We start from the raw sequence: 52074 nt of genomic DNA, 5'->3' as shown, positions 1-52074 counted from the left end.
ACCCGAAGGGCTGAAGCCAGTTTTGTCCCCAGCGTTGTTGCCGATCGCTTATTTGGAATGACCAAACCACGCTCTCAGCGCCTAGCTGGAAACAAAACTGGCTTTCAGCAGGCGCATATAATTAGTGTGAACAGGCCCTAGATGCCTTTGCCCTCGCGCTACCAAAGAAACATATAACTGAGGGTAAAGCTGTCGTACTCCCCGGCGATTTTGGATTCTATGGCGGTACTCGCAGCGGCGCGCAGGGCGTGGTGTCTGTTGAGCGGGTGCAGCAGAGTGAGGCCGGCGCGGGAGTTTTTCAGCTCGGCCTGCTCGGGGCCGTCACCGACCGTGGCGGCCCCGCCCTGGTACCAGTTGACGTCAAACGAGACCCAGGTGCCGCCTTTGACAACATGTACCAGGTGAAATTCTGACGAGAGCAGTGGCTCCTGGGTGCGGGTGGTGCCCTGGTAGTCGGGGTTGTCTTCATAAAACCAGGCGCCCAGCTCGCCTTCCACCAACCAGCCCTCGGTGAGCGGCACGATAAAACCCAGCGCCGGTTTGACGGCCCAGCGGTTGGTGCCCGCGTTAAACAGTTTGCTGCCGTCGTATTCACCGGTGGGGATGCTGACGAGCACACTGGCACCGACAATGGGTTCGGGCTCTGCCGCCAGTTGGCGGAAGGCGGCGCCGTCCATACTCGGGGCGCCGAGCAGGTTAATGGCCAGGCGCGCGCGCGGGTCGGCGGCTGCGCTGATGGAGCGCTCGCGAAATTCGCCGTTCACCATCGCCTCGGCATCGCCGCGCACCAGCGGGTAGTTCAGTTGCAAGCTGGCGGTGCGGTCAAACAGGCCAAAGGTGCGCTGGTAGGTGAGTGAGAGAAAGTCCAGGGTGACCTCTGCGCCTTCGATCGGTGCGGAGACATCGACGAGGACATCGCCCTGCGAGCGCTGGTAACTCATCACCAGCACATTTGTGCCTTTCGGGGCGGGCCAGTAGGCGCGCGGTGCCAGCTCTTGTGCCTGGGGCGCCGCCATCGCCAGCCAGAGTAAAACAAAAAAACCGACATCCTTGCTACTGGTTCGCATGGCTCAACCCTGACTGATTGTTGCCTGCTGAGTATAGCCTTGTGGCTGCAGGCCATTCCAGTCCGGGCACGATGAACGGTCGGAGTATACTGGGTAGGGAAGGGGGATACGATGAACGAGGGCAGCGAAAAAGCAGAACTGATCCGGCGGCACCAGCGCTCGGCCATCGCCCGGCGTTTGTCCCGCGGGCCGGAGAATTTTTACCTGCGCGACTTTATCTACGGCGCCATCGATGGCCTGGTCACCACTTTTGCGATTGTCGCCGGCGTGGCCGGTGCGGGTTTGTCGACCACGGTGGTGATTATTCTCGGCGTCGCCAACCTCTTGGCCGATGGCTTCAGCATGGGCGCCAGTAATTATCTGGGCGTGCGTGCGGACAATCAGCTCAAAGAGAAAACCCGGCGCGAAGAGCTGCGCGAAATTGACCTCTACCCCGAAGGTGAGGCGGAAGAAGTGCGCCAGATTTTTGCGGCCAAGGGGTTTTCCGGCGAGCAGCTTGAAGACATAGTGACGACCATTACCGCCGATCGCGGGCTCTGGGTGAACACCATGTTGCAGGATGAACACGGTTTGTCGCTCGCACACTTAAGCCCGGTGAAGGCCGGCTCGGCGACCTTTGTGGCCTTTGTCCTGCTCGGTACCTTGCCGCTGTTGCCGTTTGTGGTCAGCGCGCTCTTTGCGCCGGAGGCCACCTCGCTCTACGCCTGGAGTGCGGCGCTCACGGCCATGGGTTTTCTGGTGGTGGGCGCCGCCAAGGGCGCACAGGTGGGCAGCTCTAAAGCCGCCTCTGCCCTGGAAACCCTGGCGGTGGGCGGTGCGGCAGCGGTGCTCGCCTATGCCGTCGGGGCGTTTCTCGGCGGGTTATGAGTCCTCGCTGACCGACTCAAGGCGCACGTCGATGGCCAGCTCGTCGGCGATGGCGTCCAGCTGGTCGTAGAGGTCATCCATATTGACCTCGGCGGGAATATGAATAATGCCCGTGGCCTCAAACATGGGCTCGCCGGACCATGGCATGCTGGAGGTGTCGGTTTCCAGCTCGTCCACATTGATGCCGCGCTCGGCAAACGCCTGCGCGATTTCGTAGACAATGCCGGTGCGATCCGGCCCCACCACACTGAAAGACAACGCCTGTTGGGCGTCGCTGGCGCCCGCATCCGCCGCTTCCACCACCACTTGCAGGCCATCGCCCGACAGGGCCTTGAGGGCCTGTTGCAGGGCAGGGCGATGTTCCTCGGCCACGGCAACCTGTAGAATACCGGCAAATTTTCCGGCCAGATGTGCCATGCGGCTCTCCAGCCAGTTGCCGCCGTGGTCGCTGATGGTTTTGGCCAGCTTTTGCACAACGCCCGGGCGGTCGTCGCTGATAACAGTGAGTACGAGGTAGTGGTTCACGCAGCTTCCTTTTATTGTGGTTCGCGGCTTATTGTGGCTCAGGGCGCACACGCCTAATGCGGTAAAGATAACACAGGCTTCTATGATAATTCCCCACCAACAACTGGCCGCCGATACCCTGACGGCGCTGCTGGAAGAATACATAACCCGCGAGGGCACCGATTACGGTGAAACCGAGTTGTCTCTTGAGACCAAGGTGGCGCAGTTGCGTCGGCAATTGGCGCGCGGTGAGGTGGTGATTGTGTTCGATCCGGCCATGGAGAGCACATCGCTGGTCAATGCCCGCGACCTGCCGGAGCTTGGGGATGAGTAACCCCCCCGAGAGCTGGCTGGTGGAAGGCCCGAGGGGTGCGGCGCCCAGCCTGGTGCTCGCCCACGGCGCCGGCGCGCCCATGGACAGCGAGTTTATGCAGGCCTACAGCCGCGCACTGGCGCAGCGGGGTGTGCGGGTCTGCCGCTTTGAATTTCCCTATATGCAGCAGCGCCGCGACTCGGGTAAAAAGCGCCCGCCGGATCGCGCTCCCGTGTTGATTGAGGCCTTTCGCCAGGCCCTGGAGCAGGCGCGGGCCCTGTGGCCGGCGCCGGTGTTTATCGGCGGTAAATCCATGGGCGGGCGCATGGCCAGCCACCTGGGCGCCGAGCCCGGTGTTGGCGGTGTGATTTGCCTGGGTTACCCGTTTCATCCGCCGGGCAAGCCCGACAAGCTGCGCCTGGAGAGTTTGCAGGCGTGCCGGGTACCGGCGCTGGTGCTGCAGGGCACGCGCGACCGACTCGGCAATGCCGACGAAGTGGTGGGCTACGACTTGCCGGCGCAGATCACACTGCATTGGTTTGCCGATGGGGATCACGATTTAAAACCCCGGGTCGCCTCCGGCTTTACCCACGAGCACTACATTGAGCGGGCCGCAGAGGCGTCCGCCGAGTTTATTCACGGCGGAGGCCAGCTTTGAATCACTTATACCTGCATTGTCGCCCGGGCTTTGAGAAAGAGTGCGCCGCCGAAATTACCGACCTTGCCAATGAGCAGGGCTTTTTCGGCTACAGCAAAACCGAGCCGGGCAGCGCGCTGGTGAGCTACGTATGCCACGAGCCAGATGCGGCCCGCCGGCTGATCCGTTCGCTGGATTTTGCGTCTTTGGTGTTTGCCCGCCAGTGGCTCGCCGGCCCCGCCCCCTTGGAGGGCCTGGATCCAGCCGACCGGTTGACCCCGCTGTTAACAGCGGCGCGCGAGCTCGGCGATGTCAGCCAGTGGTGGACAGAGACCACGGATACCAACGAGGGCAAGTCGCTCTCGGCGCTCAGTCGCAAATTGGGCAAACTGTTTGGTCGCGAGCTGGCCTTGACGCCTGCCAGTCGCTGGCGCCTGCACTTGCTGTTTTTGTCCGGTACTTCGGTGGTGGTGGGAGTGTCGCCAACGGCCAACAGTGCCCGCTGGGCCATGGGGATTCCCCGTTTGCGTCAGCCCTCGCAGGCGCCGAGCCGGGCCACGCTCAAACTCGAAGAGGCCTGGCATCACTTTATCCCCGCCGAGCAGTGGGATGAGCGTTTGCGCGGCGGTATGCGCGGCGTGGATCTGGGCGCGGCCCCCGGCGGCTGGACCTGGCAAATGGTCAGGCGCGGTATGTTTGTCGATGCGGTAGACAATGGCCCTATGGACCAGGCGTTGATGGACAGTGGCCAGGTCACCCACCACGTGGAGGACGGTTTTGTCTATCAGCCGAAAAAGCCGGTGGATTGGTTGGTGTGTGATATTGCCGATAAGCCCGCGCGAGTGGCGAGCATGATTGGCCGCTGGGCGGCGCAGGGCTATTTTCGCGAGGCGGTGTTTAATTTAAAACTGCCGATGAAGCAGCGTTACCTCGAGGTGAAAAAGCGTCGGGAATTTTTGGAGGCGGTGTTCGCCGAATACGGGCTTGAGGCCAGTCTGGCGTTCAAACAGCTGTATCACGACCGCGAGGAGGTCACGGGGCACATTCGAATCACCCGCTGATTACTTTTGCAGCAGGGTGATTTTTTCAAAATCCGCCAGGGTCGGATTGAGCTGGTTGAGAGTCTCGTGCCGCTCATCGCTGTAGTACCACTGTTTCCAGTCGTGCAGCGAGCGCCACTTAGACAACAGATAGCGGTGATTGGGCCGCTGCAGGTCCTCAAGGGTTTCGCCGTTGATAAAACCCGGTGCACGGTGGGCCGCTTCTAATGCCTGGCGCGCGGCCAGGTCGTAGGTGCTTTCCATTCCGTCGGCGATGTGTCTTTCAACCAATACGTAAATCATGTCCAACCTGAAACTCGCTCGGGCAAGTGTCCTTAGTGAGGTAAACTTCACGTCTGCGTTTTATTGTAACGCAAAACGCTTTTGGTGGTAGGGGTTTTGGCGTGGGTCACTGATCACCGATGCCGCCGGCCTGCTGTACTACCCAGTCGCCGAGGGCAATCCATTCGTCCAGTAAATGATGCAATGAATTGAGAGAGGCCACCGAGCAATTGCCGTTTTCGAGCCATTCATTTCCCAGCTGGGTGAGGCTGGCGATGATGCGGCCGATGGCCACCGCGCCCAGGGTGTCGAGCAGGGTGTAGCCGTTCAGACTGCTCTGCGCGGGCGTCAGCGCCAGTGTGTGTCGCAGGTTTTCGCTCAGTGTCGGTTGCGGGTTGCGCAACAGCGCTTGCGTCAGTTGCAGGTTCTTGCTGCTGAACCCGAAAGGTTCAATAAACGCTTTGGTGTCAAACCGGTGTGGTGATGGCATCAGTGCAGACTCCCGCGCTTTAAGCGCGCTGCGCCATTGATTAACACGGCGCACAACGTGAAAATACCTGTCCCAGTATGTGCGCTCGTTTTCAGCAGGGCCCTTGGTGGTGGTGGAGAATTCTTTGCTCGGCAAGGCAAATACTGTTACTGATAAGTTTAGCAAGGGCACAGGCGCCTGCTGTTTGTTTAATAGATGATCTGACGCTATGAAACCGGAAATTGATAATTATTTGGATACAAGTGGACTGCTGTGTCCCGAGCCTGTGATGATGCTGCATCAGGCGGTGCGAGCTATGTCGGCCGGGCAGGTGATTGAAGTGACGGCGACGGACCCATCCACCACGCGGGACATTCCCAAGTTTTGTCTGTTTCTGGGGCATGAGTTGCTGGAGCAGCAAGAGCGCGATGGTGTGTTTTTTTACACCATCGCCCTGAAAAAATAAGGGTCCGTATGCCGGACCCTTATGGTTGTCATTGTCGCCGCAAAGAGCGCTTTAGTGGCCTTCTTCCACGAGCATTGAAATCGCCGCCAGGGCCTCGGGGTCCTCGGCTTTGATTTTGTTGGCAATCTGGTGCTGGAAAAAGTAGCGGAACTCGTCGTGCAGCTGCGCCGGGTAGAGACACTCATCGCCGGGTAGCACCGGTGTACTGATGACTTTTTCGGCGTCGGTGAGCATGCCGTAGATGTTGCCATCGTGCAGCAGGCGCCAGCTCACCACCTCCACCAGAGTCAGCTGATGGGTGGTTTCATTGGCCAGGACCGCGTGAGTGCCGATGGTGTCCGGCAGCTCCTGAACCACGTCATCGTCGTTTTCGCACTCGAGCTCGTAGTATTCAGCGGCGGTTTCCAGCTCAATGATTTTGTGCATGGGCGCGTCGAAGAAGACCTCGTCAATGCCCGCGTCGTAATAGCCTTCCCACTGGCCGTTGAGCGGGTCAAACACATCGGTGCAGGCGACGATATCATTGAGCCAGGGTACCAGGCCCACCACGTCGCCGTTGGCTCTTAGGCCCCAGCAGAGGATCTTGAGACTGAACAGCTTGTCCGGATTGCTTTCATTGGAGTAGAGCATCTCCAGACCATCCAGCTCGGGAGAAAGCCGGATAAACCGTTCATCGTGCAGCTCAGAGAAGGATTTTCCTGAGAAAAAATCCACGACATTGTCAGTGTTGTGGCTTTTGACGGGGGTCTTCATAATACACCTCCTGAATGAGGCTGGTGACAACGCCGAAGGCGCTCTCGGGCTGTGTTGATGGCGAGCCATCACTACATAAGGTATATGCTAATCTGCCCAAGCACAATACTTATGGCGCAAAATTTACGTGCGGCCTGTCCCGTCTGTCACCGCGATGAAATGAGTTTGAGATTTTGACCGCTGTTGCCCGCACCTGTGTTCACGACTGCCGCGACCTGATCGCCCTGTTTAACCGCTGCTTTGCCCAGAGCGAGGTAACCCTATTGGTGGGCGGCGCCCCCGAGCCCGTCTATTTGCCCTGCGGCGACAGCGGATGTGCCGAAATTCACTTTACCCGCGACTACTTTGCCAGCGCCTTGCACGAAATTGCCCATTGGTGCGTGGCCGGCCGCGAGCGCCGCCAGCTGGAGGATTACGGCTACTGGTACGCGCCCGATGGTCGCAGTGCCGAGCAACAGGCCGAGTTTGAAGCCGTGGAAGCCAGGCCCCAGGCGCTGGAGTGGTTGTTTTCCGAGGCGGCGGGCGTGCGCTTTCGGGTGAGCGCGGACAACCTGGCGCAGAACCTCGGCCCCTCGGAGGCCTTTAAACAGGCCGTTCATGCCCGAGTGCTCGATCTGTGCACGCAGGGTGTGAGCGAGCGGGTCGCGGCCTTTACCTCGGCGCTGCTCGGGCACTACCGCCCCGAGCTGACGCTGGGTGGCCTGCTGAGTCCGGCCCGCTTTGCGAGGGCGTCCCTTTGAGTGGGCCGGAGCGGGCACCGGTCTGCCTGATAGACGCCTCTATCTACATCTTTCGATACTACTTCTCGCTGCCGGCGGCCTGGATCAGTCCGCTTAATGGCTACTCCACCGAGGCGGTTTACGGTTTTACCGGCTTTTTACTGGAACTCATGGAAAAGCACACCCCCGGTCGGCTGGCAGCGTGTTTTGACGAGAGTCTGGGCAGCGGCTTTCGCCATCAGCTTTCGCCGGACTACAAGGCCTCCCGGGTACTGCCGGACGAGGCTCTGGCGTTTCAACTGCAGGCCTGCCGCCGGGTGGCCGGCCTTTTGGGCATCGCCACTTTTGCCAGTGATCGTTACGAGGCGGACGACTTGCTCGCCAGCCTCTACCGGGTGTGTGCCCGGGCCCGCTCGCCCATCGCCGTCTTGACTCGCGATAAGGATCTGGCGCAGTTGCTGCGCCGCCCGCAGGATTTTCTCTGGGACTATGGTGCCGGCGTCAGGCACTATGGGGCCGATATTGAAAAGCGCCTGGGCATCGCACCGGCGCAAATGGTGGATTACCTCGCTCTGGTGGGGGACCCGATTGACGATATTCCCGGTGTGCCGGGCGTGGGTGCCAAAACGGCGGCGGCTTTGCTGCGCCACGGCAAGAGCCTCAAGGCGCTCTACGCCAGGCCCGGGCAAATTGCCGATATACCGGTGCGCGGCGCCGCCGGCCTTGCCGCCAAGCTGCTCGCGCACCGGGATCAGGTCGCTCTGTCGCAGCAGCTGGCGGCACTGGTCGGCGGCTTGCCGCTGATAGACAGCGCTGCAAAACTCGATAAAACTTCCATTAAAATGGAAGAATTTGGCGAATTTTGCCGTGAAATGGGCTGGCCGGACAAGCCGCGGCGCCGGGCTCTGGCCCTCGCGCAGGCGCGCACCGGCCGCACTTTACAACCGTAACTCGTAGGTGTTTATGAAGATTCTGGCCGATGAAAATATTCCGCTGCTGGAGGCCTTTTTTGGCGATTGCGGCACGATTACCCGCCTGCCGGGCCGAAACCTGACCCGCGAACAGGTGCGCGAGGCCGATGCTCTGCTGATCCGCTCGGTCACTCGGGTGGATGACGCCCTGTTAAACGAAACGGCAGTGCAGTTTGTCGGCACCTGTACCATCGGCATGGACCATCTGGATCAGCGCTATCTGGAGCAGCGCGGCATCACCTACACCAATGCGCCGGGCTGCAACGCCAACTCTGTGGTGGAGTATGTGTACGCGGCCCTGTGCCACCTGGACGTCGACTGGCGCAAGCGCAGGGTGGGTATTATCGGCTGTGGTAATGTCGGCGGCGCCCTTTATCGTGCGCTCAGCGCCCAAGGGGTGCAATGCCTGTGTTACGACCCCTTGTTGAGCGAGGCCGACAACCCGGACCTGGCCGAGCTGGAAGACGTGTTGCAGTGCGATATCGTCAGCCTGCACACGCCCTTGACCACCACCGGGCCGCACCCCTCGCGCCATCTGTTGGCTAAGGAGCAGTTGCGTCAGTTGCCGCCGGGCGCCGTGCTGCTCAATTGCGGGCGCGGGGCCGTGGTGGATAACGAGGCGCTGCTGCAGGTGCTGCGTGAGCGAGATGACCTGCAGGTGGTGCTGGATGTCTGGGAGGGCGAGCCGGTGATTTCCCTGCCACTGCTCGAGCGGGTGAGCCTCGCCTCGCCGCATATTGCCGGCTACAGCTTTGATGGCAAACTCAAGGGTACCGCCATGATTTATCATGCGTTTTGCCGGCACTTTGGCCTGCCGGAGTCGGCCTCGCTGGTCGAGTTGACGCCGCCGGTGGTGGACAATCAGCTGCGGTTGGTCGAGGGCAGCGACTGGCAGCGGCTGCGGGCGCTGATCGGTGAGGTTTACGACATCGAAGACGACGATCGCCAGCTGCGCAAACTGGGCAAGCAGGTGCGTCATCACCGTGTGGATTTGGCCAAAGGTTTTGACAGTTTGAGAAAACATTACCCGGTGCGGCGCGAATTTGGTAACTACCGCGTGTTGGGGGCGCCAAAAAAAGGGCCGCTGGCGGATACGCTAGCGGCCCTGGGATTCAAAAGGGCGAATTCAATTGACTGACACGGACGTGAGAAGTGCGTATCTATGGCTAGGTTAGCGTTGATGTGTGAAATTTTTATGACGGAGATGGCGTGCTCAGGTTGGGGGTGATTGTTAACCCCTATGCCGGGCTGGGCGGCGCTGTAGCGCTCAAAGGCAGCGACGGGGAGCAGATCCGCGCTCAAGCGCTGGAGCGCGGCGCCGAGCCGCAGGCCGCTCGGCGCATGGCCCGCGCGCTGGCGCCTCTGCGTGAATTTGGCGATCGGGTTCAGCTGCTGTGCTGTGCCGGCCCCATGGGAGGGGAGATGGTAGAGGCGCTGGGTTTTGCGCTCGAGCTATTGCCACTGCCCATACCCGCACCGAGCGATGCCGAGCACACTCGGCTCGCCGCCGAGACCATGCGGGCCGCCGGCGTAGACCTGTTGGTGTTTGCCGGCGGCGACGGCACCGCGCGCCTGATTGCCGATGCCATAGGCTGCTCGCTGCCGGCGCTGGGAGTACCTGCCGGCGTGAAGATTCACTCCGGGGTCTATGCCACCAGCCCCGAGGCCGCGGGCCGGGTGCTCAAGCGCCTTGCCGAGGGGCGCTGGGCACCTCTGGCTGAGCGGGAGGTCAGGGATATTGATGAACAGGCGTTTCGCCAGGGGAGGGTACGCGCGCGCCACTACAGTGAGCTGCTGGTGCCCGATGTGCCCGAGGCGCTGCAGCAGGTGAAAAACGCTGGCGCCGAGGTGGACGAGCTGGCCCAGCTGGATCTGGCCGCCGAGGTAGCCGAACGCATGGACCCCGACACCCTCTATCTGGTGGGGCCGGGTTCCACCACCCGCGCACTGCTCCAGCAGCTGGGTCTTGAGGCCACACTGCTCGGGGTGGATCTCGTTCGCGCCGGCCAGTTGCTGCTTGGCGACGCCACGGCTGCGCAGATTCTATCGACCATGGCTGAGCACAGGGGGCCGGTGGTGATAGTGGTCACCGCTATTGGCGGTCAGGGGCATATTTTTGGGCGCGGTAATCAGCAATTTGCCCCCGAGATTATCCGCGCCGTGGGGCGGGGGAATATCTGGGTCATGGCGACGGCGGAAAAACTCAAGGCGCTGGAAGGGCGGCCGCTGTTGGTCGACACCAATGATCCCGAGCTGGATGCCGCCCTGAGCGGTGTTATACCGGTGATCACCGGCTACCGGCAACAACTGCTCTACCCGCTGGGGGAGTCGGCCGATGACTGAGCCCCGTATGTTTGATGCCGAGCGCCTGGAACGGCTTATCAACGACGCCCGCGGCGGTGAGCCCGACAGTCGCCGGTTGTTGCACGGCCGCGGGCGCTGCTACCCGGGCTGCGAACAGATCAATGTGGATTTTTTTAACCCGGTGGCGGTGGTGACGCTTTACGCCGAGAGCGCCGAGGCGCATTTGACCGGGATAATGAAAGAGCTTAAGTGCCTGCAACCCTCGCCTCTGGAGGCGCTCGTGGTCCAAAGGCGCTACCTGGCGGGGGCGCCGGCCGAATGGTTGGTGGGTGTTATGCCCGAATCCTGGTACGCCCGGCGCGGCTCGCTGCGTTTTGCGCTGACGCTCGATGGGCAGCAAAATCCGGGCTTTTTTCTGGATATGGAGCCCGGCCGGCGCTGGCTGGAAGCCCTGGCACCGGGCAAACGGGTACTCAATTTGTTTGCCTATACCTGCGCTTTTTCGGTGGTGGCGGTGGCTGCCGGTGCCGAGCGAGTGGTGAATGTGGACATGAGCAAGCAGGCGCTCGCCCGCGGCCGCGACAATCACCATATCAACGGTCTGGACAAGCGCCGCAGCGAGTTTTTGCCCGAGCAGATTCTCAAATCCTGGAGCCGCATTCGCCGGCGCGGGCCCTATGACGTGGTGATTCTTGACCCGCCGAGTTTTCAAAGAGGCAGCTTTGTGGCCACCCGTGACTACGCCAAACTGGTGCGCCGCCTGCCGGAGTTGCTGCCCGCAGGCGGCGACGTCTTGGCTTGCTTGAACGCGCCGGAGCTGGATACGGGGTTTTTGCAGCAGGTGTTTGCCGAGCACTGCCCGCAGGCCCGATTGCTAGAGCGGCTGCCGGGCAGCGAGGATTTTCCCGATGCCGAGCCCGAGCGGCAGCTAAAGCTGCTGCACTTCACCTATCCCGGGGTCAGCGGTTGAGCAGAATCTGCATGATGGCGTCGATCGCGTTGGACGAGCGTCCCCGCAGGGCGGCTCGCACCAATTCGATAGCGGGGGCGAAGTCGCCCTCTATCTGACTTTCTTCCAGCACGGGCTCGAATTGGGCATTAATGAGGGTGGCGTGGTTGGCCAAGTGTGAGCGGCAGCTGATCAAGCTGCTGAGCAGGGTAAAGCCCTTGTGGGTCAAGGTGGCCTGATCCACCGCCTCCTGGCGGATGGTGTCTTCGTAGCGAATATAGCCCTCGGCGGCCAGCCACATTAACGCGGCGAGACACGCCTGGTGGCGGGGGCTGTGCAGGCCGAACTCGTCCGGCGTATCCGGCCCGGAAATGTCCTCGACAAACACCGTCAGCTTGCGCGGAAAGCTCGAGTAGAGCATGTTCAGCGCTTTGGCGGCATCCTTGTGAAAGTCGGAAATGTGAATATCAGCCATAACACAGTAATAAGGTAACAGCGCTACTGGGTGTAGCGCTCTAGGAAGTGGCCCAGGCGTTCAATGGCGCGGGTCAGCTCGTCTTCGCGCGGTAAAAAGACAATGCGCAGGTGGTCTTTTTCCGGCCAGTTAAACGCCGTGCCCTGCACCAGCAGGATTTTCTCCTGAATCAAAAAATCCAACACCATTTGCTGGTCGTCCTGAATCTTGTGGCGGTTCAGGTCAATTTTTGGAAACAGGTAAATAGCGCCCTTGGGTTTGACGCAGCTCACCCCCGGCAAGTCAGCCAGGGCGGCCAGGGCGGCGTCACGCTGATCGCGCAGGCGCCCGCCGGGAATAATCAGCTCGTTGATGCTTTGGTAACCGCCGAGCGCAGTCTGCACCGCGTACATGGCGGGCACATTGGCGCACAGGCGCATGGAGGCGAGCATCTCGATACCTTCGAGATAATTTTTGGCCTTGTGCTTGGCGCCGCTGACCACCATCCAGCCGGAGCGGAATCCCGCCAGGCGGTAGGATTTGGACAGGCCGTTAAAGCTGATGCACAGGGTGTCCTGTACCAGGCGGCTTAGGGGCACGAAAGTGGCATCGTCGTAGAGAATTTTGCTGTAGATCTCGTCGGCAAACAGAATCAAGCCCTTTTCTTCGGCCAGTTTGACCAGCTGCTCCAGCACTTCCTGACTGTAGACGGCGCCTGTGGGGTTGTTGGGGTTGATGATCACAATGCCGCGGGTTTTATCGGTGATCTTGCTGGCGATGTCCTGTACATCCGGATACCAGTCGGATTGCTCGTCGCAGCGGTAGTGAACGGCCTTGCCCCCCGCCAGGTTAACGGCGGCAGTCCATAGCGGGTAATCGGGCGAGGGGATGAGCATTTCGTCGCCGTTGTTGAGCAGTGCCTGCATGGCCATCACAATCAGTTCACTGACGCCATTGCCCAGGTAGATATCGTCGATATCGACATTCGGTATGCGCAGGCGCTGACACTCCTGCATGATGGCTTTGCGGGCGGCAAACAGGCCACGCGAGGCGACATAGCCTTCGGCGTTGGGCAGGTTGTAGATAACGTCCTGAATAATTTCATCGGGCGCCGCAAAACCAAAGGGCGCGGGGTTACCGATGTTGAGCTTCATGATCCGGTGGCCTTCTTCCTCGAGCCGGTAGGCGTGCTCGAGCACGGGGCCGCGAATGTCATAGCAGACGCCGTTCAACTTTTCGGATTTTTTAATCGTATCCATTTACAGTAAACTACCTTTCATTAACCTGTTTTGTCGGCAATCATCCGGTTTGCCGTGCGTTTGTGTCAAGGAATTCATTATGTCTGAATCTGATAAGTTTTCCGATGCCTATTTTCGGGAGCGACTGACGCCGGAGCAGTATTACGTCTGCCGCGAAAAGGGCACAGAGCGGCCGTTTACCGGCGAGTACTGGAATGTGTTTACCGATGGCGAGTATCGCTGTCGAGGCTGCGGTGAAAAGCTGTTTGATTCTCACACCAAGTTCGATGCCGGCTGCGGCTGGCCGAGCTTTTATGCTCCCGCTTCGGCGGAGGTGATTCGCGAGGCGTTTGACGAGAGCCACGGCATGCGTCGCACCGAGGTTTTATGCGAACGCTGCGGATCGCACTTGGGACATGTGTTTAACGATGGGCCGGCACCGACGGGTTTGCGCTACTGCATTAACTCTGCCTCCATCGAGCTGGAGGCGCAGGATCAATCGTAGATCTGCTTTTTCTTCCAGCTGTCTTCCTCTTCAAACTCGTTCCAGGCTTTGCGTGTGGCCTCCTCTTCCTCCACCACTGAGGCGGGTGGGGCTTCTTGCGCGGCGTACTCGGCCTCGAGCTTGCTGATGATGCCGCTTAATTGCTCCACCTGTTTCTTCACATTCTGCTGACTGGCCTCTTTTAGCAGGAGCTTGCGCGCCAGCGAGTAGTAGTGAATGGCTAGGCGCAGCTTGTTCTCGCTACGGGCTTTTTTCGCCTGCTGACTGTAACTCTCAATGGCAATCTGCAGCATCAACCGGCGGATCTGCGCCAGATAGCCCGCGGCCTGGGGCTGAGGTAGGCGACCCTTTTCGGCCTGTGAGCTGATATAGCGCTGCAGCTCCTGCAGCAGGGTTTTTGCTTCTCCGGTTTTCTCCGGAGGCAGCTTTGGTTTTTCACCGGCCAGCGGCTGGTTTTCGGCCTGCTTGCTGTAGAGCTGGAACTCCTCACTGTAGCCGCCACTCGGGTCGAGCTTGGCCAACTGCTCGCAGGTGTTGAGCAGTACCCGGTACACCAGTTTGTTCAGATCGGACGGCAGGAATCCGGGAGGAAAGCCTGAGGCCATGTATTTGAACAGCTGCTGGCGCTTTTTTAATGCGGTCAGTACGCGCAGCTGCTGCTTGCGTTTTTTTGCCAGGTGTTGGGAAATAAACACATAGCACACCATCGCGGTCAGCAAAATAACCAGTGCAGCGATCAGGTAAACGGACGACATAATGGTTCCTGTCTTCAATCGGGGCTTCCCGGCCGCGCGTTCGGGGAATCTCAGTCGAGAGTATAGCATTTGGGCGTATAAATCAGCCTCTGGTTATAAGCTCACGCGAAGAGGCTGGCCGCTGGCGGCGCCAGCAGGCTCTAGCTGAGCGCCAATTCTGGCCCCAATGGGCGCCGCTAAGTCATTGTTTAGGCTCATTAAAAAAATACACAGTAAAGTGTTGACAGGTGGGCACCGGCTACTTAGAATGCGCCCCTCTTTTGACGAGACGCGTGTCCCCTTCGTCTAGAGGCCTAGGACACCGCCCTTTCACGGCGGTAACAGGGGTTCGACTCCCCTAGGGGACGCCATGCGGGAATAGCTCAGTGGTAGAGCACAACCTTGCCAAGGTTGGGGTCGCGAGTTCGAGCCTCGTTTCCCGCTCCATTTCCCTCTTTTGGGGGTGGCGGATGCACGCAAAGCAAGAGAGATGTCCTGTCCCCTTCGTCTAGAGGCCTAGGACACCGCCCTTTCACGGCGGTAACAGGGGTTCGACTCCCCTAGGGGACGCCATGCGGAAATAGCTCAGTTGGTAGAGCACAACCTTGCCAAGGTTGGGGTCGGGAGTTCGAGCCTCCTTTTCCGCTCCAAATTCAAAGGGCCAGCGCTATGCGCTGGCCCTTTTTGGTTTTGGGGGCCGAAAAGCCCTGCCGCGCTGGTATACTCTCGCCCTTTGTCAGTGCAGGCCAAAAATGGCGGCTCTCTCGCGCTCGTAATCAAACGGGCGCGCCTCGCCGATGGCCTGGTGCAGTCGCTCGTCCAGTTGCTGAAACTTGTCGATCTCGTCGTCGGGCATATAGTGCAAGCAGTCGCCTCCAAAGTGCCACAGCAGATCCCTTGGCAAAAGCGGCACCAAGTGCGGAAAGGCGGCGATGGTGCGGCACACAACCGCCTGGCCGAGTTCTGCGTATTCGTTGCCGGTGGTGCCGGGCAGGGACTCGAGCTGCTCGAGGTAGTGCAGCGATTCCTCGTCACACTCGTCGAGGATAAAGGGTGGCTGTTGCTGCACCGCATGGATGAACTGGGCAAGCAGATTGCGAACACAGTTCCGGTAAGCGCGTTCGGCGGCGGTGTCGGACATGATGAAACTCCACTGTCGTGTGAACCACTCCTGTTGAGTGGAAAAATCAGAGGCAATTATGACAGCTGCGCTCTCAATTAAAAATCTGCGAAAAATTTACGATAACCGTTTTGAAGCGCTCAGGGGCATTTCTCTGGAGGTGCAGGCGGGGGATTTTTTTGCGGTTCTCGGTCCCAACGGGGCCGGCAAGTCGACAACCATCGGTATTATCAGCTCTCTGGTGCGCAAAACTGCCGGTGAGGTGTCGGTGTTTGGCCACAATATCGATACCGATTTTTCGGCGGCCAAACAGCAACTGGGAATCGTGCCTCAGGAGTTCAATTTCAGCCAGTTTGAAAAGGTGCGGGACATTGTGTTGCAGCAAGCCGGTTACTACGGTCTGCCCCGCGAGCGCGCCGCCGCTCAGGCCGACAAGTATCTGCAAAAACTGGGTCTGTGGGACAAGCGCAACACCCCGGCACGTATGCTCTCGGGCGGCATGAAGCGCCGGCTAATGATTGCCCGGGCCCTGGTGCATGAGCCGCGGATTTTGATTCTGGATGAACCCACCGCCGGCGTGGACATTGAGCTGCGCCGCTCCATGTGGGATTTTTTACGCGAAATCAACGCCGAGGGCACCACGATTATCCTGACCACCCATTATCTGGAGGAAGCTGAGAGCCTTTGTCGCAATGTGGCGATTATCGATCACGGCGAGATTGTCCAGAACACCAGCATGCGCGCTTTGCTCAAGCGTCTGAATAAAGAGGTGTTTGTGTTTGATACCACCTCGACGCTCGCCGCGGCGCCGTCCCTGCATGGGCATGAGGTGGTTCTGGTGGATGAGCATTCGTTTGAAGTCGAGGTGGAAAAAGGCCAGAGTTTGAACGGCCTGTTTGAACAGCTCAGCGGGCAGGGGGTTGAAATCGTGAGTATGCGCAATAAGGCCAATCGTCTTGAAGAGTTGTTTGTCTCTTTGGTCAATGCCAAGCGCGAGGGGGGCGAACATGGAGTCTAAAGCTCAGTGGGTGGCGCTGGCCACCATTGTCCGCAAGGAAATCAAGCGCTTTTCCCGCATCTGGGTACAGACATTGCTACCGCCAGTAATCACCATGTCACTGTATTTTGTGATCTTTGGTAAATTGATCGGTTCGCGTGTGGGGACCATGGATGGCATCAGCTACATGCAGTTTGTGGTGCCCGGGTTGATCATGATGGCGGTGCTCACCAACTCCTATTCCAACGTGGTGTCGTCGTTTTTCAGCGCCAAGTTTCAGCGCTCTATTGAGGAGCTGCTGGTCTCGCCTACGCCCAATGTGATTATCCTGCTCGGCTATTGCGCCGGGGGGATGGCCAGGGGCCTGTGCGTGGGTGCGTTGGTGACGGCTGTGGCTCTGGTGTTTACCGACATTCAGGTGCACAGCTGGCCGTTGACCATCAGTATTATCGTATTGACCTCGCTGTTTTTCTCTCTCGCGGGGTTTATCAATGCGGTTTTTGCGAATACCTTTGACGACATCTCCATTGTGCCGACCTTTGTCCTGACGCCTTTGACCTATCTTGGCGGTGTTTTTTACTCGATCAATCTGCTGCCCGATTTTTGGCGTTTTGTCTCCCAGCTCAATCCTATTTTGCATATGGTGGGGGCTTTTCGATACGGCCTGTTAGGCACGGGCGGCGAGCATGTGGCCTGGGCGTTTGCCGGCTTGATGGTGTTTACCGGTATCTTATTTGCGGCCAGTTTGTATCTGCTGCAAACGGGCAAGCGCCTACGGGCCTAAGGAGTCGACAAATGGCGAGTATTGATGACAGTCCCCTTGGCAAGTCCAGTGCTTACCCCTCGGAGTATGCGCCGCAGTTGCTTTACCCCATTGCCCGCTCTCAGTCTAGAGGGGCTTTGGTGTCTGAGGCGCAGACACTGCCGTTTTTTGGAGAAGATGTCTGGACCGGTTTTGAGTTGTCCTGGCTAAACACACGGGGGCTTCCGCAGGTGGCGATGCTGGAGTTTCGCCTGCCGTGCGAGAGCGACAATATTGTCGAGTCCAAGTCGATCAAGTTGTACTTAAATTCGTTTAATCAGTCCCGCTTTGCCAGCCTCGAAGAGGTTAAGGCGTGTATTGCCGGCGATTTGTCAGCGGCGGCGGGTGCCGAAGTAGAGGTCAAGGTTTATCCGTTGCACCAGCTTATGCCTTTGGCGGCGGACTTTTCCGGCGCGCCATTTAACGCGCGTTGTCTCGACCAGCAGGACATTGCGATCGACACCTATTCACCGGATGCCGCTTTGCTGACAACCCTGGGTACGCAGGCGGTAAGTGAAAGCTGGTACAGCGACCTACTCAAAAGCAATTGCCCGGTCACCGGTCAGCCGGACTGGGCCAGCGTCTGGATTTACTACTCGGGCAAACCCATAGACCCGGCGGGTTTGTTGCGTTATGTCGTGTCGTTCCGCGAGCATCAGGATTTTCACGAGCACTGCGTAGAGCGGATGTTTTGCGACATTATGCAGCGCTGCGAGCCCCAGGAACTGGAAGTCTATGCGCGTTATACCCGTCGCGGAGGCCTGGATATTAACCCCTATCGCTCGAGCTCAAAGGGCAGGGCACCGCAAGTGCGGCTCGTCAGACAATAATCTTGTCGCTGAGTTTTTCGGCGGCTTTTTTCAACGCCGCCAACACATGTTCCTTGTCGTAGTTGCGCACTTTTTCCAGATCCAGGTACATGGAGAAGCCCTCTGTACGATCTTCGAAGTAAGTTTGGTTCCGCCCCAGATCCTTGCGCAGACCAGCGACCTGATAGACCTTGACCGGGGCACTGAAGCCTTTCACCGTAATATCCCCTTTGTCGCGGCACAGCACGGAATCTTTCACCAGCGACCAGGTTTCGTGGGAAATTAAAATCTCGTCCGGATCGGCTGCCGACTCCAGGCGGCTTGCCAGATTGACGTGGGTCCCGAGCACAGTGTAATCCAGATGGCTCGAGGTTCCAAAGGTGCCCACGGTGCAGTAACCGGTGTTGATGCCCATGCGGATCTGCAGCGGCTTTTTGATACCCTGATTCCACCATTCCTGTTGCAGGGATTTCATGCGCTTTTTCATGGCAATAGCCATGTGGACGCAGCGCAGGCAGTCTTCTTTGACGCCCTTGCTTGAGCTATCGCCAAACAGAACCATGACGGCATCGCCCATAAACTTGTCGATGGTACCGCCGAAGTGGGCGACAATCTTGGTCATTTCGGTCAGGTATTGATTGAGCAGCTCGGTGAGCGCCTCGGCTTCCATTTCCTCTGACAGCTGACTGAAATCTTTAATGTCCGAGAAAAACACGGTGATTTTTTTGCGTTCGGCCTGCAGGGTTTCGTCCCGGCCCTGATTCACCGCTTGCCAGACCGCAGGGGCCAGATAGCGCGATAGCTTGTAGGCGCGTATCTTGTGCCATTTTTGCTCGTTGAGCAGCTTTTCGTTACTCAGCTTCAGCCGGTGGAAGCGTTGGTGCATGTAGAGTGCGTAGGCGAGAAAGTAGGTGATGATGCCAATCAGGCTAACGGCGCTGATTTCAAAGTTGCTGTTAAAGATTAGCTGTGGCTTGTGGATCAGCAGGCTGGCGCCGACGCCACACGCCAGCGCCGTGTTGTCTTCCAGCCAGCGCCTGAGGCCGCCGTTGAGCAGGGCGTTGAACTGAATCATCGCCAGAAACAAGATGCACGGCAGCAGAGAAAAGTTGATGAGGTTAAGCACCACCCCCACCAGGGCCGCGTCGGCGTAGGAGAGGTAGCGGTTGACCTTGGGCAGTTCCTCGCTGTTCTGGCGGCGCGTATAGGCGTAGGTGCCAGAGGCGTACAAAAGCATGAAGACGATGGCGACCAGATAGGTAACGTTGATGTCGCTCCAGTTCATCATGGCCGCCAGGGTGCCGCCTGTGGCAAAGCACATGAGCGCACGGAAATAGTACTGTTGTAAGGCGGAGTCGGGACTATTTGGCTGGTCGGCGGTCTTGCTCATTGTCATTGTTGTCCGATTGGCGGTATCTGCCTGCCTATAATGGTAGGAGCAGCGTTGAGAGCCCCAGGCGGGTTGCCGGGGGGCTCATCTTATACATTAACGGCTGGTGGCGTCTATGCAAGAGATTTTTCAAGAGCCTCTGGCCTATTGGCTACGCAGTTCCAGGTACTTTTCTTCCAGCTCGGCGTACTGAAACTCCAGTTCTGCGTATTTCTCGCGCAGCTGCGCCAGAGCGTTGCCGGCGGTAGGGTCAGCGGCAGACGCTGGGCCGCCGGTGGATTTGAGCGTTTGATTCTCTTTTTCCAGTGCGTCAAGGTGCTTGAGCAGGTCTTTGGTTTCGAGGGTAAACTGGTGCAGAGTGGCTCTCATCTGCTCCATTTCGTCGTCGTTTTGCGCGCTCTGCCCGGCTTTCATTTCATATTCATTGAGCTTGGCTACCGCGGTTTCCAGCTCGCTTTCCAGTAGCTGCACGCAGGTCTCGGACTCTTTGACGTAGCGCAGTTGTTGCTCTAGCTGGGTTTGCAGCCCCTGGATAACCTCTTCTTTCTGTTCCGCGCTCTCGGCATCCTGCAGTTGTTTTTGCAGCTTGTTGATGATTCGGTGCTGATCCGCGGCGACATTGCGCAGCTTAGTGAGCTCTTCGGCAGTGCGCGGGTCAGCCCGGGTAATGGTGATGGTTTTGTGTTCGGTTTGTGTGCTTGGGTCGGGCGCTTTGCGCTCGCTGGCACTGGCGATCTGTTGGTCAATATCGTCGTAAACCGCGTGGTACTTGGCGAGCAGTTCGTCAAACCTTTCCTGATCGTCCACCCCGGAGGAGAGCGCTGAAAGCTGGTTGTAGTACTCCTGAGCTTCGCCGCGGGCCTGCTCCCACTGGTCTTCCATCTCGAAGAACAGCTTTTTGAATTTCTCCAGGTTGGCCACCCGCTTTTGGGCGTTGGCCAGCTCCTGCTCAAGGTTCGCGCTGTCGTCTGAGGCCAGCAAAGGCGCCAGGCGCTCGGCCAGCGCTTGCCAGTGATCCTCTTGCCAGCCTCCGTTTTCGGTGGCTTCCAGCTCGGTTTTGAGCAGCGCATAGCGTGTGGCACTGATACGCGCTGGCTCATCCAGCTCGGCGCCTTCTGTCTGGTCGATGTCTACTTCAGGCGCGAGGGCCTGAAAGTGTTCCAGGGTGGCGGCCAGCTGCTCTGCAAGGTGAGTCTTGGGGTCGGAGACAGGGGCGGGTTGGGCCACCGGCGCAGGCGCGGCGGGCGCCATGGCTTTCTCCATCGCCTGTCGCAGTTGCTCTTGTTGACGAGCGAGTAGGGCCCGCAGTTTACGCACATAGAGCAGCGCCAGCAGGCACAGCACCAGCAGTGCCAGGAGAATTTCCAGGCCAACAATCACACCGATCAGCGGTAGATGCATGGCGGTGGCGGGTCCTCGGGTTGGTTATGTTATTGGGGCGCTGTTAGTGCTCATCGAATACGCCTACCGGAAGCCTGCTTGCCCTCAGTATCGGGGCGATCGCTTGATTCGAATCACCAAGGTTTTCGCCAGGCTTTCGTGGCGCTTTAAATGGTAAACTTTTCGGCGCAACACGCTTTATTCAATTAGCCTTAACAGGCTCTAGTTCCATTATGGTATAAGAGTGGTCGCTGTGCGAATTCTTGTGCCGCGTTAACCGCAAGAGATCAACCTATGGATGCCATTACCGCGCTGACCCAGCGAGCTTCGGTGGGCAAGCTCACCGATCCAGGGCCATCGGCCGAAGAATTTGAAACCTTAATCCGGGCGGCCGTTCGGGCCGCCGATCACGGACAGATCCGGCCCTGGCGCTTTCTCAAGGTGACCGGCCGCGGACTTGAGGCGCTCGGAGAGCTGTATTGCCGGGCGGCCCTAGCCGATAATGCCGGTTTGTCTGAGCCCTTTCAACAAAAGTACCGCAATATGCCTCTGCGAGCGCCCTGCGTTTTGGTGGTGATTGCCTCGGTGACCGCGCACCCAAAAGTCCCGGCACAGGAGCAAGTGATCTCCGCCGGGGCCTGCGCGCAAAATGTTGTCAATGCGGCCTTCGCTTTAGGCTTGGGAGCCATGTGGCGCACAGGTGAAATGGCCTACCACCCAGTGGTTGAGCAAGGGCTCGGGCTCGCTGCCGAGGAGCAAATCGTCGGCTACATCTACCTGGGGACTCCGGCGATGGCCGTACCTGGTCCTAAGAGGCTGGAGCTGGCCGATGTGTGCCAGAGTTGGCCCGGTGCGACGGGTCAAATCGACTGAGCGAGAAGCCGTTGCGTTTGCACGGCTATTTGTGTAGGATTGCGCCCTCGCAAATCGGGGCACCTAACTGCTTGTTTTTGGTTGCAATTACCTGAATTCGCGTCTCTGTGTACTGGCCGGATCAATACGCCTCGGTGCAGCGAACACAACAACGTTGGTGAGGTGGCCGAGTGGTCGAAGGCGCACGCCTGGAAAGTGTGTAACGGGCAACCGTTCGAGGGTTCAAATCCCTCCCTCACCGCCATATACGCAAAAGGCTCAGCCGCAAGGTTGAGCCTTTTGCGTTTCGGGTCAAACAAAGTGGACGGATTCCACTTGTTAAAAGCCTGGGGCTATTACTAAGATGCCCCGACATTAACCTATTGAGAACTATCGTTGGTGCGCGTGTTGTTGAGAGACTGGCCAATTCGGTTATTGGCTGTTCGATCCTCATAAAAAAACCAAATTTTCGTCTCTAAGCGCTTGACGACATTGGGTCTTATCTCTAGTATACGCGCCTCCTGACAACGCACTCGTAGCTCAGCTGGATAGAGTACTCGGCTACGAACCGAGCGGTCGGAGGTTCGAATCCTCCCGAGTGCGCCATATTAAAAAGCCTGCCCCGAAGGGGTGGGCTTTTTTTATGCCTGTACCATTGGGTCGGATTTCCGGCCTGCAAGCACAGCTTGCGGGCGTTTGGCTGGCGCGAAACGGTGTTTCGCTAAGGGCGCCAGCCGCACCCTCCCGAGTGCGCCATATTAAAAAGCCTGCCCCGAAGGGGTGGGCTTTTTTTATGCCTGTATTATTGGGTCTGATTTCCGGTCCGCAACTACAGATTGCAGTCGTTTGGCTGGCACGAAACGGTGTTTCGCGAGGAGCGCCGGCCTCACCCTCCAGAGTGCGTCAGTTTGAGAGCCTGCCCCGATGGACTTGTATACGGAGGAGGAAAGGCTATGCCGGCCTTTGATGTGCTCGCCGAGTCGGGCGCCTTGCCAGTAACCTCAATCGGATCGATAGACGCCGCAGTGCTTTTTAGCCGGAGGTAGTTTCGAGAAGTTCTAGCCCCAGCCGCCCCGAGGGAGCAATTTGGGGTATAATGAAGCCATTCCTCAAAATAATAAAAAGCTCACCCTTAACCGGTGGGCTTTTTGTGTTTTGGGGTCTGGCAAATGGTGTTGATGTATAGAGGTAGCCGTTTTGAACAAGGTGTTGTCGTACTTGTCCCTGCTGGTCATGAATTTCCGGGTGATTCGCCGCGGTAAGATGAGCGCCTTTATGGGTGTTGAAGGTCTCCGCGGCAATGGGTTCTGGGTATAGCCCAACTGCCTTGCCACCCCTTTAGTTGTTACGGCCCTGACATTCGTTAGGGCTTTTTGTGTTTTCCTGTGTTCCGCGGTTACTCTATAAGCCAGTATAGGGAGTTGCCGATGCGTTTTGTCTGTTGTTTTTTCATTGTTTTTTTTGGTTTTTCGGTCGCCACTGTCCAGGGGGCGATGGAGGGCTACGCCCGTGTGACCGCGGATGGGCGCGCGGCGGTCGCCACGGTACAACCGCGGGCGAGCGAGGCGGCCATGAAAGTGCTGGAGCAAGGCGGTAATGCCGTGGACGCGGCGGTGGCGGCCGCTTTGGCACTCGGGGTCGTGGATGGTCATAATTCGGGAATCGGCGGTGGCTGCTTTGCCATAGTACGCTGGGCCGATGGGCGCATTGAAGCGCTGGACGGCCGGGAGATGGCGCCAGCGGCAGCGCATCGGGACATGTTTATTGTCAATGGCAAGCCCGAACGCCAGCTCAGTCGCACCGGGGCGCTTGCCTCCGGCGTCCCCGGCTCGGTGGCGGTGTTTGACTATATGCTGGAAAAAGGCGGCAAGCTCACACGCGAGCAGGTGTTCGGGCCCGCCATTGAACTGGCGGAGCAGGGTTTTGCCATTGATCAGATCTATGCCGACCGCCTGGCCCGTCATCGCGATGTTTTGGCGGGATTTAGCGGCAGCGCCGATGTGCTACTCGATAAGCAGGGCCAGCCCTGGCCCGCTGGGCACAAACTGGTGCAAAGCGACTTGGCCGCTACCTACAAGGCCCTTGCGAGAGAGGGCGCCGAGTATTTCTACAGGGGCGAGTTTGCCGAAGCCGTGGAGCGCTGGATGCAGGCCAACGAAGGTCTGATTCGCAGCGAGGATTTCGCCAATTACCGCATGCGTGTGCGTGAGCCCGTGCGCTCGCGCTACCGGGGCTTTGAGGTGGTGGGGTTCGGCCCGCCGAGCTCGGGTGGAGTGCACGTGGCGCAAATTCTCAATATTCTCGAGGCTTTTGAACTGGATAAGCTTAGCGAAACCCAGCGCTATCACTTGACCGCTGAGGCGATGAAGCTTGCCTTTGCCGATCGCGCCTACTGGCTTGGGGATCCCGCTTTTGCCGAGGTGCCCAAGTCTCTCGTCAGTGAGCGCTACGCCAGATCGCTCGCCAAAAAAGTCTCTATGGATAAAGCGCTCGAGGATGTGGCGCACGGCACACCCAAAGACGCTGAAACGAATTTATTTGATAAACACACCACCCATATCGCAGCAGCGGACCGGGACGGCAATTGGGTGGCGATTACCACCACCGTGAATACAGATTTTGGCTCCAAGGTGGTGATTCCCGGCACCGGTGTGATCATGAACAATCAAATGGACGACTTTTCGGCCCAGCCGGGTGTGCCCAATATCTATGGGCTGGTTGGTACCGAGGCCAATGCCATTGCGCCCGGTAAGCGGCCGTTGAGCAGCATGAGCCCAACACTGCTGCTCAAAGACGGTAAGCCTGTCATGACTTTGGGTGCCGCCGGTGGCCCCACGATAATTACTCAGGTGGTGCAGGCGATCATCAATCATATTGATCTCGGCCTGCCTTTGTACGAGGCCCTGATTGAGCCGCGTATTCACCACCAGTGGCGACCTGACACCCTCTATCTGGAGCCCTCGGCCAGCGAGTCATTGCGCGAATCGCTCTTCGCGCTGGGGCATGAGATCAAACCTTTGGGCCCCTATGGCTCCACCCAGGCGATCGAGTGGCGGAACGGACGCTTTACCGCCGTGGCCGAACCGCGCCTTGAGCAGCGCAATAAGCATTAGTGGTCAATGCGGCTGAAAGTGACAGAAACAGCCGTCTGGACCACTAGGCCGCCTGTGCGAGCTGGTGTTGAAAGATCCGTTCTATGGCTTCGGGCTCGCGCTCGCGCTTGATGATCTCAAAGAAAGTCTCGGCTTGCGGGTACTGCAGGCGCAGGTACATTAACCACTGCTTGACTCGGTTGCCGGCGTATTTGTTGGGGTAGCTCGGTAGGCTGATAGAGTGGTAGCGGTAAAGCAGCTCGCAGACGGCCTGCCAGTGCATGGGTTGATATGTCTCACCCGCCATATGCGCCTTGATTTGCCTGGCCAGATCGGGGCAGGCGAGTAGTCCGCGCCCAAGCATAACGTCGGCGCAGCCCGACTGTCTGCGACAGTTAAGGTAGTCGCTCACTGACCATACCTCACCGTTGGCGATCACTGGCATGGTGACGGCAGCGGCGATCTCGCCAATGCAATCCCAGTAGGCCGGCGGTCGATAACCGTCGGCCTTTGAGCGTGCGTGCACCACCAGCGCATTGGCACCGGCGTCTTCGCAGGCGCGGGCGTTATCCATATAGTTGGAGCGATCCTCATAGCCGAGGCGGATTTTGGCGCTCACTGGAATCTCGGGTGCCACCGCCCGCCGCACGGCGCTGACGATGTCAAACAAGCGCCGGGGCTCACGCAGCAGGCAGGCCCCGCCATCGCTTTTATTTACCGTTTTGGCGGGGCAGCCAAAATTCAGGTCGATGGCGGTAGCGCCGGCGCGCACCGCACGCAGCGCGTTCTCCGCCAGTGGCTCGGCCTGACCGCCGAGCAGCTGCACTTTGACAGGCACACCCGCGGGGGTCAGGCACTGATTGTCCAGCTCGGGGCACAGGCGGCGAAACACCCGCCGGGGTAGCCTCTGATCCACCACCCGGACAAATTCGGTTACGCACTGGTCTATACCGCCCACTTGGGTGAGCAGATCGCGGACCAGGTAATCGACAACGCCCTCCATGGGGGCCAAGTGTATCTGCATAGTTCAGTGCGTGTTGGGTCAGGGGCCGCCATTTTACAGAAAATGGTGCCTCTGCGAAGCCGCAGAGCGATGTTAAATCTCGGTTAAATCAGGCAGATTGGGGTCGAAAATCGGTAAATTTGCTGCTAAAAGATTACTACTGGCTTTTGTGCTCTGGCGCACGTCTTGTAAGTTTCTGAAAGATAAGAGAAAATGCACGGCCGCTCGCGGCGGGCCTAGCGGGGCCGCCGACGAAGAGCCGAATTCAGCAGAAGGTAGTCGCTATGCAAGAAACATTGCTGCAACAAGGCATTGACCTCATGGTGTATGGGATGGGCACGGTCCTCGTGTTTCTGACCCTCTTGGTGATTGCCACTATGTGTATGTCGCGCCTGATGTTGCGCTACTTTCCCGATCCGGTTGTGATCGAACCTAAGAAGAAAGCCCGTGCCGCCTCCGGTGGTGCCGCTGTGGTGGAACCGCGCATTGAGCGAGTGATCGCAGAGGCCGTTCGCCAGCATCGCGCGCGCCGCTAGAATTCCAGACCGATAAGACAGATTAACTTGGGGTAGATAACGCCATGAGCGAGGTTAAAAAACCACTGGGTATTACCGACGTGGTTCTGCGCGATGCGCACCAGTCACTGTTTGCCACCCGCATGCGTCTCGATGACATGCTGCCGATTGCCGAAAAGCTCGACTCTGTGGGTTTTTGGTCACTGGAAACCTGGGGCGGCGCAACCTTTGACAGCTGTATTCGCTATCTCGGCGAGGATCCCTGGCACCGCATCCGTGAACTGAAAAAAGCCATGCCGAAAACCCGCATGCAGATGCTATTGCGCGGGCAGAACCTGCTCGGTTACCGCCACTACGGCGATGATGTGGTAGCAAAATTTGTCGAGCGTGCGGCCCACAACGGTGTCGATGTTTTCCGTGTTTTCGATGCCATGAACGATATGCGCAATATCGAGGCGGCGCTAAAAGCCGTTAAGGATCAGGGCAAGCACGCGCAGGGGACGATTTCCTATACCATCAGCCCGGTGCACACCCTCGAGGGCTGGGTCGATCAGGGCAAGCGTATTGAAGACATGGGCGCCGACTCCATTGCCATTAAAGATATGGCTGGCCTGCTCAAACCCTACGTCGGTTATGAGTTGGTCAAGCGCCTGAAAGAGAGCTGCTCCATTCCGATTCATATGCAAAGCCATGCCACTACCGGTCTGGCGCACGCCACCAACCTCAAGTGTGTGGAGGCGGGCATTGATAACGTCGATACCGCTATTTCCTCCATGTCCATGACCTACGGTCACAGCCCCACCGAAACGCTGGTGGCCTCGCTCGAAGGCACCGAGCGCGATACCGGACTGGACATTCACCTGCTCGAAGATATCGCTGCTTATTTCCGCGAAGTGAGAAAGAAGTACGCAAAATTCGAAGGCGCCCTCAAAGGCGTGGATTCGCGTATTCTGGTGGCCCAGGTGCCCGGCGGCATGCTCACCAACATGGAAAACCAGCTGCGCGAGCAGAACGCGACCGATCGCCTTGACGAGGTGCTGGCGGAAATCCCCAAGGTCCGCGAAGACCTCGGCTATATCCCCTTGGTGACGCCGACGTCCCAGATCGTGGGCTCTCAGGCAGTGCTCAACGTGCTGACCGGCGAGCGCTATAAAACCATTACCCGAGAAACCGAAGGTGTACTCAAAGGTGAGTATGGTTCGGCGCCCGCGCCCGTCAATGCCGAGCTGCAAAAGCGCGTACTCGGTGATGGCGAGCCCATTACCTGCCGACCTGCCGACCTCATCGAGCCGGAGTTGGACAAGCTCACCAGCGAACTGCTCGCAGAAGCGAAAGAAAAAGGTATTGCCCTGACCGATGGCGAAGGCCAGATTGACGATGTGTTGACCTACGCGCTCTTTCCGCAAGTGGGACTTAAATTTCTGCAAAACCGCGGCAACGCCGACGCCTTTGAGCCCGTGCCCACTGGCCGCGAGGGCGGTGCGCCCACCACCGACGGTGGCGATGAGATCTACACCGTTGAAGTGGAAGGTCAAAAATACACCGTGACCGTATCCAACGGCGGGGATATCACCGGTCTGGCGCCTAAGGGTGGCAGTGCGCCTGCTTCGGGTGGCGGTTCATCAGGCAGTGGCGAGCCGGTTCCGGCACCTCTGGGAGGCACCATTGTGCGCCTGGCGGTTCAGGCCGGTGATCAAGTGGAAGAGGGCGATACCCTGCTGATTTTGGAAGCCATGAAGATGGAGTCCGAGGTGAGCGCACCGCGCGCCGGCACCATCGCCTCCATTAACGTCAAGGCCGGCGATGCGGTCGCCGCTGGCGATAACCTGCTCAGCATTGCCTGATTTGACCGGAGTCATTTGAGAGAAAATTATGCAGAATTTCCTACGTCTCTGGCACGACTCCGGCATCTATCACCTGGACATGGGCCAGGGCTTTATGATGCTGATTGGTCTGGTGCTGCTGTTTCTGGCCATTCGCAAAGGCTTTGAGCCGCTGCTGCTGGTTCCCATTGGTTTTGGCTGTATTCTCGCCAACATTCCCGGCGCCGGATTGTCGATGTCCGCGGTGGAAAACGCTCTTTATTCCGGCTATCCGGAGGTTATCGGACCTATTGCGCAGCTGTTGGGAGAGCAGGCTGATGCCGGTATCAAGGCGATTACCGAGGCCTACAAACTCGCGCCGGCGGGCGTCCAGGCCGATGCCTACCGCCTGGCAACGGATCTCGGCTACAGCAACGGTATGCTCTACAGTTTTTACACCGTAGCCATTGGCAGCGGTGTGGCGCCGCTGGTGATTTTTATGGGCGTCGGCGCCATGACCGATTTTGGTCCGCTGCTGGCCAACCCCAAAACCCTGTTTCTCGGCGCCGCCGCTCAGTTTGGCATTTTTGCCACAGTCATGGGCGCCGTTGGCTTGTCGGTGACCGGGGTGATCGATTTCTCCATCGCCGACGCCGCCGCCATTGGCATTATCGGTGGTGCCGATGGCCCGACAGCGATCTATGTGGCCAGCATTCTGGCCCCTGAACTGCTCGGTGCTATTGCCGTCGCGGCCTACTCTTATATGGCCCTAGTGCCGATGATTCAGCCGCCGATTATGCGCCTGCTGACCACCACCGATGAGCGCAAGATTCGCATGGAGCAAATGCGTGTCGTATCGCGCCGCGAAAAAATCGTCTTTCCCTTGATTCTGCTGATTCTGGTGGCGCTGATTCTGCCGAGCGCTGCGCCGCTGCTGGGCATGTTCTGCTTTGGCAACTTGATGCGCGAGTGCGGCGTTGTCGAGCGCCTGAGCGATACTGCTCAGAACGCACTGATCAACATCACCACGATTTTTCTGGGTCTGTCGGTGGGCTCCAAACTGGCGGCGGACAAATTCCTCGACCCAAAGACACTGGGAATTCTGGTGTTGGGCATCCTGGCCTTTGCCATCGGCACGGCCATGGGGGTGCTGACCGCCAAATTTATGAATCTGTTCACCCAGAACAAAATCAACCCCCTGATTGGCTCGGCCGGTGTATCCGCCGTACCCATGGCTGCTCGTGTGTCCAACAAACTGGGTTTGGAAGCCAATCCGCAAAACTACTTGCTGATGCATGCCATGGGCCCCAACGTAGCCGGTGTGATTGGCTCGGCGATTGCGGCGGGCGTGATGATCTCTATCGTATCTTCGCTGACCTGATTCACAGGTTGGTCTTCAATGGTTGGCGCCACAATTGTGGCGCCTTTGCGTGAGGCGCACCGTGTCGCAGCCTGAAACCAGTTTTACCTCTATTGATTACCGGCCCCTGTTGCAGCGTCTGGAGCGTAAGGGCATCGTCGAGCCGACTCGGGTTCAGGCTGAGGCCATCGACACTATTTTGGATGGTGCGGATGCCATCGTCTCCGCGCCCACCGGCTCGGGAAAAACCCTCGCCTTTTTATTGCCGATCTTGCAGTCTCTGCTGGAGTCACCGCGCCGCCGCGCCTTGCGCGCTCTGGTACTTACACCTACGCGCGAGCTGGCGAGGCAAATTGTCGGCGAGGCGCGGGAGCTGTGCGATCGCGACTCGGTCAATGTGATCGCGCTGACCGGCGGTGACCACAAGCAGACACAGATGGAGCACCTTACCGGCGCTGAGTTTCTGGTGGCGACTCCGGGAAGGCTCGCCGAGTATGTCGCAGGCGGGCTAGTGGATGTCTCCGAGGTCGAGTTCCTGGTGGTGGATGAAGCCGACCGTACACTTGATATGGGCTTTGCCGATCAGGTGACCCAGATAGCGCTAAGCTGCCCCACGCAGCGTCAAACGCTGCTGTTTTCCGCTACCCTGGCTGGCAGCGATGTTCAGGGGTTTGTCGAGGCACTCACCGACCCGGATAAACGCCAGACCATTCACGTTGAGGGCGAGCCCGAGCACCGGTCGCAGGAAAAAATCCTGGTGGACGATCCGGCCCATGCGGCGCGCTTGCTGCCTGAGCTGCTCGCCGGAAGGAACTTTGAGCGAGCCATAGTCTTTGCCAATAAGCGCGACAGGGCAGAGGCTTTGCACAAGGCGTTGGTGGCGGCTGGGCTGGATGCGCTCGTTTTGCACGGTGATGTGGAGGCGAAGGCGCGCAAGCAGGTGCACCAGCGTTTTGCCAAAGGCCAGACAAAAATTCTCGTGGCTACCGACCTTGCGGCGCGCGGTCTGGATGTGGCCGGCGTCGACTTGGTGGTGAACGCTGAGCTGCCCTACAGCGTGCCCGGCTTTATTCATCGCGCCGGGCGCACCGGGCGCATGGGTAGGGCGGGTGCTGTGGTATCGCTGGTGTCCGCCCAGAGCTGGAACCGTATGGCTTCTATCGAGCGCTACCTCGGCGGCAGTGCTGCAGTAGTGGCTGTTCCGGGCTGCGAGGCCAGCTATAAAGGCCCCAAGAAAACTAAATCGTCTGGTAAAGCCGTTGTCGCCAAGAAGAACCGCAGTAAAGCCGATAAGAAAAAAAGCGATAAAGACACGGATAAACCCAAGACCAAGCAGCGCCTTAGAGACCGGAAAAACATTGGCAAACGGCGCAAACCAGCAGCCAAGGAGTAGACCGTGCTGGAGTGGTTTCGTCGCTGGCGCGAAGAGCGCATTATCAAACGTCACCCGATCGACGAGCGCGATTGGCAGCAGGTGCTACAGCAGTTACCGCTATTGCAAGGACTGAATAATCAGGAATTGGCGCGCTTGCGCCGTCTCGCTGTACTGTTTATGCACGAGAAGGACTTTATCGGTATTCAGGGCCAGGTGCTCACCGGTAATATGGCGTTGTTGATTGCACTGCAAGCCTGTCTGCCGATTCTCAACTTGGGTCTTGAGTGGTACCGCGGCTGGCGCTCGGTGATTGTTTACCCGGCGGCTTTCAAGGCGGCGCGCACGGAAGTAGATCAGTACGGCATTGCCCACGAAGTCGAGCACAGTTTGGCGGGCGAGGCCTGGAGCCACGGCGGCGTTATTCTCGCTTGGAACGACACTGCTCGCGCTGGCATTATCGATGGGCACAATCTGGTGATCCATGAGTTTGTGCACAAGCTGGATATGCTCAATGGCGCCGCTGACGGTTTTCCCCCGCTCAGGCCGGGTATGTCGGCCTCGGATTGGACGCATGCGTTTAACGCCGCCTACGATGATTTTTGCGCGCGGCTGGCAAGGGGTGAGCCGCTCCCTTTGGATGATTACGCCGCGACCAACCCCGCCGAGTTTATCGCTGTAACCAGCGAAGTGTTTTTCGAACTGCCCGCCGTTCTCAAAGAACACTATCCAGATGTCTACCGTCACTACGTCGATTTCTATCAGCAGGATCCGCTCGAGCGTCTAAAAAGCGCCTTTATTTAGGGCATGTGACGAAATTGAGAAGAGTTTGTGACAGTTTCTGGTGCGCCTCCCTGCACGCCTCAAAAAAGTCGATAAATCCGTTGACCGACCCCATAAGTTGGGCATAGTATGAATTTCGAGGGCATATGTTGTGTTTTTGACTGTCTCACAGCCGAGTGCCCGGGTCATCATGCATCCAACTACAGGAGTGATTTTTCTTCGCGTAATCTGGTAGGGCTCGTCGCGGGCCAGAGTGCTGAAACAGATGGCTAAGCACGCGATGCGCCAGTGTAAACTTTGAACCGAAAGGGACAATACCCATGGCGAAAAGATCTCACGCACGACGCAATACCCACCAATTTGAAATGGACGAGGACGGCGGCTTCAAGGCCAACAAGGCTCGCGGCAGAGCCGGCCGAAAGCAGCGAAGGGACGAGGGCAACATCGTCGAGATGAAATCCCGCTCCCAGCAACTCGAAACCGCTTACAGTCCACAACGCGCCTCTCAACCTCTCCACGCCAGAACCTCCGCCCAGCAAGCCTACATTGACGCCATTAAAAGCCACTGCCTGACGTTTGGTATCGGTCCTGCCGGTACCGGTAAGAGTTATTGTGCTGGCGCCCTGGCGGCCGAGGCTCTGGAGTCCGGGCGTATCGAGCGCATCATCCTGACCCGTCCGGCGGTCGAGGCCGGCGAGCAGCTGGGCTTTCTGCCCGGTGCTCTGGATGAGAAGTTCTCGGTGTATATCGATGCCTTCCGCGACATCCTCAACGAGCGGTTGGGTGCGGGTACCGTGGACTATTGTTTGCGCCACGGCCGTATTGTGGCAGCGCCTCTGGCCTTTATGCGTGGCAAGACGTTCAACAACCGGACCTTCGTGGTGCTCGACGAGGCGCAAAACACCTCTATTGCGCAGATGAAGATGTTCCTGACGCGCATTGGTGAGGACTGCAAAGTCGTTATCAACGGCGATATTGAGCAGAGCGATATCCGCGGCCCCAATGGGCTTGCCGATGCCATTGCCAAGCTCGGGGATCTCAGTTCGGTGTACGTACATCGTTTTGCGCGGGAGGACATTGTTCGCAGTGGTCTTGTGCGTGACATCATCGATCGGTATGAGTTGAGCTAAAAGTGACCCTCCGGCGGCGCAGACCCGCGCTGCGCTGCCACTCTTGCAATAATGTGACAGGCCTCACATAAATGGTTATATAAAACCGTTTACTTTACAGCCAGTTTTTATAAGCATTTCGTAGGTTTTCATTGAATCTTATTCCCTGAATGCAGTAGTATTTGCCAAATTGTTGATTTGAGTGTCAATCCCGGTTCGAATGTGAGAATTTGGCTCCGCATTCTGGCGCATAAAAACTTTTGTGCGTTGGGGTGGGACTTGTGGCGCCCAAGCCCCCGTTTTCGGCGGCCGGCGCATGGAGTAGGCTAAAATTCGTCGCATCGACTTTGACGCCTTTGGTTGAGGGACCATAGATGCCACATGCCTTTCCGTTTTCACGACACGCCGCAGTCAACGTGCTCGCCGCCCTATGCCTGCTGGGCGCAAGCGGTGTTCAGGCTGAGACCGAGACCAGCCGCGATGCGGTGACCAAAGCGCTTGAAACCAACCCCGATGTGCGCGCTGCGCTGCACACCTTCGATGCTGCCGGGCATGAGGTAGGCACCGCGAGGGGCGACTATTTTCCGTCTGTTGACCTGAGCGCAGGCACTGGAGAGATGACCCGCGATTACGATGACCGGGGCAGCTACACTACCAACCGCGCGGAAATCTCTGTCACTCAGCTGCTGTTCGACGGTTTTCGTACCATTGGCGAAGTTTCCCGCCTGGACAGGGCTCGCCAGGTTCGTTATCTGGAGTTTCTGGAAACCGTCAACGGTATTGCGCTTGAGTCCTTTGAAACGGCGGAAAATCTGGTGCGCTACCGCACGCTACTGGATTTGGCCCGGGTAAACTATCAGGAGCATCTGGACGTGCAGGTGCAAATCCAGGAGCGCGTCGATCAGGGGGTTGGCCGCCGTGCCGACCTGGATCAGGTACAGGCGCGAGTTGCGCTCGCCGAGTCCAACTTGATTACCGAGGCCTCCAATCTGCACGATGTGACGGCTAAATACTTGCGTGTCGTCGGTGAGTTGCCGGCCGAAGTGCTGGTGCCCGATGATCTGACCGATCAGGCTTTGCCGGAGTCGGTCAAGGCCGCACTGTTCGCTGCTTATCAGGGTAACCCCGGTTTTCACGCCGCCATCAAAAACATCGCCGCCGCACAGGCGGCTGTGCGCACTGAACGTGCCAATTACTACCCACGCCTTGAGCTGCGTGCCCGCTACGGCACCGAGCAGAACCTGGGAGTGTTTGATGACCGCTACGATCCCGATGATTTTGGCCAGGAAGGCGCCGTGGAATTGGCGCTCACCTACAACCTGTTTAATGGTGGCAGCGACCGAGCCGCAGTAAAGCGCTCGCTGGCCGAAGTGGATACCGCGATTGATCAGCGTGATCAGGCGTGTACCAATCTGCGTCAAAACACCCAAATCGCCTACAACAACACCCAGCAACTGGCAGAGCAACTGGTGTCCCTTAAAGCGCACCGCGATGCCAGTAACCGCGTGCGCCTCGCCTACAATGAGCAATTCCAGATTGGACAGCGCTCGTTGCTGGATTTGTTGGACGCGGAAAACGAGTATTTTCAATCGAGCCGCGCCCTGGTCAATGGCGAGCACGATTTAAACATTGCCTACGCCCGCGTCTTTGAGTCCACCGGCGATTTGCTGAACGTACTGGGCATTGTCGGCGAAAAAATGCCGCTGGCCAGTGAGCTCAATGATGACTTGGCGCGCATCAGTGTGGAGCCGTCGGCGGCTTGTCCGGCATTGGCGCCGGGGCCGGCCTATACGGCGAACCTAATCACGGATATCATCAGCATTGAAATGGGTGATTTGTTTGCCGGCAACAGCAGTGTGTTGAATGCCGATGGCAAGGCGCGGTTGGACGCTTTTCTGGCCGGCTTTGCGGGCGAGGGCCGCGTGGCTGACGCCACAGTCACTCCGAGTCTTGCCGCCGGCAGCTCGATGGTGAATCAAAACCTGGCGTCAGCTCGGGCCAAAGCGGTACGCGATTACTTGGTCATAAATGGCGTGGAGTCTGCCAAGGTTAAATCAGCTTCAGCGGATGAGGCGGCCGAGGTGCGCACGGCAACAGATCTGATAGAAATCACCGTGCATTATTTGGGTGATTAGACAAACCTGCTATCGGCGGGACGACAAACGATAGTAGGTAAGAAAGGCCAGTGAGGAAGTCCGCTGTATGATTGACACGCCTAACGAAGCTGCCAAAGCTTCGTTGCGGGGCGGCCCTTTGATGGCCTGCCTGCTTGCATTGACCAAGGCCCATGGTATCAGTACATCGGCGTCTGCTTTGCAGGCAGGCTTACCTTTACAGCATGAACAATTAACCCCTTCCTTGTTTTCCCGCGCGGCCGAGCGCGTGGGCTTTGTCACCCAACAGGCCGTTCGGCCTTTGGAACAGATTAATCTAGCCTTGCTGCCTGCGGTCTTGCTGCTTGAAGACAATCAGGCCTGCGTCTTGCTCGAGCTCGATAAAAGCAGTTCTAAAGCACGGGTCATTTACCCTGAATTGAGCGAAACACCCGTTGAGGTCGGTCTGCAGCAATTGGCCGATGCCTACACCGGGCGGGTTATCTACAGTCGCCCAAAGCTGAAATTCTCGGGCCGCAATGCGGATATTCACAAGTCGCCCAAGGGGCACTGGTTTTGGGAAGTCATCAAGGCGCACCGCGGCTTGTATCGGGACGTGCTGTTTGCCGCTCTACTGATCAACGGCTTTGCTTTGGCCATGCCGCTGTTTGTCATGAACGTCTACGACCGGGTGGTCCCCAACTTTGCGCTCGAAACCCTCTGGGTACTGGCCGCCGGTGTGACAATCGTATTGTGCGCCGATCTCGTACTAAAAATGGTCAGGGCCTGGTTTGTGGATCTTGCGGCGAGTCGCATCGATATCACCCTTTCGGCGAACATCATGGCGCGCGTGCTCGGCATGAAGATGACCGAAAAGCCCGCGTCCGTGGGCTCCTTTGCCGCTGGCTTGCAGGCCTTCGAGTCCGTGAGAAGCTTTATTGGCTCGAGCACGATTATCGCGTTTGTCGATTTACCCTTTGTGCTGCTCTTCACTGTGGTGATTGGTTTGTTGACCTCCTGGTGGCTGGTCATTCCCATTGTCATCGGTGTTTTGTTGTGTCTGCTCTACGCCGCCGCCGTACAGGCAAAAATGCATGAGCTGTCGCTCTCGAGTATGGAGGCCAGCGCCTACCGCAACGCCGTTCTGGTGGAGAGCCTAAGCGGTCTGGAGTCCCTCAAGACCCTAGGCGCCGAGGGTAAAATGCAAGGGCTGTGGGAAAAAGCCACGGTCTACTTATCACGGACCACCACCAAAACCCGGCTGCTCTCAGGCTCGGTAACCTCCGGGGCACTGTGGATACAGCAGTTGGTGGCGGTATCGATCATTATCGTCGGTGTCTACCTGATTACCGAGGGCGGCCTGACCCAGGGCGGCCTGATTGCGGCCTATATGTTGTCCTCACGTATCATGGCGCCGGTGGGCCAGAGTGCTGCCTTGATGATGCAGTATCACCAGGCGGTAACGGCGCTCGACAGTGTCGACATGGTGATGAATAAACCCGTCGAGCGACCCACGGATGCCGAGTGGATCAGCGTGCCTCATATCGCCGGGCGTATCGAATTTAACCATGTGTCTTTTCACTACGCGGAAGGCGACCGGGATGTCCTGCGGGATGTGTCCTTTGTGATTGAACCCGGTGAAAAAGTGGCCATACTCGGGCGCAACGGCTCGGGGAAAACCACCATCGAGAAAATGGTGGCTGGGCTCTATGCGCCTAGCTCGGGCAGCGTGCTGATCGACAATATTGACATCAGCCAGCTCGATCCGGCGCAATTGCGTCATCATATTGGGTATGTGCCGCAAGACGTTAACCTGTTTCTCGGCAGCTTGCGCGATAACATCACCATGGCCGACCCCGCGGTCAGCGATGCCCGGCTGATGAAGGTTATTGAACTGTGTGGCCTCACGGAATTTATTAATGCTCATCCCCAGGGGCTCGCCATGCCGGTGGGTGAGCGCGGCAGTTTGCTCTCCGGTGGTCAGCGCCAAAGTGTCGCTGTAGCGCGCGCCCTGATTGCCAACCCCTCGGTGTTGCTGCTCGATGAGCCCACTGGTGCTATGGATCACACCAGTGAAGAGGCGTTAAAGCGTAAAATCGCCACCTATGCCGAGGGCAAGACCATGTTGGTGGTGACTCACCGCACCTCTCTGTTGGCCTTGGTGGATCGGATTATCGTCCTCGATGCCGGTAAAGTGGTTGCCGATGGTGCGAAAGACAAAGTTGTCGAAGCGCTTAAGCAGGGCCGTATCGGGAGGGCCAGCTAGTGGACGCGACCTCTGAGCAAAAGCGTTTTCAGGCCACGGGTCGGGCCATCGACCGCATGGGCCAGCCGCTGGGGCGGGTAGTGGATAAAATGTGGGCGCGCTGGATGTCGCCAAGCAGCGAGCACGCGAAAGACTGGGTGGATGACGCCGACTGGGCGCGTATCCAGCAAGCGCCTCTGCGTGCACGGGGGCTGCTCTACGGCATGTTGCTGATTGTGATTGTGCTGTTTATCTGGGCGGCTTTCGCGAAAATTGACGAAGTCGCCCGTGGGCAGGGTAAGGTGATCCCCTCCAGTCAGACACAGATTGTTCAGTCTTTTGACGGCGGTGTGGTGCAGGAGATACTTGTCAGAGAGGGGCAGGTAGTGGACAAAGGCGAGTTGTTGATGCGCATTGACCCCACTCGGTTTATTTCCTCGTTTCGTGAGAACCGTGTGCAGTTTTTATCCTTGCGCGCGCGCGCTGCGCGGCTGGAAGCACTGGTGGGGGGCGAGCCTCTGGCGATTCCCGAAACCGTTGTTGCAGAGGAGCCATTACTGGCGGCCAACGAAAAGACGCTTTACCAGTCCAATCTGCAAGAGCTTGAGCAGCAGCTGTCACAGGCCCGCTCGCAGCTGACCCAGCGACGTGAAGAGTTGAACGAAATTGAAGCGCGTCTGGTGCAGGCGACCCGGGCGTTTGAGTTGTCTTCGCAAGAGCTGAAAGTGACCCGGCCACTGCTTGGCAGTGGAGCGATATCCGAAGTGGAAATTCTGCGTCTTGAGCGCGATTTGTCCAACGCTGAGGGCGAGATGAAACAGGCCCGCGCGCAACGTGAGCGAATTGTCGCATCGATTGCCGAAGCTCAGGATAAACTGCAAGAAGTGGAGCTGGCTGCAAAAAATGAGTGGCGCAGCGAACTGTCAGAAACACTGGCAAAGTTGTCCGGTCTTTCAGAGTCGAGTCTGGGGCTTGCTGATCGGGTGAAATACGCGGACATACGCGCGCCTGTGCGCGGCACTGTACAGCGACTTTTTATCAACACCGAAGGCGGTGTGGTACAACCGGGCAGTGAAGTGATCGAGATGATCCCGCTCGATGATCAGTTGTTGATAGAGGCAAAAATTCCGCCCAAGGACATTGCGTTCTTGCGGCCGGGACAGAAGGCCATGGTGAAATTTACCGCGTATGACTTTACGGTTTATGGCGGGTTAGACGGTGAGCTTGAACACATCAGTGCCGATACCATTACCGATGAAGACGATCAGACTTACTATCTTGTGAGGGTGCGCACAAAGGAGTCTGGGTTTGATCAGGCGCTGCCGATTATTCCTGGCATGACGACCCAGGTAGACATTATTACCGGGAAGAAAACGGTTTTGGCGTATTTGCTCAAGCCCATTCTTCGTGCCAAACAAAACGCTTTGACCGAACGCTGATGCACTCCTTATTTTTGACAACTGCCAAGATAAACTCTGAGCGCTGGCTGGCGGCCTTTCCCGAGGCGCGCGTGTGTGTAGATGCCGCGCCGGGCGAAGTTGAGGTGAATCGCGAGACGCTGGTGTGGCTTGTGCTGGACGATGCCTGGCATGAGCATCTAGTGCAAGTGAGTAATGCCGGCGCCAAGGTCGTTGTGTTGACCCTCAATGAGTCCGCTGAAGAGGCGCGGCGTATGATAGCGCTCGGCGCCGTCGGTTATCTGCACGCGCTCAGCGCCCCCGAGCAATTGCGCCAGGTGCGTAATGCCATCGAGTACGATGGGCTGTGGCTGGGTAGGGAGCTGATGCGTGAACTTCTCACCCGCCCCTCCAGCGTCAGCACAGCGGTGGACGTGGATGCCTTAAGCGCGCGGGAGAGATCCGTTGCCGAAGCGGTTGCCGCTGGCAACAGCAATAAGGAAGTCGCCCGTTTACTCGGTATCACCGAGCGCACTGTTAAGGCGCATTTGAGCGCGTGCTTTGAAAAATTGGGTGTGCGCGATCGCACCCAGCTGGCTGTTTTGTTGCATCCGGCGACACAATCGCAAGCCTGACTCGCCAGCCCTGCCAATTGCGATTACTATTCAATGATGTAGTCTGAATCTTGCTCATGGTCCAGCGCGTCAGAGCGACCGTGCGGTAGTCACTGTCATGCAGGGGTGGCCTATGCCAGGGGATGGAGAGGGCGTCAGCGTCAAGGCGTTGCAAGGCGTTGGCTGGTATCGGACATCCGATGGCCAGGTATTGCGATTGAGCGAATCCGATGTTGTACCCGCCGAGGGGCGATTCATACTGGCGAAAGACGCCCGTATCACCCTTGACTTCGCCGGTCAGCAAATCCGTGAGTTCGTCGGTCCGGGTACCATCGTGATTGACTGGGCACCGCCTGAGGCCCCCGACCCTGATGGGCCGACCCCTTTTACGATTGATCCCGACTCCCAGAATCCACAGAGCCAGCCCCCCGGGCAGCAGACTCCCCCGGAAGACGACCAGCCCGTTTCTCAGGGTTGGCATTACGTAGTGGTCCTCAAGCGCGTAGGTGAGGAACTTGAGGGCGCAAGGTCCTTGGGTTTATTCCAGTTGTTGGACTCTGAAAGTCTCGGAGAAGACGCGGCGAGACGGTTTGGCGAAGAGCCGGATCCTGGTCCAGGCCCCGATCCAGATCCAGATCCAGATCCAGATCCCGGCCCGGGGCCGACGCCTCCAGTACCCAATCGGCCGCCGCAAACCGAGGATCTGTTCTTTACCATTGACGAGGACACAACCCTCGACAGTGACATTCCCGGATTTGACCCGGACGGCGATCCCTTGGTCTATGAGGTGATTGTCCAACCGCAAAACGGTAGTGTCATTCTAGACTCCCAGACCGGTGCTTTCGAGTACGTGCCAAACGCGGACTATCACGGGCCGGATCAGTTTGAGGTGACGGTCAGTGATGGGCGGCGCTCGGCAACCCAGACTACCTATATTGATGTCTTGCCGGTCAACGATCCGCCCCAGGCACAAGACCTTTATTTAGTGACACCGGAAGATACACCAATACCGGGCGAGGTTCTGGCTAGCGACATAGATGGCGACACCCTGAACTATACGGTCGTGGACGCCCCGGATTTCGGTTCGGTGGCGTTTGATGCTTCAACCGGCGGGTTTACCTATACGCCCGGCCCCGACTATGTCGGTGAAGACCAGTTCACTGTTTTGGTTGACGATGGGAATGGCGGCACGGTCGAAGCTGTCGTCTACATTGCGGTGACCCCAGAGGAGGATCCGGCCGTGATAACCGGAGACGACCTCGGCGCGGTGACGGAGGATGACAGCGAGCCGGACCTATTGGATCAAGGGCAGCTTCTTATATCAGATCCGGACGCCGGGGAGGGCGCTTTTGATCCGGCATCAGTAGCGCCGGTCGGCGAAGTGCTCGGCAGCCTGACGCTCGATAGCAGTGGGCTGTGGCAATACCAACTGGCCAACGCCGAGGCGCAGTATCTGGCGGAGGGCGAGGTACGCGAGGAGTTGTTTACACTTGCCAGTGTGGATGGCACGCCAGCGACGGTGACTGTGACGGTTACCGGTGTTAACGATGCGCCCGAACTGTACCTCGACACCGGCGATTCCGACAGTGCGTCTCTGACTGAAACCAACGAGCCTCTCGACGCCACCGGTACCCTGACTTCCGGCGATGTAGATGTGCGCGATACGGTGAGTGCAGCGGTGGTGGATCTGCGTGTGTCAGGCAACTCAGGCGGGTTAAGCAACGCGGCCCTGTTGGCTATGCTCAGCGTGGACAGCGCAGATGTGATCGCCAGCGCAGACACCGAAGGTCAGGTGAGTTGGGCTTTTGACAGCGCCAATCAGTCCTTCGACTATTTGCCAGAGGGCGACAGACTGACGCTCGAGTACACCGTTGGGGTCACCGATTCGTTCGGCGCCACCGCTGAGCACCCAGTGACCATTACCATTACCGGCACCAATGATGCTCCGGTCTTTACCGGCGGTGACCGCGGGCTGGTGACAGAAGATGCCGATGATCCCGACCTGATGTATACCGGGCAGTTGACCGGCTATGACCCGGACGGTAACGAGACGGCCATAGACGACAGTGTGGCGCCTATACCACAAGGCAGTGTTTTGGGGGGCTTGGTTATTAACGCCTCGGGCGCCTGGACCTATACCCTGGCCAATGCAGACGTCCAGTACCTTGCACAAAATCAGCTTCGCACCGAGCAATTTCTGGTCACCACTGTTGATGGAACCCAACACGCGATAACGGTTGTGATTCGCGGTGTCAATGACGTGCCCGAGATTACTCTTGAGGCAGGGGATTCGGATACCTTGAGCCTGACGGAAGCCGATGCGGGGTTAACCGGCGGCGGCACTTTGTCAGTTGCCGATATTGATATTCGCGACAGTGTTACGCCTCAGGTTACAGACGTATCCGCCAGTATCGATGGCGCTTTTGATCAGGCGACCTTGCTCGCCATGCTGAGTGTAGATGCCGGCGCTGTGATTGTGAGCGGCGGTACCACAGGCATCCTTCATTGGACATTCGATAGTACTGACGAGACCTTTTCCGTTTTGCCCGATGGTGTTGATTATACACTCACCTATACGGTGGTGGTCACCGACTCAGCCGGTGGAACCGATACCCATGAGGTGACTGTTACCATCACAGGCACCAACGACGAGCCTGTGTTTACCGGCGGTGACCGTGGTGCGGTTACCGAAGATGTCGACGTTCAGGCCGGTGACCTCTTGACCGATGCCGCTCAGCTTACCGGTTTTGATCCAGACTATGGTGAGGCGGAAATCGATACGGCGGTGGCGCCCCTCCCGCTCGGAAATGTGTTGGGTACGTTTAGCATTCAGTCAGACGGTAATTGGGAGTACACGGTTGACAATGCCTTGACCCAGTATCTGGCCGTGGGTCAAACCCGGCTCGAAGTATTTCAGGTCACCACCATTGATGGCGCCACGCATCCGATTGTTATTACCTTGACCGGTACCAATGATGCTCCGCTCATCAGTGTGCAGGCGGGCGATGCTGAATTGGCGAGCGTCAGCGAAACCGATACAACACTAACGGCCAGCGGCACCTTGAGTGTTGCTGATGTCGATGTTCGGGATTCGGTTACCCCTGCGGTGGATTCTGTGAGCGTCACCTCCGGCAATGACAACGGCATCGATAACGGTATTTTGTTCGCGATGCTGAGTGTGGATGCGACTGCTGTAATCGCCAATGGTGATACCAGTGGCAGTATCCAATGGCAGTTTGATTCCGGCACTGAGTACTTTAATTACCTGGGCTTTGGCGATTCTCTGGAGTTGACTTACACCGTCAGTGTCGATGACGGGAATGGCGGCAACGACACCCAGGACGTCGTTATTACGATCAACGGTAGCAATGATGCTCCTGTACCCAGTGGTGCGGGCTTACCTGATCAAACCAGCGAAGACCTTGAAACTATTGCCACAGTGGATGTCAGCGGCGCGTTTGCAGACATAGATGTCGGGGACAGCTTAACCTATAGCGCTGTCGGTTTGCCCGCGGGCTTGAGCATAAGTGCCGCTGGTGAAATTACCGGCACCTTAGATAATAGCGCCTCTGTGACAAGCCCCTACACGGTCGAGGTGACGGCAACGGACTCCCAGGGCGCGACGACCAGCGTGTCCTTTACCTGGACCGTCACCAATCCGGCGCCCGACTTTATCGATGAAACCACGGGTATCGATGATGATACCTATGAGTATGAAGTCTATGAGGGTTTAATTACCGGAACGGCCATTATCAATGCCAGTGATCCCGATGGTGATGATCTTAGCTACAGCATAGTGGCAGGCAACGATGACGGCCTATTTGCCATGGATGCGGTTACCGGCGAGATGAGCATTACCCGCGCCCTTGACGATCCGGATCTGGGCGTGCGCGAGCTCGTGATTCAGGCTGATGATGGCGAAGGCGGAATCGACCTCGGCAGCGTTGTCGTGACTTTGCTGAATGTGAACGATCCGCCCAATGTCTACCCGGATACCGGACAGGTGAACGAGGATGACTCACTTGAGGCGAGAGTGCCCACCCCGTTTGACGTTGATAGCCCCATCGACCCGACGGGCTATGAATTGGTGAGTGATGCCGGTATTACCGGCGGTGTGTTGGTGTTCAATACCGATGGATCTTACTCCTTCGATACCAATGGCGATTTTGAATTCCTGGCGGCAGGGGAGACGGCCAGCGTTAGCTTTACCTATCGCCTGCAAGATTCCGAGCCCGACATCGATAGCAATCCGGTGTTTAGCGCCCCCGCAACCATTACCATCGAAGTGCTGGGGGTAAATGATGCGCCGACCTTTGGCGGTGTTGATACGGGCAGTGTTACGGAAGATTCAGGCACCTACGAAGCGACGGGCACCTTAACGGTGACCGATATTGACAATGGTGAGTCGGCCATTGATAACACTCGCACGCCCGTTTCGGTGGGCAGTAACCTCGGCGCTCTCGCAATCGCCGCCAATGGCGAGTGGACTTACAGCGTCGATAACGCCGATTTGCAGTATCTGGCCGAGGGGCAAACCCGGGAAGACGTGTTTACCGTGTTTTCCGTGGACGGCACAGAGCACCAGATCACCGTCACCCTGCAGGGTGTTAATGACATACCGACCATCAGTGTTGGCGGTGGCGATCGTGACAGTGCCACCTTGGTTGAGACTGATGCGGTCATTAGTACCAATGGACAACTCAGCGTGGCGGATGTCGATGTTACCGACGAGGTCACTCCCAGCGTCACCTCAGTGTCTGTTATCAGTGGCAATGACAACGGCATCGCCAACGCTACCTTTCTGGCTATGCTGAGTGTGGACGCCACGGCGGTGATTGCAGCGGGCACCACCGCGGGTAAAATTAACTGGGAGTTTGATTCAAACGCCGATGATATTTTTGATTATCTTTCAGCAAACGATAACCTAGTTCTTGAATATCTGGTCACGGCTACCGATGGTGAGGGGGTGAGCGATAGCCACACAGTCACCATAGTCATTGGCGGCACTAACGACGAACCCGAAGTTCTGGATGATGCGGTTAACTCCGACGAGGACACCCTCTACAACGGCGTTGTTCCTATAGCCATTGATGATGATGGCACAGTAGAGAGTTACACTACCGCTGGCAGCCCGGCACTGCCAGCGGGGATTTTTTCATTTAATGCCGACGGCACCTACAGCGTTAACCCGGTTGGATCTTATGACTACTTGGCCGCCGGCGAAACAACCGATCTTGTTTTCAGTTACCGCGCACTGGATGATCTGGGCGCTGTCAGTGATTTTGGCCAAATCACCGTCACCATTGTTGGGGTTGATGATCCAACGCAAGTGAGTAGTGGCTCGGGCACGGTGCGCGAGGATACCACGCTCAATACCAGTGGCCAGCTCAGTGTCTTTGACATTGACAATCCGGACATGGCTTTTGTTGCTGACACCTACAGTGATGCCTATGGCACATTGACGGTAGCCGCCGACGGCAGCTGGAGTTACACCTTAAACCAGAACGCGACTGTGGATGCCTTGAGTATAGGTCAGACATTCAGTCAGGCCTATACCGTCAACCTGACTGATGGTGGCGATTCGGCAACCACCAACGACGACAATATCACCACCACGGTGACGATTAATATCCAGGGGATTAACGATCGGCCAATAGTGGACGACTTTTTGTTCACTGTGCCGGAGGACCAAGACTTAAATTTGCAAGCGGTCAGCGGCAGTGATATTGACGGGACCATCTTCGCTTACGGACTCCGGAGTAATGTGGCCGAGGGCATCTTGACCTTCCAGCCCAATGGTGATTTCAGGTTTGAAACCAACGGGGAATTTAATAATCTCGCTGCCGGCGAATTCCGCGATGTGATTTTTACTTACGCGGCGGCCGACAACAATGGCGCTGTGTCCGAGTCAGGTACCGTCACCATTCGGGTGACGGGTGTGGATAACGCGCCGGTCATTGGTACGGGTTCTGGCAGTGTGGTTGAAGACACTCAGCCGACGACTACGGGGGCTATTGCTGCCAACGATGTGGATAACCCCGATCTTGAATTTGTAGCTGATTCCTATTCGGGCATCTACGGGGATTTAACCGTCAATGCCGATGGTAGTTGGAGCTACACACTGCGAACCAATGACGTCGATCCACTCGATCAGGGCGATTCACAAATAGACACCATTGCTGGTATTGTCCTCAGCGATGGCTCTATCACCTCGGTTTCTATTGACATTACCGGCACCAACGATGCCCCGACACTGGTCACCCCAACCATTGCTCTGACGGTTGGCGAAAATGATACATTAACCGGCGAACCTCTGTCGGCAATTACAGACATTGATGCCGACGACACCCTGGGGGGCTACTACTTGGTTGACAGTAGTCAGTTTCCTGCGGGAACTCTCGTGTTTAATACAGCAGGCAGTTTTGATTTTGATCCGGTGTTCGCGTTCAACGACCTCGAGGACGGCGAGTCTGCCGCACTGAGTTTTACCTATCAGGGGTTTGACAGCTACGGCGCTCTGTCCGACGTCGGCACAGTGACTATCACCATTACCGGTACCAGCGATGGTGGCACAGATAATGCCAACTCTGGTGTTGTGGTCGAGGGTGACGCCCCGGATGTGGTTACTGTCAGCGGTGGTCCTATCGATAATGGCACCTCTTCGGCCGGCACTTATCCCGACGGCAGTGGTTACGGTGAGTTGATCGTTAACCCAGACGGCACCTGGACCTATGAACTCGATCCGGATGCGGCTGAATCTTTGGCACCCGGCGATCAAGTCACCGTGAATATTCCCACCGGGGGCACAGGTTCGGTGGATATCACCATTGTTGGTACTAACGATGAGCCTGTGGTTGAAAACCTGGCTTGCGGTCTAGTCACTACGGGTGAAAATTCGGTGGTCACAGGAAGCCTGACGGGCAGCGATATTGATGGCACGGTTGTTACCTATGAAGTGGCCGATGCATCGGGACTCCAAGGCGGTAGCCTGACCATTGATAGCAACGGTGACTTTACTTTTGACCCGGGCACGGCCTTTGATCACCTGGATGCCGGCGATGAGCAGCAGGTGTCTTTTACCTTTCGCGCCATCGATAATAACGGCGCGGTCAGTAATGTTGGTGCCGGCTGCATTACGGTGACTGGTGAGGATGACCCGCCAGCGCTTTTTCCGGATTCAGGCAGTGTGATTGAGGATGATGCCGGCAGTAATTCAGCGAGCGGCATCCTCGTGTATACCGACGTGGATGACGACGATGTCGGTGGCGGCTCGGTGACATTTACCCCGCAAACTGATGTGGCCGGTACCTATGGTACGTTTAACCTGGATGCAAACGGCAACTGGAGTTATACCCTCGACAATAATGACTCAGACACGGATGCCTTAAATGTCGGCGATCAGGTGACGGATGTGTTTGCCATCAATGCCTCCAATGGTGACTCGACAACGGTGACCGTGACGGTTACCGGTGCCAATGACGTCCCGGTTATCGACAGCGGCGATCCCAACATCACTGCCACTGTGGATGAAGATAACCTTCTGGATGGCACTCTGCCAGAGGCAACGGACGTCGACAGCCGTGCACGTATTGCCGGGTATATTCAAAATGGCGATCTCACTTATGTAAGCGACGGGACGCCAGCGCCGGGCGAGCTGATTTTTTATGCCGATGGCACCTATAGCTTTGACCCGCGGGGTTTTTATGATTACCTGCCCGATGGCGAAAGCACCGCGGTGCAGTTCAGCTTTTCGGCCGTGGACAACGACAGTGGGGTCAGCGCGCAACAAACTGTGATCATCACTATCACCGGGGTCGACGATGCCCCGGTCATCACTGCCGACACCGTCACCATTACCGAAGACGATGCCAACCCCGCTGCCAGCGGCACCTTGTCGGCAAGCGATCCCGATGATGACACTGTGTTGACTTTCACTCCGGCGACGGTAGCAGGAACCTATGGCAGTTTAACCATAGACGCCAACGGTAACTGGAGTTATTCGCTCGATGAGAGCGCTCAGACCCTCGCCGGGGGGGAAACCGGCACCGACACCATTACCGTCAATGTCTCGGATGGCAGCACTACCACGGTCACTGTGAATATCACCGGCATCAACGATGTGCCCACCAGTGATGATATTACCGTCACCCTGGATGAGGACTCGACGTTAAACGAGGTGGTGCCGGCAGCCGTTGATGTGGATGGCAATGTCACAGCCTATCGACTGGTCGGTGGCAGCTTCTCGGGGCCGGGCGCCTTGTCGGTCAATACGGACGGCAGCTACAGCTACGACCCGGGCGACAGCTTTCAGGGGCTGGATGCCGGCGACTCGGCAACGGTTACCTTCCAGTACATTGTACAGGACAACAACGACGGCATCAGTGATCCGGTGACGGTCACTATCGAGGTGACGGGGGTGAACGATACGCCCACCTCGACGGTCATTGGCAATCAGAGTTCGAACGAAGGTGGTGTGATCAGCCTGGACGTCAGCGGCAACTTCAGCGATGTGGATGAAGACAACGTCTTTGTCTACAGTGCCACGGGTTTGCCAGCGAGCCTGAGTATTGATGCCGCCACTGGAGTGATCAGCGGCACCCTAGACAGTGACGCCGCCGCAGGTTCGCCCTACACCGTCGAGGTAACGGCGACCGACTCACAAGGGGTGACTGTCAGCCGCACATTTACCTGGACGGTAAACAACCCGGCGCCCGACTTTATTGGCGAAACCTCCGGCAATGACGACGACACTTACAGTTTTGATGTCAACGAAGACGACACTCTAGGGCTGGGGGTAGGCACGGTAACCGCCAGTGACCCCGACAACGATGCCTTGACCTACAGTATTGTCTCCGGTAACAGCGCCGGGTTGTTCGTGCTCGACAGCGCCACAGGCGCTCTTAGCCTGGCACAGACCCTCGGCGATGCAGAGGTAGGCAGCTACGCCTTGCAGGTGTTGGTCGATGACGGCGAGGGTGGTACTGACACCGCCACGGTGAACATTAATGTCAACAATATAAATGATGCGCCAGTGGCGGATTCCAACACCTTGACGGTGGATGAGGAGTCCACGGCGACGCCCTTGGGCTTGGCAGCGCCAAGCGACGCCGATGGCGACAGTCTCATCATTACGGTTACCGGTCTGCCCGGCGTGGGCGAGGTGACCTTGGCTGATGGCAGTGTGGTCGGGCTCAGCGATACCCTAACCCAGGCTCAACTGACTGGACTGCTCTATAACGCCCCCGACGATCTGGCTGCCATAGCCACCGAGGTATTCGCCTATACAGTCGATGACGGGCAGGGCGAGACCAACAGTGTGCAGACGGGTAGTGTTGAGATTACTGTCAATCCGGTGAATGACGCTCCGGTGGCCGTCGATGATACGGTTGCCGCTGTACCCAACGACAGCGCCGGTTACACCATCGACGTACTGGCCAATGACACCGATGCCGACGGCGATCCGCTCAGCGTGACCCTCGCTTCTGCTCAGTCCGGCAGTGTGACCATTAACCCGGACGGCACCCTTAACTATGTGCCGGATCCCGACTTCGTCGGCGAAGACCGGATTATCTATCAGGTCAGCGACCCTTCAGGGGCCAGCGATTTCGGCCGGGTGGATGTGACGGTTACCGCAGCGGGCATGATGGCCCAGTTGTTTGAACTCTTGGCCAACTCCCCGGGGACCGAGCTTGGTGCATACGGCCTCTGGGGCAAAGCCAGGTTCGGGGGAGGCAAGGAGGCCGTCAGTAGCAGTCGACTGGGCTTAGCGGATCTGCTGGAGGACTCCGGCGCAGATTGGCTGGGCCGATTGATGGGCGGCGATAGCGACGGGCCTTCTGCCGTTGGCGCACCGTTAGATTTGAGCGCCAGACCTACTGGCGGTGCCAGTCACTTTGGTGCTGCCACCGATGGTGAATTTGCCCGGTTTATGGATTATCAACCAGGGACTATCGACTACTAACCTATCTGTGGAGCTAGAGGTGTCCTCCGCGACCAGAGCGGAGGGCCCCTAGCCCGTCATCCACCGTTCGCGCAGGTCCGCTTGGCGCTTGCCTCCCTTTCTATAATTAAAACGCCGGAATGGCGCATTATTCTGTAAATTTGGTTATATTGGCCTTAGGTACAATAGCCTTGTCGCTAAACTCAACTTAGACTCCCGGATAATAAGCAATAGTTCTGTCAAGAGACTCAGTTAACACTTCTGGCAGCCAAAACGGGAAGCAAAAGCAATGAGCACACAGTCGGCCACTATTCTCTCTCTGCAAGGCAAAGCATGGGCGAAAGCCCCCGATGGCAGCATGCGCGAACTTGGGGTGGGTGACGTCATCGCCGCCGATGAGCAGTTGATTACTGAGGCGGGGACCCGAATTCAGCTCGATTTTGGCGATGACCAGCCTGTAACCCTGGTGGGTGAACAGCAGGTGGCCATGAGCCCTGACCTGTGGCCCGAAACCGCAACGCCCGCGGAAGAGGCCAGCGTGCTCGAAGAACAGTTCGAGGCGATTTTGGCGGGCCTGGAGGAAAACGACGCTCTGCTGATGGAAGAGCAGATTGACGACATCCTCGCCTCCCTGGATACCAATGCCCAGCTGCTCGAAGGTGATGCCTTTGCCGCCATCCTTGCCTCCCTGGATGCCAACGACGCCCTCTTGCTGCAGATGCGAGTGGACGAGTTGCTCGCGTCCCTGGATGCCAATGACGCACTGCTGCAGGACTCGCGCTTTGCCGACATTCTCCAATCCTTGGCGCAAAACGATGAGTTGCTGGGGCGCAGCGAGTTCGATGTTATTCTCGCTTCGCTGGATGCCAATGATGCGCTTTTGCAGGAGCAGCGTGTCGATGATGTGCTGGCCGGGCTCGACGCCAACGAGGCTCTGTTGCTCGAAGGCGATGGTGATCTTCTCGACATGCTCGGCGAAGCCCCGGCGGCAGGTAACGCTGGCGGTGGTGGCGGCCACAGCTTCGTCCAGTTGGGGCGTATCAGCGAAACGACCCAGGATCCGTCCTTCAGCTATGGCCCTGCCTCCTCGACCGGTAACGGTAGTACCGATGAAGACGTACGAGCCAACCAGCCCCCTCAGTCGCAGGATCAATCCCTCACCACCAGTGAAGATACGCCGATCACCGGCCAGGTGATCGCCAGCGACCCGGAAAACCAGACACTCACTTACAGCCTGCAGGCTGGCCCGGCGAATGGCGCACTGGAGTTCGACGAACTGACCGGCGCCTTCACCTATACGCCCAATGACAATTACAACGGCACCGACAGCTTTACCGTTGTGGTATCCGATGGTGAGAGTACAACCACCAGTGTGGTGTCTCTGATCATTACCGCCGTTAACGACGCACCTGAAGCGCAGGACCAATCCCTCACTACGCCCGAAGACACCCCGATCAGCGGCCAGGTAGAGGCGAGCGATGTCGACATTCCCGAAGGCGACGTGCTCAGCTACGAGCTGGATCAAGGCCCGGCCAATGGCAGTGTCAGTGTTGTGCCCGAAACCGGCGCGTTTGTGTATACCCCAGACCCGGATTATTTTGGCCCGGACCAATTCACCGTTACGGTAACCGACAGCAGCGGCGCCACCGATACCGCCATTATCAATATCGTTGTCACTCCGGTGAACGACGCACCGGTGGCACTCGATGATCCCAATCAGGCCATTTACAACACCCCGATTACGGGCAATGCGCTGGATAACGACTTTGATATCGACAGCGCGACGCTGACCGTGGAGCAATTTATTGTCGATGGTGACACCACCGTCTACGGTCCGGGCGACACCGCCACCATCGCAGGTGTGGGCACCTTTACCCTCACCACAGAGGGCATCTACACCTTTACCCCCAACAACGGCTATACCGGTGATGTTCCGGATGTTACTTATACCGTCACCGATGGTGAGCTGATCGACACGGCCATTATCAGCTTCACCGATATTCCCGGCGTTGGTCAGCCCGGTGGTCCAGAGGAGATTGACGCTGTTAACGATAGCGTTAGTGTCAATGAAGACAGCAGCGTGAGTGCGACGGTCGCCAGTAACGACGACCAAGGCAATGGATCGGCAAGCTTTGCTCTCGCCACAGATGTGTCCAACGGCACTTTGGTCTTTAACAGCGACGGTACCTATACCTATACGCCCAACGCAAATTTTAATGGCAACGACAGTTTTACTTACACGATGACGAGCGCCGATGGTCAAACGGATACGGCAGTCGTTTCGATCACAGTGAACCCCGTTGACGATGCGAGCAATCTTACCCCGGACACCAATGTTGGTGTTGAAGACGGTGGCGATGTGACTGGCAATGTTTTGAGCAACGACAGCGACATCGACAGCGCCCTGAGTGTGGTGAGCTTCGTTGTAGCCGGTGATCCCACTATCTATAGCGCGGGTGATGTTGCAAGTGTGACCGGCGGTAGCTTACAGCTGAACAGTGACGGCACTTACGCCTTCAGTCCAGAGACAAACTGGAACGGCAATATGCCGCAGGTGACCTATACCACTAACACTGGCAGCAGCACGACTTTGGATATTGAAATAACTCCCGTTGATGATGTGCCTACAGTGAACATCCCGAACGATGGCAGCGGGGCGGGCGGCAGCGATATCAGCGTTGTCGAAGACAGCACCGTGACAGGAGCGACTTTCACGGTAGACGCGCCGGACGGCCTCCAAAGCGTAAGCATCGGTGGTAGCACCATCACCCTGGCCCAGTTGAACAACGCGAGCAGCAGTAACGTGACGGTGACGGGCGCGCACGGCACCCTGACCGTGACCGACTACGATTCGGCGAGTGGCGTAATCACTTACGATTACGATCCAAGCGGCACGAGCACAGATCACAGTGCGGGAGATATTATCGAATCCTTCTCTGTGATCGTGACCGATGTTCAAGGCGACACGAATACAGACGGTGCGAGCCTGGATATCCAGATCACCGACACGGTTCCGGTGGCACAGCCTGAGAGCAACAGCCTGGGCGAAGACGATGCCAGCGTCTCGGGTACGGTGAGCGTGATCTCCGGCGCCGATGCCGACTCGATCGGCGTGCAAAACAACGTG

Annotated in this window: 40 protein-coding genes and 6 tRNA genes; 34 read left to right on the top strand and 12 right to left on the bottom strand. The window is 57.9% G+C overall.

The window, feature by feature from the left end; translation table 11 throughout:
• Window positions 1-158: 158 nt before the first annotated feature.
• A complete protein-coding gene (locus QWI16_RS00285) occupies window positions 159-1067 on the bottom strand; it encodes a transporter (protein ID WP_302710715.1) in 909 nt (302 codons plus the stop codon).
• Window positions 1068-1178: 111 nt separating this feature from the next.
• Between QWI16_RS00285 and QWI16_RS00280 the strand changes: the two genes are divergently transcribed.
• Complete coding sequence (locus QWI16_RS00280; protein ID WP_302710714.1) at window positions 1179-1934, top strand: VIT1/CCC1 transporter family protein; 756 nt, start codon at window positions 1179-1181, stop codon at window positions 1932-1934.
• On the opposite strand, the gene QWI16_RS00275 is transcribed toward QWI16_RS00280, so the two are convergent.
• A complete protein-coding gene (locus tag QWI16_RS00275) occupies window positions 1929-2459 on the bottom strand; it encodes a glycine cleavage system transcriptional repressor (RefSeq protein ID WP_302710713.1) in 531 nt (176 codons plus the stop codon). The genes QWI16_RS00280 and QWI16_RS00275 overlap by 6 nt on opposite strands.
• Window positions 2460-2541: 82 nt before the next feature.
• Between QWI16_RS00275 and QWI16_RS00270 the strand changes: the two genes are divergently transcribed.
• The 3 genes from QWI16_RS00270 to rlmM are packed head-to-tail and all read left to right on the top strand — an operon-like array spanning window position 2542 to window position 4449.
• Complete coding sequence (locus QWI16_RS00270; RefSeq protein ID WP_302710712.1) at window positions 2542-2772, top strand: YheU family protein; 231 nt, start codon at window positions 2542-2544, stop codon at window positions 2770-2772.
• On the top strand, window positions 2765-3409 hold the full coding sequence (locus QWI16_RS00265; RefSeq protein WP_302710711.1) for an alpha/beta family hydrolase: 645 nt from the start codon (window positions 2765-2767) through the stop codon (window positions 3407-3409). The genes QWI16_RS00270 and QWI16_RS00265 overlap by 8 nt, the downstream gene beginning before the upstream one ends.
• Entirely contained in the window at window positions 3406-4449 is a 1044-nt protein-coding gene (rlmM, locus tag QWI16_RS00260) for a 23S rRNA (cytidine(2498)-2'-O)-methyltransferase RlmM (protein ID WP_302710710.1), read from the top strand. Before QWI16_RS00265 ends, rlmM begins: the two co-directional genes overlap by 4 nt.
• Here the strand turns inward: rlmM and QWI16_RS00255 are convergent, their stop codons facing one another.
• Both QWI16_RS00255 and QWI16_RS00250 read right to left on the bottom strand, forming a co-directional pair.
• Window positions 4450-4731 carry an antibiotic biosynthesis monooxygenase family protein gene (locus QWI16_RS00255; RefSeq protein ID WP_302710709.1) on the bottom strand — a complete coding sequence of 94 codons (282 nt, stop codon included), beginning with the start codon at window positions 4729-4731 and terminating at the stop codon, window positions 4450-4452.
• A 106-nt stretch (window positions 4732-4837) separates the two neighbouring features.
• The gene (locus QWI16_RS00250) at window positions 4838-5200 is read right to left on the bottom strand and encodes a hypothetical protein (protein ID WP_302710708.1); all 363 of its coding nucleotides are present in this window, start codon (window positions 5198-5200) and stop codon (window positions 4838-4840) included.
• A 208-nt stretch (window positions 5201-5408) separates the two neighbouring features.
• On the opposite strand from QWI16_RS00250, the gene tusA reads away from it, so the two are divergent.
• Window positions 5409-5645, top strand: coding sequence for a sulfurtransferase TusA (tusA, locus tag QWI16_RS00245; protein WP_302710707.1), 237 nt, complete (start codon window positions 5409-5411; stop codon window positions 5643-5645).
• Between the two features lie 51 nt (window positions 5646-5696).
• On the opposite strand, the gene QWI16_RS00240 is transcribed toward tusA, so the two are convergent.
• Complete coding sequence (locus QWI16_RS00240) at window positions 5697-6398, bottom strand: hypothetical protein (protein WP_302710706.1); 702 nt, start codon at window positions 6396-6398, stop codon at window positions 5697-5699.
• A gap of 173 nt (window positions 6399-6571) precedes the next feature.
• On the opposite strand from QWI16_RS00240, the gene QWI16_RS00235 reads away from it, so the two are divergent.
• The 5 genes from QWI16_RS00235 to QWI16_RS00215 all read left to right on the top strand — a co-directional run bounded on the left by QWI16_RS00235 (window position 6572) and on the right by QWI16_RS00215 (window position 11362).
• Window positions 6572-7138, top strand: coding sequence for an elongation factor P hydroxylase (locus QWI16_RS00235; RefSeq protein ID WP_302710705.1), 567 nt, complete (start codon window positions 6572-6574; stop codon window positions 7136-7138).
• Window positions 7135-8067, top strand: coding sequence for a 5'-3' exonuclease (locus QWI16_RS00230; RefSeq protein ID WP_302710704.1), 933 nt, complete (start codon window positions 7135-7137; stop codon window positions 8065-8067). The genes QWI16_RS00235 and QWI16_RS00230 overlap by 4 nt, the downstream gene beginning before the upstream one ends.
• Before the next feature lie 13 nt (window positions 8068-8080).
• Window positions 8081-9226 (top strand): 4-phosphoerythronate dehydrogenase, encoded by a 1146-nt coding sequence (locus QWI16_RS00225; protein WP_302710703.1) that lies wholly within the window; start codon window positions 8081-8083, stop codon window positions 9224-9226.
• Between the two features lie 71 nt (window positions 9227-9297).
• On the top strand, window positions 9298-10431 hold the full coding sequence (locus tag QWI16_RS00220) for an ATP-NAD kinase family protein (protein ID WP_302710702.1): 1134 nt from the start codon (window positions 9298-9300) through the stop codon (window positions 10429-10431).
• Complete coding sequence (locus QWI16_RS00215) at window positions 10424-11362, top strand: class I SAM-dependent methyltransferase (RefSeq protein WP_302710701.1); 939 nt, start codon at window positions 10424-10426, stop codon at window positions 11360-11362. The genes QWI16_RS00220 and QWI16_RS00215 overlap by 8 nt, the downstream gene beginning before the upstream one ends.
• Here the strand turns inward: QWI16_RS00215 and QWI16_RS00210 are convergent.
• Window positions 11352-11816: a hypothetical protein gene (locus tag QWI16_RS00210; protein WP_302710700.1), complete on the bottom strand. Its 465-nt coding sequence runs from the start codon at window positions 11814-11816 to the stop codon at window positions 11352-11354. The genes QWI16_RS00215 and QWI16_RS00210 overlap by 11 nt on opposite strands.
• A gap of 23 nt (window positions 11817-11839) precedes the next feature.
• Entirely contained in the window at window positions 11840-13054 is a 1215-nt protein-coding gene (locus QWI16_RS00205) for a pyridoxal phosphate-dependent aminotransferase (protein ID WP_302710699.1), read from the bottom strand.
• Window positions 13055-13133: 79 nt separating this feature from the next.
• Here QWI16_RS00205 and msrB point away from each other — a divergent pair, with 79 nt between their 5' ends.
• Window positions 13134-13538 carry a peptide-methionine (R)-S-oxide reductase MsrB gene (gene msrB, locus QWI16_RS00200; RefSeq protein WP_302710698.1) on the top strand — a complete coding sequence of 135 codons (405 nt, stop codon included), beginning with the start codon at window positions 13134-13136 and terminating at the stop codon, window positions 13536-13538.
• On the opposite strand, the gene QWI16_RS00195 is transcribed toward msrB, so the two are convergent.
• The gene (locus QWI16_RS00195) at window positions 13529-14293 is read right to left on the bottom strand and encodes a hypothetical protein (protein ID WP_302710697.1); all 765 of its coding nucleotides are present in this window, start codon (window positions 14291-14293) and stop codon (window positions 13529-13531) included. The two genes, msrB and QWI16_RS00195, sit on opposite strands and share 10 nt — an antisense overlap.
• A 274-nt stretch (window positions 14294-14567) precedes the next feature.
• Here QWI16_RS00195 and QWI16_RS00190 point away from each other — a divergent pair.
• From QWI16_RS00190 to QWI16_RS00175, 4 genes are all read left to right on the top strand, one after another.
• Window positions 14568-14643, top strand: a tRNA-Glu gene (locus QWI16_RS00190).
• A gap of 1 nt (window position 14644) precedes the next feature.
• Window positions 14645-14719, top strand: a tRNA-Gly gene (locus QWI16_RS00185).
• Window positions 14720-14769: 50 nt separating this feature from the next.
• Window positions 14770-14845 (top strand) — tRNA-Glu (locus QWI16_RS00180).
• 1 nt (window position 14846) lies between these two features.
• Window positions 14847-14922: transfer RNA gene (locus QWI16_RS00175), tRNA-Gly, on the top strand.
• Between the two features lie 86 nt (window positions 14923-15008).
• On the opposite strand, the gene QWI16_RS00170 is transcribed toward QWI16_RS00175, so the two are convergent.
• Window positions 15009-15413, bottom strand: coding sequence for a PA2817 family protein (locus QWI16_RS00170; protein WP_302710696.1), 405 nt, complete (start codon window positions 15411-15413; stop codon window positions 15009-15011).
• Window positions 15414-15471: 58 nt separating this feature from the next.
• On the opposite strand from QWI16_RS00170, the gene QWI16_RS00165 reads away from it, so the two are divergent.
• From QWI16_RS00165 to queF, 3 genes are read left to right on the top strand one after another with little or no spacing between them, the layout of a single operon-like run.
• The gene (locus QWI16_RS00165) at window positions 15472-16410 is read left to right on the top strand and encodes an ABC transporter ATP-binding protein (protein WP_302710695.1); all 939 of its coding nucleotides are present in this window, start codon (window positions 15472-15474) and stop codon (window positions 16408-16410) included.
• Complete coding sequence (locus QWI16_RS00160; protein ID WP_302710694.1) at window positions 16400-17173, top strand: ABC transporter permease; 774 nt, start codon at window positions 16400-16402, stop codon at window positions 17171-17173. Before QWI16_RS00165 ends, QWI16_RS00160 begins: the two co-directional genes overlap by 11 nt.
• Before the next feature lie 11 nt (window positions 17174-17184).
• Window positions 17185-18021 (top strand): NADPH-dependent 7-cyano-7-deazaguanine reductase QueF, encoded by an 837-nt coding sequence (gene queF / locus QWI16_RS00155; protein ID WP_302710693.1) that lies wholly within the window; start codon window positions 17185-17187, stop codon window positions 18019-18021.
• Here queF and QWI16_RS00150 read toward each other — a convergent pair.
• Window positions 18011-19396 (bottom strand): adenylate/guanylate cyclase domain-containing protein, encoded by a 1386-nt coding sequence (locus tag QWI16_RS00150; RefSeq protein ID WP_302710692.1) that lies wholly within the window; start codon window positions 19394-19396, stop codon window positions 18011-18013. The genes queF and QWI16_RS00150 overlap by 11 nt on opposite strands.
• A 138-nt stretch (window positions 19397-19534) precedes the next feature.
• A complete protein-coding gene (locus tag QWI16_RS00145) occupies window positions 19535-20791 on the bottom strand; it encodes a coiled-coil domain-containing protein (protein WP_302710691.1) in 1257 nt (418 codons plus the stop codon).
• A gap of 273 nt (window positions 20792-21064) precedes the next feature.
• Here QWI16_RS00145 and QWI16_RS00140 point away from each other — a divergent pair, with 273 nt between their 5' ends.
• The 4 genes from QWI16_RS00140 (at window position 21065) to ggt (ending at window position 24735) form a co-directional block, all read left to right on the top strand.
• Window positions 21065-21643 carry a nitroreductase family protein gene (locus QWI16_RS00140; protein WP_302710690.1) on the top strand — a complete coding sequence of 193 codons (579 nt, stop codon included), beginning with the start codon at window positions 21065-21067 and terminating at the stop codon, window positions 21641-21643.
• Window positions 21644-21799: 156 nt separating this feature from the next.
• Window positions 21800-21887: transfer RNA gene (locus QWI16_RS00135), tRNA-Ser, on the top strand.
• 264 nt (window positions 21888-22151) lie between these two features.
• Window positions 22152-22228 (top strand) — tRNA-Arg (locus QWI16_RS00130).
• An 821-nt stretch (window positions 22229-23049) separates the two neighbouring features.
• Complete coding sequence (ggt, locus tag QWI16_RS00125; protein ID WP_302710689.1) at window positions 23050-24735, top strand: gamma-glutamyltransferase; 1686 nt, start codon at window positions 23050-23052, stop codon at window positions 24733-24735.
• Window positions 24736-24778: 43 nt separating this feature from the next.
• On the opposite strand, the gene QWI16_RS00120 is transcribed toward ggt, so the two are convergent.
• A complete protein-coding gene (locus tag QWI16_RS00120; protein ID WP_302710688.1) occupies window positions 24779-25738 on the bottom strand; it encodes a tRNA dihydrouridine synthase in 960 nt (319 codons plus the stop codon).
• A gap of 263 nt (window positions 25739-26001) precedes the next feature.
• Between QWI16_RS00120 and QWI16_RS00115 the strand changes: the two genes are divergently transcribed.
• From QWI16_RS00115 to QWI16_RS00060, 12 genes are all read left to right on the top strand, one after another.
• Window positions 26002-26253, top strand: a complete 252-nt coding sequence (locus tag QWI16_RS00115) for an OadG family protein (protein ID WP_302710687.1) — start codon at window positions 26002-26004, stop codon at window positions 26251-26253.
• Window positions 26254-26297: 44 nt separating this feature from the next.
• Window positions 26298-28076, top strand: a complete 1779-nt coding sequence (gene oadA, locus QWI16_RS00110; protein ID WP_302710686.1) for a sodium-extruding oxaloacetate decarboxylase subunit alpha — start codon at window positions 26298-26300, stop codon at window positions 28074-28076.
• A gap of 28 nt (window positions 28077-28104) precedes the next feature.
• A complete protein-coding gene (locus QWI16_RS00105; RefSeq protein ID WP_302710685.1) occupies window positions 28105-29415 on the top strand; it encodes a sodium ion-translocating decarboxylase subunit beta in 1311 nt (436 codons plus the stop codon).
• Between the two features lie 61 nt (window positions 29416-29476).
• Complete coding sequence (locus QWI16_RS00100) at window positions 29477-30787, top strand: DEAD/DEAH box helicase (RefSeq protein WP_302710684.1); 1311 nt, start codon at window positions 29477-29479, stop codon at window positions 30785-30787.
• Window positions 30788-30790: 3 nt separating this feature from the next.
• A complete protein-coding gene (locus QWI16_RS00095; protein WP_302710683.1) occupies window positions 30791-31570 on the top strand; it encodes a M90 family metallopeptidase in 780 nt (259 codons plus the stop codon).
• 299 nt (window positions 31571-31869) lie between these two features.
• Window positions 31870-32679, top strand: a complete 810-nt coding sequence (locus QWI16_RS00090) for a PhoH family protein (protein ID WP_302710682.1) — start codon at window positions 31870-31872, stop codon at window positions 32677-32679.
• Window positions 32680-33032: 353 nt separating this feature from the next.
• Window positions 33033-34793 (top strand): TolC family outer membrane protein, encoded by a 1761-nt coding sequence (locus tag QWI16_RS00085; RefSeq protein ID WP_302710681.1) that lies wholly within the window; start codon window positions 33033-33035, stop codon window positions 34791-34793.
• 67 nt (window positions 34794-34860) lie between these two features.
• Window positions 34861-37017: a type I secretion system permease/ATPase gene (locus tag QWI16_RS00080; RefSeq protein WP_302710680.1), complete on the top strand. Its 2157-nt coding sequence runs from the start codon at window positions 34861-34863 to the stop codon at window positions 37015-37017.
• On the top strand, window positions 37017-38435 hold the full coding sequence (locus tag QWI16_RS00075) for an HlyD family type I secretion periplasmic adaptor subunit (RefSeq protein ID WP_302710679.1): 1419 nt from the start codon (window positions 37017-37019) through the stop codon (window positions 38433-38435). The genes QWI16_RS00080 and QWI16_RS00075 overlap by 1 nt, the downstream gene beginning before the upstream one ends.
• A complete protein-coding gene (locus QWI16_RS00070) occupies window positions 38435-39028 on the top strand; it encodes a response regulator transcription factor (RefSeq protein ID WP_302710678.1) in 594 nt (197 codons plus the stop codon). Before QWI16_RS00075 ends, QWI16_RS00070 begins: the two co-directional genes overlap by 1 nt.
• A 112-nt stretch (window positions 39029-39140) precedes the next feature.
• The gene (locus QWI16_RS00065; RefSeq protein ID WP_302710677.1) at window positions 39141-48968 is read left to right on the top strand and encodes a cadherin-like domain-containing protein; all 9828 of its coding nucleotides are present in this window, start codon (window positions 39141-39143) and stop codon (window positions 48966-48968) included.
• Between the two features lie 268 nt (window positions 48969-49236).
• Window positions 49237-52074: cadherin-like domain-containing protein (locus QWI16_RS00060; RefSeq protein WP_302710676.1), on the top strand; the 2838-nt coding region annotated here is incomplete at its 3' end.

Source organism: Gilvimarinus algae (genome assembly GCF_030518215.1).
Lineage (GTDB): Bacteria > Pseudomonadota > Gammaproteobacteria > Pseudomonadales > Cellvibrionaceae > Gilvimarinus > Gilvimarinus algae.
This window is presented reverse-complemented; position numbering and strand designations above follow the sequence as displayed.

What these genes read in the sequence shown, in the direction of transcription:
- QWI16_RS00285 (WP_302710715.1), bottom strand. Translation starts at nt 1,067, where the DNA reads ATGCGAACCAGTAGCAAGGATGTCGGTTTTTTTGTTTTACTCTGGCTG.
- QWI16_RS00280 (WP_302710714.1), top strand. Translation starts at nt 1,179, where the DNA reads ATGAACGAGGGCAGCGAAAAAGCAGAACTGATCCGGCGGCACCAGCGC.
- QWI16_RS00270 (WP_302710712.1), top strand. Translation starts at nt 2,542, where the DNA reads ATGATAATTCCCCACCAACAACTGGCCGCCGATACCCTGACGGCGCTG.
- QWI16_RS00265 (WP_302710711.1), top strand. Translation starts at nt 2,765, where the DNA reads ATGAGTAACCCCCCCGAGAGCTGGCTGGTGGAAGGCCCGAGGGGTGCG.
- QWI16_RS00255 (WP_302710709.1), bottom strand. Translation starts at nt 4,731, where the DNA reads ATGATTTACGTATTGGTTGAAAGACACATCGCCGACGGAATGGAAAGC.
- QWI16_RS00250 (WP_302710708.1), bottom strand. Translation starts at nt 5,200, where the DNA reads ATGCCATCACCACACCGGTTTGACACCAAAGCGTTTATTGAACCTTTC.
- tusA (WP_302710707.1), top strand. Translation starts at nt 5,409, where the DNA reads ATGAAACCGGAAATTGATAATTATTTGGATACAAGTGGACTGCTGTGT.
- QWI16_RS00240 (WP_302710706.1), bottom strand. Translation starts at nt 6,398, where the DNA reads ATGAAGACCCCCGTCAAAAGCCACAACACTGACAATGTCGTGGATTTT.
- QWI16_RS00225 (WP_302710703.1), top strand. Translation starts at nt 8,081, where the DNA reads ATGAAGATTCTGGCCGATGAAAATATTCCGCTGCTGGAGGCCTTTTTT.
- QWI16_RS00215 (WP_302710701.1), top strand. Translation starts at nt 10,424, where the DNA reads ATGACTGAGCCCCGTATGTTTGATGCCGAGCGCCTGGAACGGCTTATC.
- QWI16_RS00210 (WP_302710700.1), bottom strand. Translation starts at nt 11,816, where the DNA reads ATGGCTGATATTCACATTTCCGACTTTCACAAGGATGCCGCCAAAGCG.
- QWI16_RS00205 (WP_302710699.1), bottom strand. Translation starts at nt 13,054, where the DNA reads ATGGATACGATTAAAAAATCCGAAAAGTTGAACGGCGTCTGCTATGAC.
- msrB (WP_302710698.1), top strand. Translation starts at nt 13,134, where the DNA reads ATGTCTGAATCTGATAAGTTTTCCGATGCCTATTTTCGGGAGCGACTG.
- QWI16_RS00195 (WP_302710697.1), bottom strand. Translation starts at nt 14,293, where the DNA reads ATGTCGTCCGTTTACCTGATCGCTGCACTGGTTATTTTGCTGACCGCG.
- QWI16_RS00170 (WP_302710696.1), bottom strand. Translation starts at nt 15,413, where the DNA reads ATGTCCGACACCGCCGCCGAACGCGCTTACCGGAACTGTGTTCGCAAT.
- QWI16_RS00165 (WP_302710695.1), top strand. Translation starts at nt 15,472, where the DNA reads ATGACAGCTGCGCTCTCAATTAAAAATCTGCGAAAAATTTACGATAAC.
- QWI16_RS00160 (WP_302710694.1), top strand. Translation starts at nt 16,400, where the DNA reads ATGGAGTCTAAAGCTCAGTGGGTGGCGCTGGCCACCATTGTCCGCAAG.
- queF (WP_302710693.1), top strand. Translation starts at nt 17,185, where the DNA reads ATGGCGAGTATTGATGACAGTCCCCTTGGCAAGTCCAGTGCTTACCCC.
- QWI16_RS00150 (WP_302710692.1), bottom strand. Translation starts at nt 19,396, where the DNA reads ATGACAATGAGCAAGACCGCCGACCAGCCAAATAGTCCCGACTCCGCC.
- QWI16_RS00145 (WP_302710691.1), bottom strand. Translation starts at nt 20,791, where the DNA reads ATGCATCTACCGCTGATCGGTGTGATTGTTGGCCTGGAAATTCTCCTG.
- QWI16_RS00140 (WP_302710690.1), top strand. Translation starts at nt 21,065, where the DNA reads ATGGATGCCATTACCGCGCTGACCCAGCGAGCTTCGGTGGGCAAGCTC.
- ggt (WP_302710689.1), top strand. Translation starts at nt 23,050, where the DNA reads ATGCGTTTTGTCTGTTGTTTTTTCATTGTTTTTTTTGGTTTTTCGGTC.
- QWI16_RS00120 (WP_302710688.1), bottom strand. Translation starts at nt 25,738, where the DNA reads ATGCAGATACACTTGGCCCCCATGGAGGGCGTTGTCGATTACCTGGTC.
- QWI16_RS00115 (WP_302710687.1), top strand. Translation starts at nt 26,002, where the DNA reads ATGCAAGAAACATTGCTGCAACAAGGCATTGACCTCATGGTGTATGGG.
- oadA (WP_302710686.1), top strand. Translation starts at nt 26,298, where the DNA reads ATGAGCGAGGTTAAAAAACCACTGGGTATTACCGACGTGGTTCTGCGC.
- QWI16_RS00105 (WP_302710685.1), top strand. Translation starts at nt 28,105, where the DNA reads ATGCAGAATTTCCTACGTCTCTGGCACGACTCCGGCATCTATCACCTG.
- QWI16_RS00090 (WP_302710682.1), top strand. Translation starts at nt 31,870, where the DNA reads ATGGCGAAAAGATCTCACGCACGACGCAATACCCACCAATTTGAAATG.
- QWI16_RS00085 (WP_302710681.1), top strand. Translation starts at nt 33,033, where the DNA reads ATGCCACATGCCTTTCCGTTTTCACGACACGCCGCAGTCAACGTGCTC.
- QWI16_RS00080 (WP_302710680.1), top strand. Translation starts at nt 34,861, where the DNA reads ATGATTGACACGCCTAACGAAGCTGCCAAAGCTTCGTTGCGGGGCGGC.
- QWI16_RS00070 (WP_302710678.1), top strand. Translation starts at nt 38,435, where the DNA reads ATGCACTCCTTATTTTTGACAACTGCCAAGATAAACTCTGAGCGCTGG.
- QWI16_RS00065 (WP_302710677.1), top strand. Translation starts at nt 39,141, where the DNA reads ATGCCAGGGGATGGAGAGGGCGTCAGCGTCAAGGCGTTGCAAGGCGTT.